This window comes from Xanthobacter sp. DMC12, from assembly GCF_056314105.1.
On record NZ_JBQUYZ010000001.1, the window covers coordinates 1643304 to 1699018 of the forward strand.

A 55715-nucleotide genomic window follows, 5' to 3' on the forward strand; every position below is an offset into this window, starting at 1 on the left:
ACGCCATTCTCCCGCATTGCGCAGAGCGCCGTCGAAGCAGCGCCCCCGTCCCCCGACACCGCCAGACATAGCAGACGAACCGTCAAGCACAAGGCCGCCCAATGTCCCGGTCGCGGTGCTCGCCGGCCTCCCGCACAGAGGCCATTCAACTTGTCGCAGGCGCGCGAAAAAAGCTGGCGTCTTGGGCGCGAACAATGGCCATGGTCACGTCTTGGTAAGAAGAATGACCTTCTAGATAGCCGCGCTCGTCCAGCCTATTTCTGCGAAGGGGGTCGCGTACCATGGCAATCGGCGATGCGTTGAACGTGCGCGCGCGCGCACCTTTGCGCCTGGGTCTTGCGGGAGGCGGCACCGACCTCTCCCCTTATTGCGACGAGCACGGCGGCAACGTGCTCAATGCCACCATCGACCGCTTCGCCTACGCCCATATCCGGGTGAACCGCATTGGCGCCCTGGTGCTGCGGGCCCGCGACGTGGGGACCGAAGAGGTGCTCGAGCCGAGCCTCGACCACCCCATCACCGAAGGCCTGATGCTGCATCGGGCCGTCTACACCCACATGATGAAGAGCTATTGCGACGGCGTGGCGCTGCCGCTCACCATGTCCACCACCATCGACGTGCCCGCCGGCTCGGGGCTCGGCGCATCCTCGGCCCTCGTGGTGGCGCTGATCGAGGCCTTCACCTACGCCCTCGGCCTGCCGCTCGGCCCCTATGACGTGGCGAAGCTCGCCTTCGACATCGAGCGCAAGCAGCTCGGGCTCGCCGGTGGCCGGCAGGACCAGTATTCGGCGGCCTTCGGTGGGCTCAACTTCATCGAGTTCCTGCCCTCCGACCGGGTGATCGTGAACCCGCTGCGCATCCGTCGCGAGCATCTCAACGAGTTCGAGGCATCCCTCGTCATCTGCTTTTCCGGCCAGTCGCGCCGCTCCGACACCATTATCAAGGAGCAGGTGGCGGGGCTGAAGCAGATGGACGCCAAGACCATCGAGAACATGCACAAGCTGAAGCAGGACGCCATCGACATGAAGCTGGCCCTGCTGCGCGGCGACATCCGCGCCACCGCCGAAATCCTAGGACGCTCCTGGGCGTCCAAGAAGGCCACGGCCGCCGGCATCGCCACCGAGCAGGTAGACAAGCTCTACGACGCCGCCATTGCGGCCGGCGCCTGGTCCGGCAAGGTCTCGGGCGCGGGCGGCGGCGGCTTCCTCATGTTCCTCACCGATCCTGAAAACCGCTACCGCCTCATCGGCGCGCTGAACGAGGCTGGCGGCGACGCCAGTGCGGTGAAGTTCTCCATGGACGGTGCCGAGGGCTGGCCCATCGGGATCTAGCCCGAACGGACCCACGCACCGGCGCCCTTCGTCACCGCGGCGACACCCGCGGTGGCTTGCGCCGTGCTATGAGCCCCAAACGGAATTGCTGCGAGAGGAGCCGGCGTGACCGAGCAATGCGTCATCCTGCTGGGCGGGCTCGGCACCCGCCTCGGCGCGCTCACCAAGGACACGCCGAAGCCGCTTCTGAAGGTAGGCGATGTCCCCTTCGTGGAGGTGCTGATCGCCGAGGCGAGGCGCCGGGGCTTCCGCAAGTTCCTGCTGCTCGCCGGCTATCGGGCCGAGGTGGTGGAAAACTACATCACCGGCACGGACGTGCCTGGCCGCTTCGACTGCACGGTGGACATCTCGCTGGAGGAGACGCCCCTCGGCACCGGAGGCGCGCTGGTCAACGCCTTGCCGCTGCTCGACGAGAGCTTCCTGCTCGTCAACGGCGATACCTGGTTCGACTTCAACTGGCTGGATCTCGTCGCCACGTCCCGGAAGAACGGCGCGGCCTTCGGCATGGGCCTGCGTCTCGTTCAGAACCCGGACCGCTACGAGACCATCGCGCTCGACGGCACCCGCGTCGCCGCCGTCCGCCCGCGGGGGGCCGGACTGCCGGAGGCGCTCATCAATGGCGGCGTCTATTATGTGCGCCGGGACGTGATCGAGGGCCTCGCCATGCCCTCCTCGCTGGAGGCGGACCTCCTGCCCCGCCTCGTGGCGGAAGGCCGCGTGACCGGCGTCGCCTATGACGGCTTTTTCATCGACATCGGCATTCCCGAGACCTTCACGGCGGCCCAGACCAGCGTGCCCGCCCGCCGCCGGCGCCCGGCGGTGTTCCTCGATCGCGACGGCGTGCTCAACGTCGATACCGGCTATGTGCACGCCGCCGAGGACTTCACCTGGATCGAGGGCGCGAGGGAAGCCATCAAGCTGTTCAACGACCTCGGTTATTACGTCTTCCTCGTCACCAATCAGGCCGGCGTCGCGCGCGGCTATTACGAGGAAGAGGCGATCCACGTCCTGCACGCCTTCGTGCAAGCGGAACTGCGCGAGGTGGGCGCGGAGCTGGACGACTGGCGCTATTGCCCGTTCCATCCCGAAGGCACGGTCGAGCGCTACCGAGGCTCCCACGCCTGGCGCAAGCCGGAGCCCGGCATGATCCTGGACCTGATGGCGAACTGGCCGGTGGACACGGCGCGCAGCTTCCTCATCGGCGACAACCCCACCGACATCGCCGCCGCCAAGGCCGCCGGCATTGCCGGCCATCTCTTCCCGGGCGGCGACCTGCTCGCCTTCTCCCGCGCCATCCTCGCCACCACCACCGCGGAGCCGCAGCCATGACCGGCCAGACCACGGGTGCCACCTCCCATCCCCTCGCCGACCTCGCGGCCGACGCCCGCGCCTGGATGTTCGGTGCTGCGGCGCCGCTCTGGTCGCAGGTCGGGCGCGATCCCAAGGGTCTGTTCGCCGAGCGGCTCGACGTGGCGGGTCAGCCCGACGACGCGCCGCGCCGCCTGTTCGTGCAGGCGCGGCACACCTATTCCTTCTGCGAGTTTGGCCGCCTCGGCTGGGACGGCCCATGGCAGACGCTCGCGGGCGAGACGGTGGATTATCTCCTCGCCCACGGCCGGCGGCCGGATGGTCTCTTCATCCACCGCTTCACGACGGACGGCGCCGTGCTGGACGGGCGCGCCGATCTCTACGATCAGGCCTTCATGCTGTTCTGCCTGGGCCATGCGGGCAAGGCGCTGGAGCGGACCGACCTCTATGGCGTCGCCGACAGCCTCGCCGATGCGCTGGAGGCGGGCTGGCGGCATCCGGCCGGCGGGTTCGTCGAGCACGACATCCCGCGCCCGCACCGCCACCAGAACCCGCACATGCACTTCTTCGAGGCCTTCTCGGCGCTCTATGCCGTAACCGGCGCGCCGCGCTGGAAGGCACTCGCGGAAGAGATGGCGACGCTCTGCCGCGACCGCTTCATCGATCCGGCCACCGGCGCGCTCCTCGAATACTTCACCGACGACCTGAAGCCCGCGCCCGGCGTGGACGGCACCATCGTGGAGCCGGGCCATTGCTTCGAATGGGCGTGGCTGTTCGAGGGCCTGTCCGCATGGGGCTGGCCGGGTGCTGAGGTGTCCGACCGCCTCACCGCCTTCGGCCGGCGCACTGGCATCGATACGGTGAACGGCGTCGCCATCAACGAGGTGCTGACGGACGGCACCGTCCACAAACCCACCGCACGCCTCTGGCCGCAGACCGAGCGGCTGAAGATCGCCCTTGCCCGCCTGCGCCGCACCGGCAGCGCGCAGGAGGCAGACGAGGCGCGCAACGCCTATCGCGGCCTCAAGCTATATCTCGATATGCCCGTGCCCGGCACGTGGCAGGATGTGCTGAACCCGGACGGCAGCTTCGTGCCCATGCCGGCGCCCGGCTCCTCGCTCTACCACATCACCTGCTCCATGGCGGAGCTGGTGGACACGGTGGAAGGGCGGCGCTGAGGCGCCTGCCTCAGGGGATCGTCGACGCGCAATCGGCGAGATCGAGGGTGACGCAGGTCGCGACCATCAAGGAGCGATAATCGGGATTGTCGGGGCCCGGCGGCCCCGGCGGCACCTCGGCGATGGCATAGAGCATGCCGCCGGCCTGCGGATCGTCCTTCACCGCCGACAGCAGGCGCGCCGTGCGCTCCAGCGTGAAGCGCGCATCGCCTGCATCCGACGGCATCACCTGGATGCCGAGGGCGAGCGGCCCCTTCCACACCCGCCTGTAGGCCCGGAATGCCTGGTCGGGGCGGTAGGTCGGGCCGCCGTCATAGGACACGACGGACACGAGATCGAGACTCTGCGCCGCGGGCGAGCGGAGCATGGCCAACATCATGCCCACATAGGGGCCATTGCGTGGCTCGGCGCTGGCGAAGGCGCCCTCTCCGTAGGCGCCCACGTTCCAGCCGGCAAGGCTGAGCAGTGCGGGGCGCGGGACCGCCCGGCGCAGATCTGCCAGGACGGCCACCGCGCGCGCATCCTCGGCGCACGCGACGCGTCCGTCCGTGCGGGTGCAGGCGGGATTCTCGGTCTCATAGTCCAGGTCGACGCCATCCGCGCCGAGGTCGGCGACGAGCCGGGCCAAGGCATCGAAATTGCGGGCATCCCAGCCGAAATGCTTCCAGCCCCCGACCGAAACCAGCACCCGCACGGCCGGATGACGAGTCTTGAGCAGCGCGATGGCGTCCTTCAGCACCTGCCCGGAAAAGGGGAAGAGCAGCCCGGTGCCGGAGAGATCGAGATTGCCGGAATAGGCGAGGTCCGGCCTCGTGAATCCCAGCGCCACATGGGTGATGTAGCCGGGCAGCCGGGCAAGGCGCGTCTCGGCGGGATCGGTGGTGACGACCTCCGTCCACGAGGCGTGATAGGCGAGGAACGGACGGCCCGCAGCGGCGGCCGGCGACGCGGCGGCCGCCGACAAGACCAGGGCCAGCATCACCACAAGGGTCAGAAGACCGACGGACCGGCCATGCCCTTGGTGACGGTGAGCAGCATGATTCTGATATCGAACCATATGGACCAGTGCTCGATATAGAAGAGGTCGAGTTCGACGCCGCGCTCGGCCTTCTCCAGGGTGTTGATGCCCCCGCGCATGCCGTTGATCTGCGCCCAGCCGGTGATGCCCGGCTTCATGCGGTAACGCGCGACATACTGGCTGATGGCCTCATAGCGGACGTTGGTGGCGACCTTCATGTTCGGCACATGGGGGCGCGGGCCGACGACGCTCATCTCGCCGCGCAGCACATTGATGAGCTGCGGTAGCTCGTCGATGGAGGTGGAGCGCAGAAAGTTGCCGACCTTGGTGATGCGCGGGTCGTTCTTGCTGGTGCCCTTGGAGCCGTCGTCGGTGGGGTCGACCCGCATGGTGCGGAGCTTGTAGCATTGGAACACGCGGTTGTTCAGGCCCACGCGCGGCTGGCGGAACAGGATCGGCCCGGGCGAATCGAGCTTGATGGCGATGGCCGCGCCGATCAGGATCGGAGCAGTCAGCAGCAGGCCGATGGTGGCCACCACATAATCCTCCACCCCCTTCAAGAGGCCCAGCGAACCCTTCAGCGGCTGCTGCTGCACCTGGAGGGCCGGCTCGCCGGCGATGCGGGTGAGGTTGGCGTAATTGAGCGTGAAGCGGTCCGGGTCCAGCTCCACCACCACGTCGGCGGCGATCTGGTACATCTGGTTGGCGATGGCGCTGATGGCGGCCGGATCGTTCCAGCTCTTGGCGACAACCACGATATCCACCGGGTTGTGCTTCACATATTCCAGAAGGTCCTTCATGCCGCCGAGCACCGGCAGGCCGTCGGGTCCGGGCGGCGGCAGGGGCGCCCCCTCCTCGTGGCTGTCATCGAACAGGGCGACGAAGCTGAGAAGGCCGGTGTCGCCCTCCTCCTCCTCATAGCGCCGCACGAGGTCGCGGGCGCGGCCGAGATCGCCGATGGCCACCACATTGCGTCGCAACACCTCGTGGGTCTGCACCAGCGCCATGCCGATGCGCACCAGGACGAGGCGGCCGAAGATGAGCATGAGCGTGGTGACGACGCCCCAGCCGAACAGCGCCCACAGGTTCGTCTGGCCGATGGGGATCAGCGCGTAATAGCAGATGGCGATGACGGCGCCCGCGGGCACCACGCCGACGCCGATATGGCCGATCTGCCGCAGCGGACGGACATAGTGCTCGACCCGGTAGCCGCGGCCGATCTGCAGCACCTGCACATAGATGAAGATGCCGAACGCCCAGAGGATGGCGAGCTGGCTCCACGACAGGAATTCCCAGCGCAGGTGCGCAATGATGGCGCCGAGCGCCGCCATGACGACGTCGCACGACAGGACGAGCCGATTGACCAGTCCGTGGGTCCAGCGTGTCATCGTCCCCCGATCCCCGCAGTCGCCTTCCGAATCCCAAGCGTCACGGTATGTGCTTCTGGTTAAGAAGTGGTGGGCAGTCAAGGATATGGAACAAATTGTGGCGGTTTGGATCTATTGCCCGGCTCCCGATCCCCCGCCTCGGTCACCACAACGCAGAAGCCGCCGGACCTTGCGATCCGGCGGCTTCCATCATGCTCGAACTCAGTGTCTCGTCAGTGGCCGAAGGCCTTCACCACGTCTTCGGTGACCTTCTTGGCGTCGCCGAAGAGCATCATGGTGTTGTCCTTGAAGAACAGCTCGTTCTCGACGCCGGCGTAGCCCGCCGACATGCCGCGCTTGATGAAGAGAACGGTCTTGGCCTTCTCCACGTCGAGGATGGGCATGCCGTAGATGGGCGACTGCGGGTCGGTCTTGGCCGCCGGGTTGGTCACGTCGTTGGCGCCGATGACGAAGGCCACGTCCGCCTGGGCGAACTCGGAGTTGATGTCCTCGAGCTCGAACACCTCGTCGTAGGGCACCTGGGCCTCGGCGAGCAGGACGTTCATGTGGCCCGGCATGCGGCCCGCCACGGGGTGGATGGCGTACTTGACCTCGACGCCCTCCTCCTTGAGCAGGTCCGCCATCTCGCGCAGTGCATGCTGAGCCTGGGCCACCGCCATGCCGTAGCCGGGCACGATGATGACCTTCTCGGCGTTCTTCATGATGTAGGCGGCGTCGTCCGCCGAACCCTGCTTCACCGGGCGGGCTTCCGCCTGGCCACCGCCGCCGGCCGCCGCGGCGTCACCGCCGAAGCCGCCGAGGATGACGGAGATGAAGGACCGGTTCATGCCCTTGCACATGATGTAGCTGAGGATGGCGCCCGAGGAGCCCACAAGCGCACCGGTGATGATGAGCGCCGTGTTGCCCAGGGTGAAGCCGATGCCGGCCGCCGCCCAGCCCGAGTAGGAGTTCAGCATCGACACCACGACGGGCATGTCTGCGCCGCCGATCGGGATGATGAGCAGGCCGCCGAGCACCAGCGACAGCAGCGTGATGATCCAGAACAGCGTGATCGAGCCGGTGAGCACGAACGCGACGATGAGGATCAGCAGCAGCAGCGCGAGGCCGCCGTTGATCAGGTGGCGCGCCGGCAGCATGATCGGCTTGCCGCTCATGTTGCCGTTGAGCTTGGCGAAGGCGATGATCGAGCCGGTGAAGGTGATCGCGCCGATGGCGACGCCCAGCGACATCTCCACGAGGCTTGCCCCGTGCAGGTGTCCGGGATCGCCGATGCCGAAGGCGCGCGGTGCATAGAGCGCGGCCGCGGCCACCAGCACGGCGGCGAGGCCGACGAGCGAGTGGAAGGCGGCGACCAGCTGCGGCATCGCCGTCATGGCGATCCGCTTGGCCACCACCGCACCGACGCCACCGCCGATGCCGATGCCGGCGAGCACCAGCACCCAGCCGATCCCGTCGGACGGCGGGGAGAGGGCCAGCGTGGTGAGGATGGCGATGCCCATGCCCACCATGCCGAACAGGTTGCCCTGCCGGGAAGTGGTGGGGTGGGAGAGGCCCCGCAGGGCCAGCACGAAGAGAATGCCTGCAACCAGATAGAGCAGGGCAGCGAGGTTCGCGGTCATGTGCCTCGCCTCACTTCTTCTTGGAGTACATGGCGAGCATTCGGCTGGTCACCATGAACCCGCCGAAGATGTTCACCGAGGCAAAGATGAGCGCGACGAAGCCGAAGATGCGCGCGCCCCAGGCGTGGCTGGAATCGCCCACCGTGGTCACGCCGACGGCGAGCAGCGCGCCCACGACGATCACCGACGAGATGGCGTTGGTGACGCTCATCAGCGGGGTGTGCAGCGCCGGGGTCACCGACCACACCACGTAGTAGCCCACGAAAACCGCGAGCACGAAGATGGAGAGGCGGAACACGAAGGGGTCGATGGCCCCGCCGGTCGCCGCGTGGGCCGCAGCGCCGAGGGCGGTGGCGGCCTGGTCGGCGTAGGCCTGCGCGGCCATGGCTGCATCGCGCGCGACGTCGGCGGCGATGCGGGCTTGAACGGCGGCGTCCGCCGCGGACTGGGCTGTGGCGGGATTCATCAGGCCGCTCCCTCGCTGGTCGCTGCGGGATTCTTGGGTGCGAAGTTCGGATGCACGACGGCGCCGTCACGGGTGAGGAGCGTGGCCTTCACCAGCTCGTCGTCCCACTTGACGGCCAGCGCCTTCGACGCCTTGTCCACCATCGTCTCGAAGAAGTTGAACAGGTTCTTGGCGTAGAGCGGCGAGGCCGAGGCGGCGATACGGCCCGGCACGTTGAGGTGGCCGACGATCTTCACGCCGTTCACCTCGACCACCTGCCCCGCCACCGCACCGGCGACGTTGCCGCCGCGCTCGACCGCGAGGTCGATCAGCACGGAACCCGGCTTCATGGAGGCCACCATCTCCGCCGTCACGAGGCGCGGCGCGGGCCGGCCCGGGATCAGAGCGGTGGTGATGACGATGTCCTGCTTCTTGATGTGCTCGGCGACGAGCGCAGCCTGCTTGGCCTGGTACTCCGCCGACATGGGCTTGGCGTAGCCGGCCGCGGTCTCGGCCTGCTTGAACTCCTCGTCCTCCACCGCGACGAACTTTGCGCCCAGCGAGGCGACCTGCTCCTTGGCGGCGGGCCGCACGTCGGTGGCGGTCACGATGGCGCCGAGGCGGCGGGCGGTGGCGATGGCCTGGAGGCCCGCGACGCCGGCGCCCATGACGAAGACGCGGGCGGCCGGGACGGTGCCGGCGGCGGTCATCATCTGCGGCAGCGCGCGGTTGAACTCGGCGGCCGCGTCGATCACCGCGCGATAGCCGGCGAGGTTGGCCTGCGAGGAGAGCACGTCCATCACCTGCGCACGGGTGATGCGGGGCATCAGCTCCATGGCAAAGGAAGCAATCCCGGCATTGGCCATGGCGGCGAGCGCCGCGTCATTGCCGTAGGGATCCATGATGGCGAGGACGAGGGCGCCCGGCTTGTACGACGAAAGTTCGGCTTCCGTCGGCCGGCGAACCTTCAGTACGACTTCCGCGCCGTTCAGCGCGTCAAACGCCGACGGGGCGATGGTGGCGCCTGCCGCCACGAAGTCGGAATCGAGAATGCCGGACTTCACGCCCGCGCCGCTCTCCACGGCCACGGATGCGCCCAGTGCGACGAGACGCTTCACCGTATCCGGGGTCGCGCCAACCCTCGGCTCGCCGAGATCGATCTCGGCGGGAACAGCGATTTTCATTTCTTGAGGTCTCCGGTGCTCCGGCCGCTCAGCGGTTCAGAGGAGGAAAATCCACATCAGGACGAGGATGGCAGCAACGCCGATGGTGCCCCACTTGGCGAGGGCAGTGAACATCGCGTAGGTGCGCTCGTGCTCGGGATAATCGTTACCGTCTGCCGTGGCGTATTCGATCGTGGCGTGTTCAGCCATCTTATCCCCCTGCTCCTAAGCGTCTTCTGAGGCCTTTACCGGAGATGGGAATGTCTGGCAACTGCCTTTTGGTGTACAGTATACCAGATTAAACGATGCAGGCCGCTAGTCCCCCGTGTGTCTGTCGGCGCGGGCCAGATGTTCTTGTTATGTTCCGGTTTCGATGCTAGCTTTTTAAGCATGAGCCCCGCATCTGATTCCCACGGCCCGCGCACTGCCGCCCCGCCCGTTCCGGGGGGACCAATTGCCGCGCCGATCGCTTCCTCCCTGAAGGCCGAATCCAGGGCGGGTTTGCCCAAAGCCACTCCCGCCAAGGCCGCCCAGCCCAAGGCGGCACCGAAGGCTTTTGCCGGCGACGCCCGTATCGCCTCGCCGCCGGTGAAGACCCGCTCCGAGCGCATCATGGGCCGCCTCGCCGAGGAGCGGAGCGCGCCGCCCCCTGCCCTGCCACCCGCGCTGGACGGAGAGACCGGGACCGGCGTCGAGACGGAAAGGCGGCGCGGCCGCGGGGCCGTTTCCAACGCCGCCGGGCGCTTCGAGCCGGCCGCCCGGGTGCTGTTCGACGACGGCTGGCAGACGCTGGAAGATCTGCCGCCCTTCCGCACTGAGGTGACGGAGGAGCGGGCCCGCACGGTCATCACCCGCAACCAGTCCCCCGACATCGCATTCGACCGTTCCATCAATGCCTACCGGGGCTGCGAACACGGCTGCATCTATTGCTTCGCGCGGCCGACCCACGCCTATCACGGACTGTCCGCCGGGCTCGACTTCGAGACCAAGCTGTTCGTGAAGCCGGACGCCCCGGAACTGCTGGCGCGAGAGCTGGCGCACCCGTCCTACAAGCCGCGCGTGATTGCCATGGGGACCAATACCGATCCCTACCAGCCCATCGAGCGGCGCTACGAGCTGACCCGCCGTATTCTCGAGGTGCTGGCGGACTTCGGGCATCCGGTGGGCATCGTCACCAAGTCGGCGCTGGTGGTGCGCGACATCGATATCCTCGGACCGATGGCGGAAAAGGGCCTCGCCAAAGTCGCCATCTCCATGACCACGCTCGATCCGCACCTGTCGCGGACCATGGAGCCGCGCGCCGCCAGCCCCCATGTGCGCCTCGGCACCATCCGCCGCCTCGCCGACGCCGGCATTCCCACCGCGGTCCTCACCGCACCGCTGATCCCGGCGCTCAACGACATGGAGATCGAGCGCATTCTCGATTCCGCCAAGGCCGCGGGCGCGTCCGAGGCCGGCTATGTGATGCTGCGCCTGCCGCTCGAGATCGCCGACCTGTTCCGCGAATGGCTCGTGGCACATTTCCCGGACAAGGCCCGCCACGTTCTCAATCTCATCCGCCAGATGCACGGCGGCAAGGATTACGACTCAACCTTCGGCAAGAGGGGGCGGGGGGATGGTCCTTATGCCTGGACGGTAGGCCGCAGGTTCGAGATCGCCGCCCGCCGCCTCGGCCTCGCCGGCCGCGGGCTGAAGCTGACCACCGACCACTTCCGCCGTCCGAAGCAGCCGGGCGAGCAGCTCGACTTGTTCTCTTGAGGAGCCGGCATGACCGCACCCGATCTCAGGCTTCACCTCGTCACGCTCGGCGTGTCCGATCTCTCGCGCGCCGCCGCCTTCTATCGGGCGCTCGGGCTCGAGGAGAGCAAGGCGGGAGAAGGGGAAGCCGGCAACGTCGTCTTCTTCCGCGCGGGCAATGTGGTGCTCAGCCTCTTTCCGCGCGGGCGCCTCGCGGAGGATGCGATGCTGCCCGATGCCCCGCCGCAGCCTTTCGCCGGCCTCACGCTCGCCTGCAACGTCGGCTCGCCGGACGAGGCTGAAGCCCTGATCGCGCGGGCGGAGGCGGCGGGCGGGCGCGTGGTCAAGCCGGCGCAAAAGGTATTCTGGGGCGGGACGAGCGGCTATTTCGCCGACCCCGACGGGCATCTGTGGGAAGTCGCCCACAATCCCTTCTTCCCGTTCGATGCCGAAGGCCGACTGGTGCTGCCCGGTGGGTGAGCGCTCAGGACGCGGCGCGGCGATCGCTGCCGTAGGCCCGCAGGAACACGCGCACGGCGCCCCGCACCGATTTCTCCACCGCCGCCGGATCGGGCGCGTTCGGTGCGCCGACAAGCACGGGAATGGTCACGCCATCCTTGCAGAGGGTGAGGAACTGGCTCGCCGCCTGATCCACGTCCTCGATGTCGAGCAGCCCTTGCTCCACCTTGGCCTTCAGAAAGACGGCGAGGCGGGAGATGCCGGCGCAGGGGCCCGCCTCGAAGAAGCGGCGGCCCACATCGGGAAACTTTCCGGAAATGGAAATGACCGTCCGCAGCAGCGCGATGCTGCTCGGCCGGAGGATGGCGGTGACGAAGGACCGGCCGATCTTGGTCAACGCCGCCTCGATATCCTCCTCGTCGGGATCCACGACGAACATGCGCTCGGCGGTCTCGCCGCACTCGTTGGAGACAAGCTCGGCGAACAGGTCGTCCTTGTTCTCGAAATAGACGTAGAGCGTGCCTTTGGAGACCCCGGCCGCGCGGGCGATGTCGCCCATGCTGGCGGCATCGAAGCCGCGATCAAAGAACACTTCCCGGGCGCCGGCGAGAATCTGGCTGCGCTTCTCGGGGTCCTGCCCCGCCCCTGTCCCCGCTTCGTGGGCATCGCACGGGCCGCACTCCTCCCCGCCCGCCACCTGTCGTGGCTTGAGTGCGATATCGCCTTCGCTGTCCGTCATCCCGCGGGTCTCTTCCTTAGGCCTTCGTTCTCGGCGATCGCACATCCCGGGCGCAAGCGCATTGACGATGATGGCGTCCCTTGCACGGCCGGCATGGCAATGATGCCACACATCGAACGGGGTAAAGACGCCTGCCGAGCGCACGTTTGACTGAACCGTTCAGTTCTCTATTGCATCGCCCCAAGCGGTGCGCTATGTCAATACTCATCGAACCAAACCGTTCGGTCATCGCCCGGTGCCGCAACCCGGGCGCTGATTGAACCGAGGGAGGAGAGCAACGCCCCCGCTCTCCTCCCTTCCCTTCCCAAGCGGACAGGGGTTCGGTCATAGCCAGGTGCCGCAACCCTGGTGCTGGCCGATGTAGAGGGAGGAGAGCAACGCCCCCGCTCTCCTCCCTCTGTTTCCTTTGGCACTCCCCAGAGCCGCGAAGGTCGATCGCCCCAGCCACGCCAGAAGGCGGGCCGAGCACGCGACATTCTGCCTCATCCCCTTGGCGGTAGCGCCACAGCCCCCATTTTCCCGCTCACCGGTCCGGGCCCCTCTGGCGCAGGTCTTCTGCGTGATGTCGGATCAGGCGTGATTTGCGCGCTCCATCCAGAGGCCCCATGGTTCCCTCCGCATCGTCGAGACCGGCAGCAGCATGACTGACCGAGCCCCCCGGACACGGCGGCGCGCGCTGTTCATGGTCAACACGCGCGCCCGCAGCGGCACCCTGCCGCTTGATGGTGTGCGTGCCGTGCTCGAAACCGGCTTCGATCTTCTCGAAGCCCCCTTGCCGCCAGCTGGTGACGTGTCCGACGCGCTGCGCGCCCGTGCGGATGAGGTGGATCTCGTCATCCTCGGCGGCGGCGACGGAACGCTTAATGCGGCCGCCTCGGGCCTCTACGACACCCAGCTCCCCCTCGGGGTGCTGCCGCTCGGCACGGCCAACGACTTCGCCCGCACCCTCTCCATCCCCACAGATCCGCTGGCGGCGGCGCGGGTCATCCTGGACCATCCGCCCCGCTTCATTGATCTCGGCGAGGTCAACGGCCATCCCTTCCTCAACGTGGCGAGCATCGGCTTTTCCGCGGATCTCGCCCGCGCGCTCACGCGGGAGGCCAAGCGCTATTTCGGCGTGGTCGGCTACGGCATCGTCGCCGCCCGCCTGCTGATGCAGTCGCGCCTGTTCACGGCCTATATCGAGCACGACGGAACCGCCGAGGCCGTGCGCACCCTGCAGGTCTCGGTGGGCAACGGCCGCCACTACGGCGGCGGCATGACGGTGGAAGCGAGCGCCACCGCCGACGACGGCCAGCTCGATTTCTACAGCCTCGAAGTCGACCACTGGTGGCGGCTGCTGGCGCTTCTGCCCTCGCTCCGCGCCGGCACGCAGGGGCAGTGGGATGACGTGCGCGCCTTCCGCACGAAAAAGGTCGTGGTGCGCACCAGCCGCCCCCGGCCGGTGAACACCGACGGCGAGCTTGTCACCTACACGCCCGCGCATTTCCGCATCCGTCCGGCCGCCATCCGCGTCCACGCCCCGCCGCAGTCCGCGCCCCTTCCCGGCGGCGCCCAGAATTCCTCGCAACCCCTCGCTGAAGGCACCCCCTAGATGGACTACCTCCTCCAACTCGCAGCCGATCCCGCCGCGTGGGTCGCCCTGGTGACGCTGGTGGCCATGGAAGTCGTGCTCGGCATCGACAACCTGATCTTCATCTCCATCCTCACCAACAAGCTGCCGGAGCAATACCGCAGCAAGGCACGACGCATCGGCATCGGCCTCGCGCTCATCATGCGCCTCGCCTTGCTCGGCACCATCGCCATCATCGTGCGGCTGACGGCGCCCGTCTTCGAGGTGTTCGGCCATGGCTTCTCATGGCGCGACCTCATCCTCATCGCGGGCGGCCTGTTCCTTGTGTGGAAGGCGACCACCGAGATCCATCACAACGTGGACCCGCAGACCCATGCGGAGGACGTGAAGGACAGCAGGGTCACCATCGGCTTCACCGCGGCCATCGTGCAGATCCTGATGCTCGATATCGTGTTCTCCATCGACAGCATCATCACCGCCGTGGGCATGACCGAGCACATCCCCATCATGGTCATCGCCGTGATCGCGGCAGTGACCTGCATGTTGTTCGCCGCAGACCCGCTGGCCCGCTTCATCGAGGCCAACCCCACCGTGGTGATGCTGGCGCTGGGCTTTCTCATCATGATCGGCATGACGCTGATCGCCGAAGGGTTCGGCGCCCACGTGCCCAAGGGCTATGTCTACGCTGCCATGGGCTTCTCGACGGCCATCGAGGGACTCAACATGCTGGTCCGCCGCCGCCGGGCGGCGGGCGCTGGGCATTAGCCGGCAAGGCCCCATCGAGACGCCATCCGGTCGCGCCGCCGCATTCCAACGGGCCGTGGGCATGGGTATGCTCGCGGCGCGGGCGGATTGGCTCGCGACTCATTGGGGCGCGGCGCGCATCCCGCCACCCCGCAGCCTGTGGCCGAGGTCGAGAATGGCTCATTTTTCCGCGTCCCGTTTCGCCGGCGCGCTGGTGCCGGCACTGGTGCTGATCGCGTTCGCCGCACCGGCGCGCGCGCAGGCCTGCCTCGAGCAGATCGTTTCGGTCCAGGCCGCCCTCAAGGAACGCCTGCCTCACCCGAAGAAGCCGCCGGAGCAGGAGCAGTCCATCGCGGCGCAGACCGACCAGCAGCCGACGCCTGGATCGCTGGCCGCGGCAGGGGTGACGCAGCCGGAGTCCGGCGCCCTCGGCGCGCTCAACCAGGCCATCAACCTGCAGGCGGCAGGCGACGAGGCCGGCTGCCTGAAGGCCCTCGCCGAAGCCAAACGCCTCGGCGGCCTCAACTGAGGCCGGACCGGCTCAGAGCCGGTCGCGCAGGGCGTAGTAGCTGAGGCCCGCCATCATCAGCGGGGTGCGCAGCAGGGTGCCGCCGGGGAAGGGCGGCACCGGCAGGCGTCCGAGCAGATCGAAGCGCGCGAGCTGGCCGTCCACCGCCTCGGCGAGGATCTTTCCGAACAACGGCGCCAGCGCCACACCCTGCCCGCTGTAGCCGGCCGAGACCAGCACACGGGGTGACAGGCGGCGCACGAAGGGCAGGCGCGTCATGGTGATGGCCAGCACGCCGCCCCAGGCGTAGTCGATGCGGGCCTCGCCGAGCTGCGGGAAGATGCGCAGCATGAAGGGCCGCACGAAGTCCGCCACGTCCGGCCGTAGCCCGCGGCGATAGCTCTCGCCGCCGCCGAACAGCAGCCGGCCGTCGGCGGAGAGGCGGAAATAGTTGATGACGAAGCGGCTGTCCGCCACCGCGGCGTCGTTGGCGATGATCTCGTGCGCCAGGTCCCCGAGCGGCTCGGTCGCGGCGATATAGTTGCAGATGGGCATGACGTGGGCGTCCACCCGCCGGTCGAGCCCGTCCATCAGGCCGTTGCCGCATTCGAGCAGGAAGTCGGCAACGACGGTGCCACCGCCGTCCGTGGTGACGGTCACGGAGCCCTCATCGCTGATCTTCACCGCCCGCGTGCCCTCGTGGATCTCGACCCCGGCGGCAATGGCGGCAGAGCCGAGGCCGAGCGCGAAATTGAGCGGGTGCAGATGGCCCGCGCCCTTGTCCAGCAGTCCGCCATAATAAGCCGAGGTGCCGACCAGCGCCCGGATCTCGTCGCGGGAGAGCGGCACCAGCGCATCGTAGCCATAGTCCGCGGCCAGCGAGCGGGCATAATCGTAGCTGTCCGGGACGAAACGCGCCTTGTGGTCGGCGAGGATCAGGCCATCGCGCAGGTCACAGGGAATATTGTGGCGGGCGATGAGGCTGCGGACCAGCGCCTTGCCCTCCTCCGCAAGGTTCCACAGCTTGCGGGCATCCTCACGCCCCACCGCCTTTTCCAGAAAATCCTGGCCGCGGCGCTGGCCGCTGTGGAGCTGGCCCCCGTTGCGCCCGGAGGCGCCGGAGCCCACCCGCGCGGCCTCCAGCACCACCACCTTGTGCCCCGCCTCGGCGAGATGCAGGGCCGCCGACAGTCCCGTGTAGCCGGCGCCGATGATGCAGACGTCGGCCCGCACCGCGCCCTTCAGCGGCGAGAAGGCGGGGAATGCGGTCGCCGTCGCCGTGTACCAGGAGCGGGCATGGCCGGCCGGATTGAGCGGGGCGGCGACCCGGTGCATGGCGCTTTCCTTCTTCTTGTTCTCTTTATGCACCGGTCGGCCTCACACGTTGAGCAGAAGGTACTCCCGCTCCCAGGGCGAAATCACCCGCATGAAGGTTTCAAACTCGGCCTGCTTCACCGCGGCATAAGCGGAGACGAAGCGCTCGCCCAGCACCTCGGCGAGAGGTTCATTGTCCTGAAACGCCGCAACCGCCTCCAGGAGCCCGCGCGGAAGGTCGAAATCGAGATTTTTCGCGTCGCCGTCGATGGGATCCGTGGCGCGCAGGTTCTCGGTCAGGCCGAGATAGCCGCAGGCGAGGGACGCCGCGATGGCGAGATAGGGATTGGCGTCGGACGACGGCACCCGGTTCTCCAGCCGCCGCGCCTCGGGGGTCGAGGGCGGCACGCGGAGGCCGGCGGTGCGGTTGTCGTAGCCCCATTGCAGATTGATGGGCGCCATGGAATCGCGCGTCAGCCGGCGATAGGAATTCACGTAGGGCGCCATGATGCACATGACCGCCGGCAGGTACTTCTGGTGGCCGGCGATGAAGGAGAAGAACTCCGGCGTCGGGTCGCCGTCCTCGTCGGAGAACAGGTTGCGTCCGGTTTCGGTGTTGATGACCGACTGGTGGATGTGCATGGCGCTGCCCGGCTCGTTGGCGATGGGCTTGGCCATGAACGTCGCATAGATCTTGTGAGCGAGCGCCGCCTCGCGGATCGTGCGCTTGAACAGGAAAACCTGGTCCGCCAGCACGAGCGGGTCGCCATGGCGCAGGTTGATCTCCATCTGCGCGGCGCCGTCCTCGTGGATCAGCGTGTCGATCTCCAGCCCCTGGGCCTCGGAATAGTCGTAGATGTCCTCGAACAGTGCATCGAACTCGTTCACCGCCTGGATGGAATAGGACTGGCGGCCGATCTCCGGCCGGCCGGACCGCCCAACCGGGGGCTTCAGGGGATAATCGGGATCGGTGTTGGGCTCGACCAGATAGAACTCGATCTCCGGTGCCACCACCGGCTTCCAGCCCTTCTTCTCGTAGAGCGAGATCACGTGCCTAAGCACCTGGCGGGGGGCAAGCTCCACCGGGCGGCCATCGCGGTGATAGGCGTCGTGGATGACCTGGGCGGTCGGATCCTGCGCCCACGGCACTGAGCACAGGGTGGCAAGGTCAGGCTCGAGCACGAGGTCGCTGTCGGCGATGACCGAATCGACCAGCCCTTCATAGTCGGGATACTCACCGGAGATGGTCTGGAAGAAGACCGACAGCGGCAGGTTCATCACGGGCGAGGAAAAGAACTTGGAAGCCGGCATGATCTTGCCGCGGGCCACGCCGGCGAGATCGGGAACGGTGCATTCGATCTCGGTGATGCCGCGGCTGGCCATCCAGGCCTTGGCTTCCGTCAGTGATGTCACACCCCGCGGGGCCGTTGCCTGAGCCTTTTGCGCACCCTTGCTGCGTTTCGCCATGATGTCCTCGGGCGTGAACCGTTCACGCCCAAGCAGGGAACACCTCCGTCGACGTCAGTGTCAACGCGACGCCGTGCCGGCAACGCTCACGTTCGGGAAAGATGCGATCGAGGACGTGTCCCGGTGCGGGACAAGGATGCTGGGAAACCGGAGAACAGCCATCGAACGAATCACGATCGAATCGCCGCGCCCGCCGCGTTCCCGCTTCTCCCCCTACGAGATGTAGCCCCTTGGGCCAGGAGGTAGCGGATTCGGTGCTGGCTCAGCGGGGGACGTTCACCGGCACCGTGCTTGCCTTCGCCTCGGTTTCCAGCGAGGTGGCCTCCAGCAGCGCGGTCCCGATCATCGTGGCCACCGACACCCGGAACGGGGCCATCAGGCGGGTGCCGGCGATGGGGACCAGCCAGACGTAGATATCCTTGTTTTCCGCCATGTACTTGACCGTATAGCGGGTGGGCCGGTGGCCGGCGACCGGCTGGTAGCGAACGGAGCACACGACGGCCGAGCCGGCATATCCAGGCACCTTCACCGTCTCGGTGCGCTGGTAGGAGAGGACGAGGTCGTAGCGCTGGCGCCCGTCGAACACGGGGACCGAGCGGGCGCAGGCCGCGGCGGACAACATGTCGCCGGTTCCGGGCACGTAGACGAAGGCGCCGCTCATGGGGTCGAGGATGTTCTGCAGCACCGACTGCTCGATGGGAACGCGGTCGGCGGCCGGCTTGAACGGCGGCTCCACCTCCATCTCCTTCACCGCCCCGGACGCCATGGCGAGACGCGCCGTCTCCGCCTTGCCGTCGGCTTCGGCGTTCAGCGCATAGACCTTGGGCACCAGCTTGCCGCCCGAGATGGTCCCCCGCGCCGCGGCGACGCCCTTGCCGGACGAGACCGCGCGCAGCACGCCGGTGACGCGGGCCGAGCCGGAAATCTCATAAGCCTGCTCGCCGGCCTCTACCGTGATGGACCCCCGCCCGAGTTCCACGCCCCCCACGGTCAGCACATATTTGGCATTGAGCTTCCCGTCCGCGCGTGCAGGCTCGGCGAGCGCAGTCAGGCCGGTGGCCGTCAGGACGGCCACGAGGGCACCACCGGCGCGGCGCCGGGAACGGGACGAAAGAGCTGTCATCGGGGTCGTCGTCATTGCAAAGTCCGGATGGAGATGTCCGGGGGGCCGGCGGACCCGTGTCCCAGAGGCATGCACAGGGAAGGCGGCTGAACTGTGGCCCGGCACGCGACCGGCCATCGCCCCCGTGAGACGACCCTCCGGCCGGCAATGCCGGAAACCGCCCCCCAATGCCGCGCGAATCCGCATGGGTCATTGACTTTACGGCGGTTTGTCACGATCTTTCCAGCCTACCCTCAGAGGCGGGTTGCGCAGACGACGGCAAGGACCGGCGCCGCGGCCTGTTTACCCTAGGGGTATCGTGTTGATTGCCAAGGAGCTGAAGCCATTCGCCGCCCTATGAGACCCGTCGCGCCGGAGAAGGATGGACCGCGCGTCAATGAGGAAATCCGCATCCGCGAAGTCCAGCTGATCGACCAGGACGGTCAGAACCGCGGGGTGGTAGCGATCCGCGATGCGCTCGCCCTGGCGCAGGAAGCCGGGCTCGACCTCGTCGAGATCTCCCCCAACTCCGCGCCGCCCGTCTGCAAGATTCTCGACTACGGCCGCTTCAAGTACCAGAATCAGAAGAAGGCCAGCGAGGCGCGCAAGAAGCAGAAGGTGGTCGAGGTCAAGGAGATCAAGCTCCGCCCCGGCATCGACGATCACGACTACGACGTGAAAATGCGGTCGATGCAGCGCTTCTTCGAGGATGGCGACAAGGTGAAGGTCACCCTGCGTTTCCGCGGGCGCGAGATGGCGCACCAGGACATCGGCTACAAGCTGCTGCAGAAGCTCAAGGAAGACGTTTCGACCATCGCCAAGGTCGAGGCCGAGCCCATGCTTGAAGGCCGGCAGATGATCATGATCCTCGCCCCGCGCTGACGCGGGCCCTTTCGCGAGGGTTCCCGCTGACGCGGGCTCTGGGGCGGCATAAAGAAAAAGCCCGGCGCAGCGCGCCGGGCTTTTCTCGTTTCTGAGCCGCCGAGCCTCTCTGGCTCGCCGATTCGCAGCCGTCGGGCCTGAAAGCGCGGCAGCCGATGCGGCCGCGCCATTGTCCTTACGGACAGGGGTGCTGGTACCCGTCGTAGCCGGTGTAGGTGCCGGTCGCCAGGTTGTACGAGCGGAACCGCGACATGCAGTAGGCCACCGCATCGTTGGTGTAGACCGTGTCCGCATTGGCCGCCGCCACGGCACCGAGGGCGACGCCGCTGGCGACGCCGAGCGCGATCCATGCGCCGGTATTGTTGTAGTAGCCCCAACCCCAGCCGGGACGATACCAGCCCCAGCCCGGACGCCACGGCCCCGGACCCCACGCGCCCGGCGGCGGGCGCCAGCCCGGATGACCCCAGCCCGGACCGCCGGGACCCCAACCGGGACGCCCGGGACCCCAGCCTGGACGGCCCGGCCCCCATCCACCGGCATAGGCGGGGCGACCCACGTAGCCGGGACGACCCACATAGCCGGGACGGCCGACATAGCCCGGACGACCCACATAGCCGGGGCGACCCACGTAGCCCGGACGGCCGGCGTAACCGGGACGACCCACGTAACCTGGGCGCCCGGCATAGCCGACACGGCCGACGCCGACGGCCCCCACACGCGGCCCGCCCATGCGCACCCCACCCATGCGGGGACCACCGCCGCCGCGCCAGGCCACTTGTTCCACGGCGCCGACATTGGCCACCGCGGGATTGGCAAGGCCGAGACGCAGCGCTTGAGCATTCGCGACGGGAACCGAAAGCGAAAGCATGCCGCCAGTGACAGCCGCCACGGCAAACAATGCCACCCTTCTTGTGCCGAACATGATCTTCACTCCCTCAACACTTTCTATCTTCAGCGGTCTTTGTGTCGAATGTTTCGCGGACGTAGCGGAACTTGCGGCTGGAAAGCGGCGAACTGGTGCATTTGTTCCGGTCGGGTGGGGCCGGCGATCACGCGTGCGTGACAGGGGGCATCCTTGCGTCACCCCGGGGCGTTGACCGGGCCTAACAAGGAGTTCGGTATGCCCCATCTGTTGCGCAAGACCTTCCGGCGGATCACCGTCGGCCTCACCTCCGCGGCCATCGTCGTCTCCAGCGTCGGTGTGGCTGCCGTGGCGACGGCTCCGGCCGCGTCTGCTCAGGCATTGCGAGCCGGTGCCGCATCCATGAACGTCCAGGCCGCCGCACCGGAGGAGGTGCAGGCCCGGCATGGCGGCCCCAAGCGTGGCCCTGTCGTCCGTGGACCGGGGCGCGGTCCCGGACACGCGGTGCGCGGACCCGTTCGTGGTCCCGGCTATGGCCGCCCCGGCTACGGTCGACCCGGCTGGCATGGTCCGCGCCCCGGCTATCACGCCCGCTGGGGACGGCCCTATTGGCGGAACGGCGGGTGGTACTATCGCAACGACAACGGCGCATGGATCGCGGCCGGAATCGCCGGTCTCGCCATCGGCGCGGCTGCGGGAGCCGCGGCAGCCAATGCCGGAAGCAACGATGCAGTGTCCTACTGCGCCCAGCGATTCCGCTCCTATAACCCCGCCACCGGCACGTACACCGGCTACGACGGGCTGCAGCACCCCTGCCCCTGAGGCGGTTTACGTGTAAGAGATAGAAAGGTCGCCGCCTCGCGCGGCGGCCTTTTTTCGTGGCCGTGCCGCCGTCCCGCGCGCCCTGCCTGCGCCGCGTCGGCCCCGCGGCACTTGCCTTTATCGTCACGCTCCTGTAACGACTGCCGCCTTCGAGCCGGCCGGCGATTAAGGGCTGCCGCGCTGGCTCATACCGCTCAACAGCAACAAGAGGCTGAGCGTCCACCGCCCTCGCGGGCGAGGACCCATGCCACGGAGAGCCAAATGCCCAAGATGAAGACCAAGTCGGGAGCGAAGAAACGCTTCCGCCTGACGGGTACGGGAAAAGTGATCGCGGGTCAGGCCGGCAAGCGCCATGGCATGATCAAGCGGACCAACAACCAGATCCGCAACCAGCGCGGCACGACCATCCTCGCCGAGTGCGACGGACGGGTCATCCGCAAGTCGTTCCTGCCGAACGGCTGACGCCACCGCGATCTGAAGGAGCTTTTCCATGGCCCGCGTGAAACGTGGCGTTACCTCACACGCCAAGCACAAGAAGGTCTACAAAGCCGCAAAGGGCTTTTACGGCCGCCGCAAGAATACGATCCGCGCTGCGAAGTCGGCCGTCGAACGGTCGATGCAGTATGCCTACCGCGATCGCAAGGTGAAGAAGCGCAACTTCCGTGCGCTCTGGATCCAGCGTATCAACGCCGGCGTGCGCGCGCTCGATCTCGATCTGACCTATTCGCGATTTATCGATGGTCTCGGCAAGGCCGGGATCGAGGTCGATCGCAAGGTGCTCTCGGATATCGCCATCCACGAGCCCGACGCGTTCAAGGCCCTGGTGGAGAAGGCCAAGGCGGCTCTCGCCTGATCGGCGACAGCGCAGCGCTTCTCCTCCCGTCTTTCCGAGACCTTCAAGAGCCCCGTGCGGATCATCCGTCCGGGGCTTTTGCCATTGGGCGCGGCCCGTCTATAAGCGGCGCGACCCGACGCCGGCCCCTCCGCCGGCCATTTCGTTTTCCGGGATAGGCCCATGTCCGCGACACCATCCGCCACCGATCCGAGCGCCCTCGAAGACCTTCAGGAGAGCCTCTCCGCCGCCATCCTGCGCGCGCAGGACGAGGCCGGCCTTGAAGAGATCCGCATCGCGGCCCTCGGCAAGAAGGGATCGGTCTCCGAGCTGCTGAAGTCGCTGGGCGGCATGAGCCCGGACGAGCGCAAGGTGATGGGGCCGGCCATCAACGGCCTGCGTGATGCGGTGCAGGGCCTTCTCGCCCACCGCCGCGCCGCTCTGAAGAATGCAGCGCTGGAGGCCCGCCTCGCCACCGAAAAGGTGGACGTGACCCTGCCCGTGCGCGAGGCCGCCGCCGAGACCGGCCGCGTCCATCCCATCGCGCAGGTGATGGAGGAACTGACCGCCATCTTCGCCGACATGGGCTTCTCGGTGGCGGAAGGGCCGGACATCGAGGACGACTTCCACAACTTCACCGCGCTGAACTTCCCCGCCGGCCATCCGGCGCGCGAGATGCACGACACCTTCTTCCTGCCCCCCGGCGCGGATGGCCAGCGCAAGGTGCTGCGCACCCACACCTCGCCCGTGCAGGTGCGCACCATGCAGGCCCAGAAGCCGCCCATCCGCGTCATCTGCCCCGGCCGCACCTATCGCTGCGATTCGGACCAGACCCACACGCCCATGTTCCATCAGGTGGAAGGCCTGGTGATCGACAAGTCGGCGCACCTCGGCCACCTCAAGTGGATCCTGGAGGAGTTCTGCAAGTCCTTCTTCGAGGTGGAGGGCGTGAAGATGCGCTTCCGCCCGTCCTTCTTCCCCTTCACCGAGCCCTCGATGGAAGTGGACATCCAGTGCGACCGCTCCCGCCCCGGCGAAATCCGCTTCGGCGAGGGCAATGACTGGCTGGAAATCCTCGGCTGCGGGATGGTGCACCCCAACGTGCTGCGCAACTGCGGCATCGACCCGGACGAGTACCAGGGCTTCGCCTGGGGCATGGGCATCGATCGCATTGCCATGCTCAAGTACGGCATGAGCGACCTCAGGGCCTTCTTCGAGGCCGACGTGCGCTGGCTCTCCCACTACGGCTTCCGCCCGCTGGACTTCCCGACGCTGGCCGGCGGCCTGAGCGCGTAAGGAGCAGGACCCATGAAATTCACCTACTCCTGGCTCAAGGATCACCTCGAGCCCACCGCCTCCTTCGACCAGATCGTCGAGCGCCTCTCCCTCATCGGCCTCGAGGTCGAGGGCATTGAGGACAAGGCCAAGCAGCTTGCCCCCTTCGTGGTGGGCGAGGTGCTGACCGCCGAGAAGCATCCCAACGCGGACAAGCTGCGCGTCTGCACCGTCTCCATCGGGAAAGGCGACCCCATCCAGGTGGTGTGCGGCGCGCCCAATGCGCGGGCGGGGTTAAAAACCGTCTTCGCCGCGCCCGGCACGGTCATCCCCACCTCGGGGCTGGAACTGAAGATCGGCAAGATCCGCGACGTGGAAAGCCGCGGCATGCTCTGCTCGGCCCGCGAGATGGGGCTTTCCGAGGAGCATGACGGCATCCTGGAGCTGCCGGAAGACGCCCCCGTTGGCGCGCCGTTCGCGGACGTGCTCGGCCTCAATGACCCGGTGATCGAGATCGCCGTGACGCCCAACCGCGCCGACTGCCTCGGCGTCTCCGGCGTCGCCCGCGACCTCGCCGCGGCCGGCCTCGGCGAGCTGATGGCGCCGCGCGTGAAGCCGGTGGAGGGCGCCTTCCCTGCCCCGCTGACGGTGACGCTGGAGTTCGGCGAGACCTCGCCACTCTGCCCCGCCTTCGCGCTGCGCGTGGTGAAGGGCGTGAAGAACGGCCCCTCCCCCCAGTGGCTGCAGGATCGCCTGCGCGCCATCGGCCTGCGCCCCATCAACGCGTTGGTGGACGTCACCAATTTCATGACGTTCGACCGCAACCGCCCGCTCCACGTCTTCGACCTGAAGAAGGTGAGCGGCCATCTCGTGGTGCGCCGGGCCAAGGGCGGCGAGACGCTGCTGGCGCTCGACGGCAAGACCTACACGCTCGACGAGAGCATGTGCGTGATCGCCGACGACAGGGGCGTGGAGAGCCTCGCCGGCATCATGGGCGGCGAAGACTCCGGCTGCGACGAGGGCACCACCGACGTGGTGATCGAATCGGCCCTGTGGGACGCCATCAACATCGCCCAGACCGGCCGCAGGCTCGGCATCAATTCCGATGCCCGCTTCCGCTTCGAGCGCGGCGTCGATCCGGCCTTCACGGTGCCGGGCCTCGACCTCGCCACCCATCTCATCCTTGAGCTGTGCGGCGGCGAGCCGTCGGAGATGGTGCTGGCCGGTGCCATCCCCGACACCACCCGCACCATCGCCTTCCCCCTCACGGAAGTGAAGCGGCTGACCGGGCTGGAAGCTTCCGAGGATGAGATTCGCGGCGTGCTGGAAAAGCTCGGCTTCGCCGTATCCGGCACTGCGCCGGTGCTTGAGGTGGTCCCGCCGTCCTGGCGCGGCGACATCGAGGGCAAGGCGGACCTCGTGGAAGAGGTGGTGCGCATCCTCGGCCTGGAGCGCGTGCCGTCCACCGAGCTGCCGCGCGGCGCGGATGCGCGCAAGGCCGTGCTCACCACCCTCCAGCTGAGGAGCCGCAAGGCGCGCCGGTCGCTGGCGGCGCGCGGCATGGTGGAAGCGGTCACCTGGTCCTTCGTGTCGAAGGAGGCCGCAAAGCTGTTCGGCGGCGGCGCGGATGCCCTCGCTCTGTCCAACCCCATCGCCTCCGACCTCTCCGACATGCGCCCGAGCCTCCTGCCCGGCCTCATCAAGGCGGCAGGCGCCAATGCGGCGCGTGGGGCGGGCGACGTGGCCCTGTTCGAGGTGGGCCAGATCTTCCTCGGCGACGGCCCCGGCGACCAGCGCCAGGCCGCCTCCGGCATCCGTCGCGGCACGGCCAAGCCCGCAGGCGGCGGCCGCCACTGGGCGGGCAATGCGGCGGCGGTGGATGCCTTCGACGCCAAGGCGGACGCGCTCGCGGCGCTGGCCGCCTGCGGGGCGCCGGTGGCGAATCTGCAGGTCACCACCGATGCCCCCGGCTGGTACCACCCCGGCCGCTCCGGCACGCTGCGCCTCGGCTCCAATACCATGGCCCATTTCGGCGAGATTCATCCCGCCGTGCTGGAAGCGCTGGACGTGACGGGGCCGCTGGTTGCCTTCGAGATCGTGCTCGACAAGATCCCGGAGCCCAAGGCCAAGGCCACGCGGGTGAAGCCGAATCTCGACCTCTCGCCCTTCCAGGCGGTGAAGCGCGACTTCGCCTTCCTCGTGGGCCGGGACGTTGCCGCCGCCGACATCCTCAAGGCAGCGCAGGGCGCCGACAAGAAGCTCGTCACCGGCGTCGGCGTCTTCGACCTCTACGAGGGCAAGGGAATCGATCCCGACAAGAAGTCGGTGGCCGTGGAGGTCACGCTCCAGCCGCGCGAGCGCACGCTCACCGACAAGGAGATCGAGGAGGTCGCCGGCCGCATCGTCGCGGAAGTGGCGAAGAAGACGGGCGCAACGCTGCGCGCCTGACGAGAAGCGCCGGCGGCGCGTGTTGTCCCCATGCTCTGGATTGACGCGCGCCGCCGCTGCCCCTATAAGCCGAGCCCGAACTCAGGCGGCTGCGGCGGCCGGAGCCCAGCCCTCATTTCCGCTTGATCCTCATGGATCGGGTCGCGAGCCGGGCAGCAGCGAACCATCGCCGTCGCAGCGCCGCTGCTGGGGTCCGAACCGCAAGGCGGCCTCAAGACATCTGGAGATTTGACCGTGAAGCGCACCTATCAACCCAGCAAGCTCGTGCGCAAGCGCCGCCACGGCTTCCGTGCGCGCATGGAGACCCGCAACGGCCGCAAGATCATTGCCGCCCGCCGCGCCCACGGCCGCAAGCGCCTGTCCGCCTGAGGGTGGACCCTCGCGGAGCTGCCCGACTTCGGGAGCCGTCCAACGTGGAACGCCCGTCGGATACCAATCCGGATCGTCTCCGTCGGCTGGACCGTCTCAAGAAACGCCGTGATTTTCTCGCTGCGGCCAAGGCCGAGCGTGCCGGCGTCGCCTCCTTCCTCATGCAGGGCCGCGATCGCGGTGATGGGGAAGATGTGCGGGTCGGCTTCACGGTGACCAAGAAGACCGGCAATTCCGTCATGCGGAACCGCATCCGCCGCCGCCTCCGAGAGGCGGTGCAGCGGGTGCTGCCGGAGGCCGGACGACCCGGCTTTGATTACGTGCTGGTGGCTCGCGAGGCCGCGCTGCGCACCCCCTTCGACAATCTCGTGTCCGAGATGGAGCGCGCCGTGCGCAAGCTGCACGCGCCGAAAGCTCCCAAGGACGCCTCCCCTAAAGACAAGGCGCGGCCCCGGCAGGGTGCGCCGCGAGTCTTAAAAGAGTCGCTGCCGGCGTCTAAGGACGCCGCACGCTCCGCCGGCGCTGCCGGCTCGAACACTCCCGATTTGACGATGCCGCCGACGGAGACCCTCCGGCATGAGTGATAACCGCAACATGTTCATCGCCATCGGTCTGTCGATGGCGATCCTCATCGGCTGGCAGTTCTTCTTCGGCATCCCGCAGGCGGAAAAGCAGCGGCAGGCCGCCGAGCAGCAGCGAATCGAGCAGGCTGCCCAGCAGCAGGCGCAGTCGCAGTCGGGCACAAGCCCGGCACCGGGCGCCGCTCCGGGCACCACGCCCGCCGGCCTGCCCCAGACGGGCGCGCCGAATGCCGGCCGGGCGCTCACCCGCGCCGAGGCGATCGCCGCCTCCCCCCGCGCGCCCATCGCCACCCAGCGCCTCAGCGGCTCCATCTCGCTGCGCGGCGCCCGCGCGGACGACCTGCTGCTGACCGAGTATCATGAGACGGTGGACCCCAAGAGCCCGAACATCGTGCTCCTGTCTCCGTCCGGCGGTCCCAATCCCTTCTATGCGGAATTCGGCTGGACCTCGGCCGCCGGCGCCGGCGTCGCCGTGCCTGGCCCCGATACCCTGTGGACCGCGCAGCCCGGCGCAACCCTGACCGAGAAGACCCCCCTCGTCCTCACCTGGGACAACGGGCAGGGCCTGACCTTCCGCCGCACCTTCAGCATCGACGACCATTACATGTTCGCGGTGAAGGATGAGGTGGAGAACAAGGGCTCCGCCGCCGCCACCCTCTATCCCTACGCCCTGGTCTCGCGGCATGGCGTGCCGCACGTGGCCGGCTTCTACATCCTGCATGAGGGCCTGATCGGCGTCCTCGGCGACAACGGCCTGCAAGAAGTCACCTACGCCAAGATGGACAAGGAGAAGCCGCTGACGTTCGCCTCCACCGGCGGCTGGCTCGGCATCACCGACAAGTACTGGGCGGCGACCGTCATTCCCGACCAGAGCGTGAAGGTGGACGCCAAGTTCTCCTCGGCCATGATCAACGGCCAGCAGACCTTCCAGACCGACTATCTCGCCCAGCCCCTCACGGTGGAGCCGGGCGCGAAGATCGCCTCCTCCGGCCAGCTCTTCGCGGGCGCCAAGGTGGTCCAGGTGGTGGACGGCTATGCCGAGACCTACAAGATCGACCGCTTCGACCGGCTGATCGACTGGGGCTGGTTCTACTTCATCACCAAGCCGCTGTTCCTGGTCATCGACTGGATCTATCGCGTCGTCGGCAATTTCGGCGTCGCCATCCTGGTGGTGACGGTGCTGCTGAAGGGCATCTTCTTCCCGCTGGCCAACAAGTCCTACGCCTCAATGGCCAAGATGAAGGCGGTGCAGCCGGAACTCACCTCCATCCGCGAACGCTACGCCGACGACAAGGTGAAGCAGCAGCAGGCGATGATGGAGCTGTACAAGAAGGAGAAGATCAATCCGGTGGCGGGGTGCCTGCCCATCCTGATCCAGATCCCGGTGTTCTTCGCCCTCTACAAGGTGCTGTTCGTGACCATCGAGATGCGGCATGCGCCCTTCTTCGGCTGGATTCGCGACCTCTCGGCACCCGACCCGACCACCGTGTTCAACCTGTTCGGCCTGATCCCCTGGGATCCGGGCTCCGTGCCGGTCATCGGCAGCTATCTCCTGCTCGGCGCCTGGCCGCTCATCATGGGCGTGACCATGTGGGTGCAGATGAAGCTGAACCCGGCCCCGCCGGACCCGACCCAGCAGATGATCTTCAACTGGATGCCCATCATCTTCACCTTCATGCTGGCGCACTTCGCCGCCGGCCTGGTGATCTACTGGGCCTGGAACAACACGCTCTCCGTCACCCAGCAGGCCGTCATCATGCGGCGCAACGGGGTGAAAATCGAGCTGTGGGACAACATCAAGGGCGCCCTCGGCCTCGGCAAGAAACAGGCGGCGAAGGGTTAACCGCACCGCCGTTTTGAACGGGATCGAAACGCCGCGCTCCTCCGAGCGCGGCGTTTCTGTTTTAATGCCATATGTGACCATATTGACACGTGACTATATTGGAACATAATGCGCCCATGGATGACATCTTCGCCGCCCTGTCCAACCCCGTCCGGCGAACGGTGCTCGATCTGCTGCGGGAGCAGGACGGCCGCACGCTTGGTGAGTTGGAGCAGGCACTGAAGCCACACACCACCCTGACGCGTTTCGGCGTGATGAAACACCTCAAGGTGCTGGAGGAAGCGCACCTTCTCGTTACCCGGAAAGTGGGCCGCGAGAAGCACCACTATCTCAACCCGGCTCCCATCCAGCTCGTCGCCGACCGCTGGATCTCCCGTTATGCCGCGCCGCATGTGGCGGCGATGGCCGGCCTGAAGCTTCTTCTGGAGACCAATCCAATGAGTCGCACCCCGCCGAAGCACATCTACGAGCTGTTTATCAAAGCGACGCCCCAAGCCCTTTGGGACGTGCTGACCGACGATGCCAAGACCCCGCTTTATGAGCACTTCAACATGACCAGCCGGACCGAATGGCGGCCCGGCGGCGCGCGGAGCTATTACATGGGCGATCGGCAGGTCATCGCTTGCACCATCCTGGAAATGGAGCCGCCGCATCGGCTTGTCATGTCCTTCCACGCCCGGTGGGCGCCGGACGTAGCGGCGGATCGGCCTTCGCGGGTCACATGGGAGATCGCGCCGATCGGCACCGATGCGTGCAAGCTGACGCTCATCCACGACGATTTCGACGGAGAGACCGCGACCTCCAAGGCCGTGGTTCACGGGTGGCCGGAAGGCTTGTCCCGGCTCAAGACCCTCGTCGAGACGGGCGTGCCCTTCCAGATGGCCGCGCCGGCTGCCTGACGGACCGCAAACGCATCAAAAAGGATCTGGAGCGTCTCCCCGAGTCTATGAAACCGGGAGACCCTCTAGACGCGAGCCTCCGGTAGGTAGCAGCGACCGCCCTCGCCGCCCGGCATCTGCGGCAGGAAGGCCGCACCTTCGCGCTCGAGAAAGTCCATCAGCGCCTGTCCGGCCGGCAGCAGGCGCTTGTCGCGGGCGCGCACCGCCAGCCACTGGCGCACCACCGGCAGCCCCTCCACCTCCAGCACCCGCAGCCGGCCGTCCGCCACCTCGGCGGCGACGGTGTGGGCGGAGATGAATGCGAGGCCAAGCCCGGCCATCACCGACTGCTTGATGGTCTCGTTGGAGCCGATTTCCATGGCGATGGGCGGGTTGGGCGACCCCGCCTCCTCGAACACCCGTTCCATGAGGATGCGCGTGCCCGAGCCCGGCTCGCGCACCAGAAGCGATTCGCGGGCGAGATCGGCCGGGGTGATTCTCTTGCGCCGCTTGAACAGGGGATGGTCCACGGGTGCCACGATGATGTGCGGATGATCGCCGATCAGCCGCGTCTCAGCCTCCAGCGCCGGCGGCGGACGGCCCATGATGGCCACGTCGAAATCAAGGCTCACAATGCCCCGGATGATGTCCTCGCGGTTGCCGATGATGAGTTTCAGCTCGATTTCCGGCCGCCGCCGGCGAAAGGCGGCGAGCGCCATGGGGGCGAAATATTTGGCGGTGGAGACCACCCCCACCACCACCGATCCCCGCTCCGGGCTCTTCAACGCCGCGATGGCCCGTTCCGCCTCCGACAGGGCCCGGGCAATGCGCTCCTGTGCGGATAAAAGCTCCTGTCCAGCGGCGGTCGGTCGCAGCCGTCCGTCCACGCGCTCGAACACCGGGACACCGATGTCCTCCTCCAGCGCCTTCATCTGCGCGGTGACGGCGGGCGGGCTCAAACCCATGTCCTGCGCGGCTTTGGCATAGGACCCGGAGGCTGCGGCGAGGGCCACGAGGCGGAGCTGGCGGAGCGTCCAATGGGGTGCCACTTCAGATTTCCTGAATGCCTAATTCATATCATTTAAATTTACCTGAAATCGGCACGGGGGCAAGGTCACCTCAACAAACAGGAGGGCCGCCATCATGGGTGCCGACGCCGCCATCGGGCAGATCAAGGACGCCAAGAAGAGGTACGCCGCAGGCGTGCTGAAGTATGCGCAGATGGGCTATTGGGATGGCGACTACCAGCCCAAGGACACCGACGTCCTCGCCCTGTTCCGCGTCACCCCCCAGGACGGCGTGGACCCCATCGAGGCCGCCGCGGCCGTCGCCGGCGAAAGCTCCACCGCCACCTGGACCGTGGTGTGGACCGACCGCCTCACCGCCGCCGACATGTACCGTGCCAAGGCTTACAAGGTGGAGCCGGTGCCGGGCCAGCCGGGGCAGTATTTCTGCTGGGTCGCCTACGACCTCGACCTGTTCGAGGAAGGCTCCATCGCCAACCTCACCGCCTCGATCATCGGCAACGTCTTCTCCTTCAAGCCGCTTAAGGCCTGCCGTCTGGAGGACATGCGCCTCCCCGTCGCCTATGTGAAGACGTTCCGCGGCCCGCCCACCGGCATCGTCGTGGAGCGCGAGCGCCTCGACAAGTTCGGCCGCCCGCTGCTGGGCGCCACCACCAAGCCGAAGCTGGGACTTTCTGGCAAGAATTACGGCCGCGTGGTCTATGAAGCCCTCAAGGGCGGCCTCGATTTCGTGAAGGACGACGAGAACATCAACTCGCAGCCCTTCATGCACTGGCGCGACCGCTTCCTCTACTGCATGGAAGCCGTCAACAAGGCGCAGGCCGAGACGGGCGAGGTCAAGGGGCACTACCTCAACATCACCGCCGGCACCATGGAGGAGATGTACCGCCGCGCCGAGTTCGCCAAGGAGCTGGGCTCCGTGGTGGTGATGGTGGACCTCATCGTGGGCTGGACGGCCATCCAGTCCATCTCCCACTGGTGCCGCGAGAACGACATGATCCTGCACATGCACCGTGCGGGCCATGGCACCTACACGCGCCAGAAGGGCCACGGCATTTCGTTCCGCGTCATCGCCAAGTGGCTGCGCCTGGCCGGCGTCGACCATCTCCACACCGGCACCGCGGTGGGCAAGCTGGAAGGCGACCCCATGACCGTGCAGGGCTACTACAACGTCTGCCGCGAGATGGTGACGAAGACCGACTACCCGCGCGGCATCTTCTTCGATCAGGACTGGGCGGGCCTGCGCAAGGTCATGCCGGTGGCCTCGGGCGGCATCCACGCCGGCCAGATGCACCAGCTCATCGACCTGTTCGGCGAGGACGTGGTGCTTCAGTTCGGCGGCGGCACCATCGGCCATCCGGACGGCATCCAGGCCGGCGCGATCGCCAACCGCGTCGCCCTCGAGACCATGATCCTCGCCCGCAACGAGGGCCGGGACATCAAGAACGAGGGCCCGGAAATCCTGATCGAGGCCGCCAAGTGGTGCCAGCCGCTGCGCGCCGCCCTCGATACCTGGGGCGAGGTGACCTTCAACTACGCCTCCACCGACACGTCCGACTTCGTGCCCACCGCATCCGTCGCCTGAGGAGAAGAGACATGCGCATCACCCAAGGCACCTTCTCCTTCCTGCCCGACCTCACGGCGGCCCAGGTCAAGGCCCAGATCCAGTATGCGCTGGAGCAGAACTGGGCCGTCTCGGTCGAGTACACGGACGATCCCCATCCGCGGAACACCTATTGGGAGATGTGGGGCCTGCCCATGTTCGACCTGCGCGACGCCGCGGGCGTCTATGGCGAGGTCGAGGCCTGCCGCGCCGCCCATCCGGGCAAGTATGTGCGGGTCAACGCCTTCGACTCCACCCGCGGGTGGGAGACGATCCGCCTGTCCTTCATCGTGCAGCGCCCGGCGAAGGAAGACGGCTTCCGCCTCGACCGCACCGAAGGCCCGGGCCGCACCCAGCGCTATTCGCTTCAGAACCGGGCCTACGCGGCCGGGTGATCTGACCAACCGTCTCGAGCTTCACCAGCGCGGCCGTTCCCACCGCGCCACTTAACGCCGAGGTTCGATCATGCTCGATGTCGCCACATCCGCACCGTCCGCCGCGTTGCCGGCTGAGGCTGCCGAGGGCAGGCTCGACCTCGGCGCTCTCTTCACCGAGAGCGAAGTCCCCGAATTCCTCGCCGAACTGGACGAGGGCCTGATCGGGCTCAAGCCCGTCAAGCGGCGCATCCGCGAGATCGCCGCCCACCTCGTCATCGGCCGGGCCCGCGAAAAGCTGGGCCTCACCTCCGGTGCGCCGACGCTGCACATGGCGTTCACCGGCAATCCCGGCACCGGCAAGACCACCGTCGCCCTCAAGATGGCGCAGATTCTCCACCGCCTCGGATATGTGCGGCGGGGTCATCTTGTCTCGGTGACGCGGGATGATCTTGTGGGTCAATATATCGGCCACACGGCACCGAAGACCAAAGAGATTCTTAAGAAGGCCATGGGCGGGGTCCTGTTCATAGACGAGGCTTATTATCTGTACCGGCCCGAGAACGAGCGGGATTACGGTCAGGAAGCCATCGAGATTCTGCTCCAGGTGATGGAAAACCAGCGGGACGATCTCGTGGTGATCCTCGCGGGCTACAAGGACCGCATGGATCGCTTCTTCGAGAGCAACCCCGGCTTCCGTTCGCGCATCGCCCACCACATCGACTTCCCCGACTATGAGGACGCCGAGCTGGTGGAAATCGCCAAGACCATGGCAGCCGATGCGGACTATGCCTTCAGCCCGGAGGCTGAGATCGCGATCGAGGAATATGTGGCCAAGCGCCGGCTCCAGCCGAACTTCGCCAACGCGCGCTCCATCCGCAATGCCCTCGACCGCATGCGGCTGCGCCAGTCGCTGCGTCTGTTCGAGACCGGCGGCCTCACCGACCGCGCCGCGCTCGCCACCATTACCGAAGGGGATGTCCGCGCCAGCCGGGTGTTTGCCGGCGGCATCGACGCCCCGAACTACAAGCCCCAGGTGGAATAGTCCGCCGCGGGACCGAAGAGACGACCAAGAATAAAACCTGTGACGGCCCGCTGAACGGGCCGCGCGGAGGAGCCCTCAGGGAGACCTGCCATGTTGGAGCCGAACGCAGACCATCGGGCCGCAGCTGCCCAGGCTGCAGGTGTCGCAGCCTCGCGTATCACGCTCACCGTCATGCTCGACGAGTGGGCGGGTGCGGATGCCCGCCGTCGCGCCGTCGCGGATACCGTCTGCGCCCTCGCCACAGGATGCGCGGCGCTGGCCGCCGCCATCGCCGAGGGGCCGCTCGCCGGTGACCTCGCCCGCACCCTCTCTTCCGGCGAAGCCGGCGAGGGCCAGAAGGCGCTCGACGTCATCTCCAACGACATCGTCATCGGCGCGCTGAAGGCGGCGCCGGTCGCCGCGGTGGCGTCCGAGGAGAACGACGCGCCGGTCCTGCTCGATGCCACGGCGCCCTTGCTGGTCGCCATCGACCCGCTGGACGGCTCGTCCAACATCGACACCGACATCTCGGTCGGCACCATCTTCGCCGTCTTCCCCCGTCCCGAAGGCGCCGACGCGTCCGCGCCCTCGGCCTTCCTGCAGAACGGGCGGGACATGCTGGCCGCCGGCTACGTGGTCTACGGCCCCCACACCGCCATGATGCTGACGCTCGGCGCCGGCACCTGGCACTTCGCCCTCGACCGCGCCGGCCTCTTCCGCCTGGTGAATGCCGAGGTGAAGGTGAAGGAGGGCGCGGCCGAGTTCGCCATCAACATGTCCAACTACCACCACTGGGACGTGCCGGTGCGCGACTATGTGGACGACTGCCTCGCCGGCAAGAAGGGCCCGCGGGAGCGCGACTTCAATATGCGCTGGGTGGCCTCCATGGTGGCGGACGCGCATCGCATCTTCCAGCGTGGCGGCATCTATCTCTATCCGGGCGACAGCCGGAAGGGCTACAGCCAAGGCCGCCTGCGGCTGCTCTACGAGGCCTTCCCGGTCGCCTTCCTGATGGAGCAGGCGAGCGGTTCGGCCACCGACGGCCGGGGCGCGATCCTCGACCTCGACGCCACCGCCCTGCACCAGCGCGTGCCGTTCATCTTCGGCTCCCGCGACGAGGTGGCCCGGGTCTCCCGCTATCACCTGGAGCCGAACGGCCACGGCGAGCGCTCGCCCCTGTTCGCGCGGCGCGGCCTGTTCATCTGACCCGCGCCCCCTGATCTCCGGAATTCGAGCACGCCATGTCCAGCAAGCACCCCATCATCGTCGTCACCGGTTCGTCGGGCGCCGGAACGACCTCCGTCAAGCGGACCTTCGAGCAGATTTTCTATCGCGAGAAGGTCAAGGCGGCCTTCGTGGAAGGCGACAGCTTCCACCGCTACGACCGCTATGAGATGCGCGAGCTGATGGCCGCCGAAGCGGCCAAGGGCAACAAGCACTTCAGCCACTTCTCGCCCGACACCAACCGGCTCGAGGACCTGGAGCAGCTGTTCAAGGACTATGGCGCGACCGGCTCCGGCCGCTTCCGCCACTATGTCCACGACGCCGCCGAGGCGAAGCTCTACAATGCCGAGCCCGGCCGCTTCACCGATTGGGAAGACCTGGAGCAGGGCACCGACATCCTCTTCTACGAGGGTCTGCACGGGGCGGTCGTCACCGACGAGCTGAACCTTGCCCAGCATGCCGACCTGAAGATAGGCGTGGTGCCCGTCATCAATCTGGAGTGGATCCAGAAGATCCACCGCGACAAGGCCACCCGCGGCTATTCCACCGAGGACGTGACCGACACCATCATGCGGCGCATGCCCGATTACGTGCGCTACATCTGTCCCCAGTTCACCGAGACCGACATCAACTTCCAGCGCGTGCCGACGGTGGACACCTCCAACCCGTTCATCGCCCGCTGGATCCCGACGCCGGACGAATCCATGGTCGTGATCCGCTTCCGCGACCCGCACGGCATCGATTTCCCCTACCTGCTGTCGATGATCCACAACAGCTTCATGTCGCGGGCGAACTCCATCGTCATCCCGGGCAACAAGCAGGATCTCGCCATGCAGCTCCTTCTGACCCCGCTCATCATGAAGCTGATGGACAGGAAGCGCCGCGCCGGCTGAGGCGGGCGCATCACTCCCCTCCCCCGCGCCGGGGGGAGGGTGAGGGGGGAGGGCGGCACGTTCTTGAGCCCCGAAGCCCGGGCGACCCTTGGACGCGTGGCTGCTGCCCTCCCCCCACCTCTTCCCGACGGGAGCCGAGCGCTCCTTCCGGCATGAGATGGCGCGTGTTTTGCGTAAACGACACCTGGCAGCCCTTCCCGCCGTCCGGCAGCGCCGGAAGATGGCGCGCAGGGGTCGCGAGCCGAACGGAGAATGCCATGACTGCCCACGCTGCTGCCATTGCCGCTGCCGACGCGCCGGCGCCCGTCGACCGTTCTCCCGGTGCGCTCGGCTGGCCGGTGACGGCGGCCCTGCGCGCCCTCGCCATGGACGGCGTGGAGCAGGCGAAGTCGGGCCACCCCGGTGCGCCCATGGGCATGGCGGAGATCGCGGCCGTGCTCTGGCGCGAGCATCTGCGGCATAATCCGGCAGATCCCTCCTGGCCCGACCGCGACCGCTTCGTGCTCTCCAACGGGCACGGCTCCATGCTGATCTATGCGCTGCTGCACCTCACCGGCTACGATCTGCCCATCGGCGAGCTGAAGCGCTTCCGCCAGCTGCATTCGCGCACCCCCGGCCATCCCGAGCTGGGCATGACGCCCGGCGTGGAGACCACCACCGGCCCGCTCGGCCAGGGCCTCGCCAATGCGGTGGGCATGGCCATCGCCGAGAAGACGCTGGCCGCCCAGTTCAACCGGCCGGGCCTCTCCATCGTCGATCACCGCACCTTCGTCTTCCTCGGCGACGGCTGCCTGATGGAAGGCGTGAGCCACGAGGCGTGCTCCCTCGCGGGGCGCCTCGGCCTCGGCAAGCTCGTCGCCTTCTATGACGACAACGGCATCTCCATCGACGGCAAGGTGGAGGAGTGGTTCCCGGACGATACCCCGGCCCGCTTCGCCGCCTATGGCTGGCAGGTGATCCGCAACGTGGACGGCCACGACCCCGCCATGCTGCGCGATGCGGTGGAGGCGGCGCTGTCCGAGACCGGCAAGCCGACGCTGATCTGCTGCAAGACCACCATCGGCCGTGGCGCTCCGACGAAGGAAGGCCACCAGGACACCCACGGCGCCCCCCTCGGTGCCGAGGAAATCGCCCGCACCCGCGCCGCCATGGGCTGGGACCATGCACCCTTCGAGGTGCCCGAGGACATCTACGCCTTGTGGGACGCCCGCCGCTCCGGTGCCGCGCGCCAGTCGGCCTGGGACGCGCGCATGGAAGCCTATGAGCGCGCCTATCCGGCGGAGGCGGCCGAATTCCGCCGCCGGCTTGCCGGCGACCTCTCCCCCGCCTTCGCCACGACCTATGAGGCGGCTCTGAAGGCGACCGTCGAGAAGGCCGAAACCGTGGCCACCCGCAAGGCGAGCCAACTGGCGCTGGCCGCCCTCGCCCCTGCGGTTCCGGAGTTTCTGGGGGGTTCGGCGGACCTCGCCCATTCCAACCTCACCACCTTCCCCGGCGCCGTGCCGATCACCCGCGATCCGGCCGGCAACCAGATCTTCTACGGCGTGCGCGAGTTCGGCATGTCAGCCATCGCCAACGGCATCGCGCTGCACGGCGGGTTCATCCCCTTCGTCGCCACCTTCCTCGTGTTCTCGGACTATGCCCGCAACGCCATGCGCATGAGCGCACTGATGGGCCAGAGGGTGATCTACATCCTCACCCACGATTCCATCGGCCTCGGAGAGGACGGGCCCACCCACCAGCCGGTGGAGCATGTGGAGAGCCTGCGGCTTATCCCGAACCTCGACGTCTGGCGCCCTGCCGACACCGTGGAGACGCTGGCCGCCTGGCACGCAGCCCTGACGCGCAAGACCGGGCCGAGCGCCTTCATCCTGTCGCGGCAGAACCTCCCGTGCTGGCCGCGCGATGCGGCCCAGCTCGACGCCATCGAGGCTGGAGCCTACGTGCTGCGCGAGAGCGAGGGCCTCGCCCGCGCCGTGCTGGTCGCCACCGGCTCGGAAGTAAAGCTGGCGGTGGCGGCGGCGGACCTGCTCGACACTGCGGGCATTCCCACCCGCATCGTCTCGATGCCCTGCCGCGAGCGCTTCGAGGCGCTGACGGAGACCGAGCGTGCCGCCCTCTTCCCCAAGGGCGTGCCGGTGGTGGCGGTGGAAGCGGGCGTGACGCGCGGCTGGCGCGGCCTCTCCGGCACCCGCGCCGACGGCATCATCGCCATCGGCATCGACCGGTTCGGCGAATCGGCGCCGGAAAAGGATCTGTGGCCGCTGTTCGGCTTCACGCCGGAAGCGGTGGCCGATGCGGTGCGCCGCGCGGTAGGATGAGCGCCAATGAGGCCTCTCCCCTGCGGGGGGACGGCCGGGAGGGGCGCCACCGCAGGACGCGATCGACCCGGCCCGCCGGGTCCGCCGAAGCGGTGAAGGGCATCGGATTGCAGCCAAGCGGCACCGTGCGTCCCGGCCAGCCCGGGACGACGGGGCGGACGGAACCCTGGCGCGCGCATCGCGACGCCTACCTGAACCTTGAAGAGGAGAGGACTATGGCCCTCGTTTCCATGCGCCAGCTGCTCGATCATGCGGCGGAGCATTCCTACGGACTGCCGGCCTTCAACGTGAACAACATGGAGCAGGTGAAGGCGATCATGGATGCGGCCCGCGCCACGTCCTCGCCGGTCATCCTCCAGGGCTCGGCGGGCGCGCGCAAATATGCCGGCGAGCCCTTCCTGCGCCACCTCATCGCCGCCGCCGTGGAGGCCTATCCCGAGATCCCGGTGGTGATGCATCAGGATCACGGCGCCTCCCCCGCCGTCTGCATGGGCGCCATCAAGTCCGGCTTCTCCTCGGTGATGATGGACGGCTCCCTGAAGGAAGACGGCAAGACCCCCGCCGATTACGACTACAACGTCTCCGTCACCGCCAAGGTGGTGGAGCTGGCCCACGCGGTGGGCGTGTCGGTGGAAGGCGAGCTGGGCTGCCTCGGCTCGCTGGAGACCGGCAAGGGCGAAGCCGAGGACGGCCACGGCGCCGAGGAGGCCCTCGACCATTCCCGCCTTTTGACCGACCCGGACGAGGCCGCGCAGTTCGTGAAGGCCACCCAGTGCGATGCGCTGGCCATCGCCATCGGCACCTCCCACGGCGCCTACAAGTTCACCCGCAAGCCCACCGGCGACATCCTCGCCATCGACCGCATCAAGGCGATCCACCAGCGCATCCCCACCACCCATCTGGTGATGCACGGCTCGTCCTCGGTGCCGCAGGAGCTGCTTGAGGAAATCCGCACCTATGGCGGCGACATAAAGGAGACCTATGGTGTGCCGGTGGAGGAGATCCAGGAAGGCATCCGCTACGGCGTGCGCAAGGTGAACATCGACACCGACATCCGCCTCGCCATGACCGCCGCCATCCGCCGCGTCGGCGCCAAGAACAAGTCCGAGTTCGACCCGCGCAAGTTCATGGCCGCCGCCATGGACGAGGCCAAGAAGGTCTGCATCGCCCGCTTCGAGGCCTTCGGCTCCGCCGGCAAGGCGGAAAAGGTGCGCCCCATCGAGCTGGACGAGATGGCCAAGCGCTATGCGTCGGGCGAGCTGGCGCAGGTGGTGCATTGAGGCGACGGCTAGCGCCCACCGGGCGCCGTGCCTATAGGAGTGCCTGAGGCGGCCACGGCTACCTCGTTCCCCGGACAAGCGACAGCGGCAGCTGGAGCGCTGATCCGCGGTCCAGGGAAAGGTCCTGCGCAGCAGGCTCTTTTCCCGGACGGTCATGAAGGGTGTCGCCTTCGGCGCATTGTTGCGCTGGGCCCTGGCTCTCCTTCCGCTGACGCTTCAGTCGGCCGGGGCACGAAACCGTGCCCTGCCTATCCAGACGCTGAGGAGATCCCCATGGCCCGCGCCTATCCCATCATCGCCCCGTCCATTCTCTCGGCGGACTTCACCCGCCTCGGCGCCGAGGTGGATGCGGTGCTCGAGGGCGGTGCCGAGTGGATCCATTTCGACGTGATGGACAACCATTACGTCCCCAACCTCACCATCGGCCCGCTGATCCTCCAGTCCCTGCGCAAGGCAACGAAGGCGTTCGTGGACGTGCACCTCATGGTGAAGCCAGTGGACGGCATGATCGAGGCCTTCGCGGGCGCCGGCGCCGACCTCATCTCCTTCCACCCGGAAGCTTCCGAGCATGTGGACCGCTCGCTCCAGCTCATCCGCTCCAAGGGCGTGAAGGCGGGCCTGGTGCTGAACCCGGCCACCCCGCTCTCGGTGCTGGACTACACGCTGGACGCCCTCGACCTCGTACTGGTCATGTCGGTGAACCCGGGCTTCGGCGGGCAAGCCTTCATTCCGTCGGCGCTGGACAAGCTGAAGGCCATCCGCGAGCGCATCGACGCCTCGGGCCGGGACATCCGCCTTGAGATCGACGGTGGCGTGAAGGTGGACAATATCGGCGCCATCGCGGCGGCGGGGGCGGACACCTTCGTCGCCGGCAGCGCCATCTATGGCGCGAAGGACTATGCCGCGACCATCGCCGCCATGAAGCGCGAGATCGCCGCCGTCACCGGAACCGCCGCCGCGGCCTGAGGCTGGCTCAAGCCCGCGCGGCGCCTGAGCGAAGCAATCGGCACCGGTCGAAGACCGGAGCCGAACCGATCAGTGCCCCGGCCGGCGCGGCGCGACGATCTCGCCCCGCGCCCGCTCCGCCCGCTCGATCAGATACTTCGCAACCAGCGTGAACAGGGCGACGCCGGCCAGCACCGTCGCCGCGGCGAAGGCGGCGAGCGCGTGGCTGTCCTGGTAGAGCAGCTCGATCTGCAAAGGCAGGGTCGAGGTCTGGCCCCTGATGTTGCCGGAGACGATGGAGACGGCGCCGAACTCGCCCATCACCCGCGCATTGCACAGGGCCGCGCCATAGAGCAGCGCAAACTTCACATTGGGCAGGGTGACGAGCCGCAACACGTCGAAACCCGAGGCTCCGAGGCTCACCGCCGCCTCCTCCTCGTCCCGCCCCTGCGCCATCATCAGCGGCACCAGCTCGCGCAGGACGAACGGCGCGGTGACGAACAGGCTGGCAAGGATGATGGCCGGCACGGCGAACATGATCTTGATGTCGTGCGCCTGCAGGAACGGCCCGAACAGCCCCTGCGCCCCATAAACGAAGAGATAGGCGACGCCCGCCACGATGGGCGAAATGGAGAATGGCAGCTCCGCCACCGCCAGCAGCAGATTGCGGCCGCGGAAGGAGAATTTCGTCACCGCCCAGGCGGCGGCGATGCCGAAGGCCGTATTGAGCGGCACGCAGATGAGGGCGGTGAGCAGCGTCAGCCCCACCGCATGCAGCGTATCCGGCCGGGCGAGCGCTTCGAGATAGGTAGGCAGGCCGCGCGCGAACGCCTCGGCGAAGATGACGGCCAGCGGCGCGATGAGCGCCAGTGCAGTTGTCCCCAGCACCAGGGTGAGAATCACCGAGCGCGTCACGGTGCCGTCGCCGACGCGCAGGCGGTGGCGGTTCACGGGATGCGCCATCACGCATCCCCCATGGCAAACTTCTGGTGCCACGCCTGCACGGCGTTGACGATCAGAAGCATCACGAAGGCGAGGCCCAGCATGGTGACGGCGATGGCTGCGGCCGCCGCATAGTCATATTCCTCCAGCCGGATGAAGGTGAGCAGCGCCACGATCTCCGTTCGGAACGGCTGGTTGCCGGCGATGAACACCACCGCGCCGAACTCACCTAGCGAGCGTGCGAAGGCCAGAGACGTGCCGGCGAGGAAGGCCGGGAAGATGGTCGGGAAGATGATCCGGCGGAAGATGGTGAGGTCGCTCGCGCCCAGCGTCGCTCCGGCCTCTTCCAGTTCCGGCTCCATGTCCTCCAGCACCGGCTGCACCGTGCGCACCACGAAGGGGATGGAGGTGAAGGCCATGGCACAGACGATTCCGGCCGGGGCATAGGCCACCTGTATGCCCCATTGCGCCAGGGGCGCGCCGAACCAGCCGTTCTTGGCGAACAGCGCCGTCAGCGCGAGGCCCGCCACCGCCGTCGGCAGGGCGAAAGGCACGTCCACCATGGCATCCAGCAGGCGCTTGCCAGGAAACTCGTAGCGCACCAGCACCCAGGCGAGGGCGAGGCCGTAGACGGCATTGAACAGCGCCGCCAGCGCCGCCGTGCTCAGCGTCACCTGGAAGGAGGCGAGCGTGCGCGGCGAGGTGATGATGGCGATGTAGCGCTCGAAGCCCACGTCCGCCGCCTTCAGCAGCAGCGCGCCGATGGGCAGGAGCACGATGAGGCCGAGATAGAGCAGAGCGAGGCCGAGCGAGAGCCGGAATCCGGGAATGACGCTCCGGCGCGGACGGCGGTTCAGAATCGGCAGCGCGAAGCGGGTGCGGGGCATGGGCTCTGCTGGGGCATGGTGCGCCGGGAAGGACGGGCCGACATCGCGGCATACGGCCGTTATGGCGCGCGAGGCCGCAAATGTCATGCGTGGCCGGGAGAAAAATAAAATACCGCAAAACCTCTGTTGTTTAGCGCAACAAAAAAGGGCCGCAGCGCGGCCCCTTCCGTTTTCCGTTTCAGCCTCAGCTCAGAAGCCCGGCAGGTCGAAGGCGCCCGGCAGCGGCCAGCGCAGGCCCGTGATGGGGCCGGGGCCGGCGGCGGTGGGCCCATAGGTCGGGTAGAAGTAGCCGGGCGGCAGTGCGTAATCGAGGTACGACTTGGAGCCGGGCTTCACCACGGTGCCGGCATCGAGATAGGAGCGGCGCTCGACCACGATGCGGTTGCGCTTCTTGACGGTCTGCGCCTCGGCGCTGTCGGCGGAAGCGATGGAGAAGGCACCGGTGGTCGCCGCAATGGCTGCCGCCGCCAGCGACACCGAGAGCGCCGTCTTCAGGCCCGAGCGGGCGAAAGCAGCGAAGGTGGTGAACGACGCGAAACCCATGGCATCCTCCCAGATCGGCGCAGGGCCGACCTTGACTGGATTAATAGACGTTTGTCCCCTGCGCAAGGAAACCCGCCCCCATGGCGCCATGTTCCCGCCCTCTCGCCGCCGGCGCGTTGCGTTCACGCAACACTCGCATGCAGCGGTGCCGCACCCGATCGCGCATCTTCGATTTGCAAGGCCAAGGGGTTCGGCCTAAAAGCACGGTCTTCGGCCGCATGGGCCGTACATCCGAGGAACATCATGGGTTACAAGGTCGCCGTCGTCGGCGCCACGGGCAACGTGGGCCGGGAGATTCTCTCGATCCTCGACGAGCGGGGTTTCCCCGCGGACGAGGTTGTCGCGCTCGCCTCGCGAAAGTCGCAGGGCGTGGAAGTCTCTTACGGTGACAAAACCCTGAAGGTGAAGGCCCTCGAGACCTACGACTTCTCCGACACCGACATCTGCCTGATGTCGGCCGGCGGGTCCGTGTCCAAGGAGTGGTCGCCGAAGATCGGTGCGCAGGGCTGCGTCGTCATCGACAATTCCTCCCAGTGGCGCATGGACCCGGACGTGCCGCTGATCGTTCCCGAGGTGAACGCGGACGCCATCGTCGGCTTCTCCAAGAAGAACATCATCGCCAATCCGAACTGCTCCACGGCGCAGCTCGTCGTCGCGCTGAAGCCGCTGCATGACGCCGCGACCATCAAGCGCGTGGTGGTCTCGACCTACCAGTCCGTCTCCGGCGCCGGCAAGGACGCCATGGACGAGCTGTTCTCCCAGACGCGGGCCGTCTTCGTCTCCGATCCGGTGGAGCCGAAGAAGTTCCCGAAGCGCATCGCCTTCAATCTCATCCCGCAGATCGACGTCTTCATGGACGACGGTTTCACCAAGGAAGAGTGGAAGATGGTGGCCGAGACCAAGAAGATTCTCGACCCCAAGATCAAGCTCACGGCCACCTGCGTCCGCGTGCCGGTCTTCATCTCCCACTCCGAGGCGGTGAACGTGGAGTTCGAGAAGGAGCTTTCGGCCGACGACGCGCGCAAGATCCTGCGCGAGGCACCGGGCATTCTGGTCATCGACACCCGTGAGCCGGGCGGCTACGCCACCCCCCATGAGGCCGCCGGCGAGGACGCGACCTACATCTCGCGCCTGCGCGACGACCCGACCGTGGACAACGGCATCGCCTTCTGGTGCGTGTCGGACAATCTGCGCAAGGGCGCCGCGCTGAACGCGGTGCAGATCGCCGAGGTTCTGGTGAACCGCAAGCTCATCACCGCCCGTTCCAAGGCGGCCTGAGCCTTCCGGCATTCTGGAAACTGACGAACGGCCCGCCTCGGCGGGCCGTTTGCTTTTGGGGATCAGCGCGGACGGGAGCGGGTCCGCTGCGCCACCGCGACCACCAGCGCCACGCCCGCAGCGAAGGCAACGGTCTCCGCGTCCGGTACCTCGCCGTTGATGGGCCAGGCGAGTCCCACCGTCACGAAGGTCTGCAGAAGCTGCATTTGTCCCACACGGGCGATGCCGCCCATGGCAAGCCCGGCATTCCAGAAGAAGAAGCCGATGAGCTGGCTGAAGAGGCCGAGATAGGCGAGCGCCGCCCAGGAGGCGCCTGCCACGGCGCCCGCCCCACCCCACGGAAAGGTGAGGAGCGCGAGAGGCAAAGTCACCGGCAGGCAGAGGATCAGCATGAAGGCGATCACCTCCCACCCGGACATCGTACGGGCGAGGCCGCCGGACACGGCATAGCCGATGGCGCAGGCGATGACGCCCAGGAACAGCAGGCTGTCGCCCATCCCCAGCGCGCCGCCCGCGCCGTTGCGCAAGGCGAAGGCCACCACCAGCCCGGCGCCCACCGCGCTCGCCGCGAACAGGCCGAGGCCCGGCCGCTCCCCGGCCAGCAGCATGGCGGCGATCGCCGTACACAGGGGCAGAAGGCCGAGGACGATGCCGCCATGGGCCGCCGGCACCGTCTGGGTGGCCACGCCGATGGCCAGCGGGAACACGAAGATCAGGCAGGCGGAGGAGACGGCGAGGCGCCACAGCACCGCGCGTTGGCCGAATGGCCACGGCCGGCGCATCGCCAGCACCAGCCCAAGCGCCGCGAAGCCGGCAAGGGCGGCCCGGCCGAAGCTGATGAACCAGGGGCTGAAATCGTGCAGCGCGAAGCGGGTGAGCGGCAGCGTCGCGCCGAACATCACGACCGCGACAAAGCCGAGAAGAAGCCCGAGGGCCAGACGTCGATCCATTTGGCTCCCGGGGCCACGGTTTCAAGGCCGCTTCATTAGGGGCTGCACCGGCGAAAAGACAGCGAAACCGCGTGATATGCCCATCAACGCCCGTGATGGCGCGAAAATCACAGGTGAAAGGCCATCCCGCCGCCGCTATGGTGACGCGCCGCGGAACCCTTGCCCTCGAAACGCGCGGCACCAAAGAGCGAGAACATGATCCAGTCCCAGCGTCCCGGCCACGACGTCGACCCCAAGCTGCTCGAAATCCTGGTCTGTCCCCTCACCAAGGGGCCGCTGGAATATGATCGCGAGCGCCAGGAGTTGGTCTCCCGTGCCGCCCGCCTCGCCTATCCGATCCGCGACGGCATCCCGATCATGCTCGCCGACGAGGCGCGCCAGCTGGACGAGAGCGAACTCAACCGCTGAGGTCCGCCGCGTCCCACGCGCCCGCCTCTTGCAGTTCTGCGGCCAGCATGAGTAAATAACAGATACGGCCTGGGGTGCCGCGCATCATGCGCGGCTGAGATCACACCCATCGAACCTGTCTGGATCATGCCAGCGTAGGGAGATGCCGATGAGCGAGAGCTTGTCGCAGTTTGTTTCCGCACCTTCATCGCAAGCCGGCTCGGGACCGGCGGGCAAGGTAAAACCGCGTGTCGCCATCGTCGGTGGCGGCGTCATCGGCCTCGCCCTCGCCTGGCGCCTTGCCGAGGCCGGTTGTCCGGTGGATCTGTTCGACGCTGGCGAGACCGGGCAAGGCGCGAGCCGCGCCGCCGCCGGCATGCTCGCCGCCTGCGCCGAGGCAGAGCCCGGCGAGGAGGGCCTGCTCGCCCTCAACCGCGCCAGCCAGACCCTGTGGCCCGCATTCGCCGCGGAGCTGGAGCGCGCCTCCGGCGAAACCGTGGACCTGCGCACCGAGGGCACGATCACCATTGCCCTCACGGCGGACGACCTCGCCAAGCTGCGCCATCTTTACGCCTTCCAGCAGGGGCTGGGCCTGCCCGTCCAGTGGCTCACCGCCGCAGAAGTGCGCCGGCGCGAGCCCTATCTCGCGCCGCGCCTCGCCGGCGGCGTGCTCAGTCCCGAGGATCATCAGGTGGACAACCGCAAGGTTGCCGCCGCGCTGAAGATTGCCGCGCTCAAGGCCGGCGCGAGGCTGCATGAACGCACCCCGGTCAGCCGGGTGGAAACCGCCGGCGGTCGCGCCACAGGCGTGGTCACGGGCGAGACGCACCATGCCGCCGACGTGGTGGTGCTCGCTGCCGGCGCCTGGAGCCGGGGCGTGGACATCACCCCGGCGACGCCGCTGCCCGTGCGCCCCATCAAGGGGCAGATGCTGTCGCTGCGCATGGACCCTGCCGCGCCCATCCTCTCCCACGTCCTGTGGGCGCCGGGCTCCTATCTCGTGCCGCGGCGCGACGGGCGGCTGATCCTCGGCGCAACCACCGAGGAGAAGGGGTTCGACACGGACCTCACGGCCGGCGGCCAGCTTGCCTTGCTCACCCACGCGTGGCGGGCGCTGCCGACGTTGGAAGAGCTGAGCATCGTCGAACAATGGGTCGGCTTCCGCCCCGGCAGCCGGGACGACGCGCCCATCCTCGGCCCGAGCCCGGAGGTGGACGGCCTCGTCTACGCCACCGGCCATCACCGCAACGGCATCCTCCTCCTGCCCGTGACGACGCAGGTGATCGCCGACCACATCCTCACCGGCACCATCGCGGATGTGGCCGTGCCCTTCGGCGCGGAGCGCTTCGGCCCGCCGCGCGCGGCGGCGGAGTGAGCGCCATGGTCGATTTGAAGGTGAACGGCGCCGCGGAGGCGCATCCCGTCGCTACCGTGGCGGACCTGCTCCTTGCCAAGGGCCTCGAGCCGGAGCGCAAGGGCATCGCCGTGGCGGTGAACGGCGCGGTGGTGCCTCGCCGCACCTGGACCGAGGCGCGCCTCTCCGCAGGCGACGCCGTTGAGATCATCGAGGCCAAGCAGGGCGGCTGAGCCCTGGGCCCGCACCATCAGGCGCTCCTCAAGAGGGTGCCGGGAAGAAACACCATGAGCGCGTTCCAAAATCCCAACGCCGATCCCCTCGTCATCGCCGGCCGCACCTTCTCCTCGCGGCTGTTCCTCGGTACGGCGGGCTATCCCAACCAGAAGGTCTTCCTCGACGCGCTGGCCGCCTCGGGCAGCGAGATGGCGACCGCCTCCATCCGCCGCATCAGCCTCGCCGGCTATGAAGAGAGCCTGACCGACCTCCTCACCGGCCGCGTCCACATCCTGCCCAACACCGCTGGCTGCCAGACCGCCAAGGATGCCGTGCTCACCGCCGAGCTCGCCCGCGAGGCCCTTGAGACGGACTGGGTGAAGCTGGAGGTGATCGGCGACCGCGAACTGCTCTATCCCAATGTGGAGGAGCTGCTGAAGGCGACCGAAGATCTGGTCTCGCGCGGCTTCGTCGTGCTGCCCTATTGCAACGACGATCCCGTCACCTGCCAGAAGCTGGCCGATCTCGGCGCCGCCACGGTGATGCCGCTGGGCTCCATGATCGGTACCGGGCTCGGCATCGCCAACCCGCACATGATCGAGCTGATCTGCTCCCGTTCGCCCGTACCTGTGGTGCTGGACGCCGGCATCGGCACGGCGTCCGACGCCGCGCTCGCCATGGAGCTGGGCTGCTCGGCGGTGCTGCTCAACACGGCCGTCTCCAAGGCGCTCGATCCCGTGCGCATGGCCACCGCCTTCCGCCACGCGGTGGAGGCCGGCCGCCTCGCGCGCCTCGCCGGCCGCATCCCGCGCAAGCTGCACGCGGAAGCCTCCAGCCCCGAGTTCGGCCTCGTCGGGAGCTGACCCTGCCCCCTCTGCCGACGCCGCCATTGCTTCTCATCACCGACCGAACGCTGGCGCGGGGCGATCTGGTGGAGGTGGTGGCGGCAGCCTGCGCGGGCGGGTGCAGATGGGTAAGCCTGCGGGAGAAGGACCTGCCGGCCGCCGAGCAGATTGCGCTCTTCGCCCGGCTGCGCGCCATCACGAAACCTCACGACGTACGGCTGACGCTGCATGGCCCGCCCGAGCTGGCGCGGGCCGCGGGGGCGGATGGCGTGCATCTGTCCGGCGGCGGGGATGCCGCTGCGGCGCGGGCGCTGCTCGGGCGGGATGCTCTGATCGGCCTCTCCACCCACACCCTCGCCGAGGCCGCCGCGGCCGATCCGGCGACACTCGACTACATTACCGCCAGCCCCGTTTTCCTCACGAGGTCCAAGCCGGGCCATGGCCCGGCTCTGGGGCTTGAGGGGCTTTCAGCCTTCGCGCGGACCAGCGCGGTGCCGGTTGTCGCGCTCGCTGGAATCGATTCCACAACGGCAGCGACCTGCATCGCGGCAGGCGCGCGGGGAATTGCCATCATGGGCGGCATCATGCGGGCCGAATACCCCGAATTGGCAGTGGCCTCGCTCCGCGAAGCGATGGCGGAACGGCCGACCTGATCCGTTCCGGATCGATCTCCCCTAACCCTTGAAGTTCCTCCCTTGCTAGCCGTGGCAGATCTTTCCCGGACAACGATTGGTTGGCCGGAAGAGCTTTCTTCCACGCATCAGGGGCGCACCAATCGAACCGCGCTCCAGGCGGCATTGTCGCCGAAAGGAGCACACCATGACCATCAATCGCCGCACGCTGCTCGCGGGCCTCGTCGCGTGCCCGGTCTGCGCCAGCGCCGCCCGCGCTTCCGAAGGCGCGCACTGGACCTATGAGGGGCACGGCGGACCGCAGGAATGGGGTTCGCTGGAGAAGGGCTTTTCGGCCTGCTCGGTCGGCAGCCAGCAATCGCCGATCAATCTGGAGGGCGCGGTCAAGGCGGAAAGCGCCGGGCCTGTGCTCGCCTGGAAGCCGTTCGCCTACAAGGTGGTGAACAACGGCCACACCGTCCAGGCCGACGTGGCCGGCGACGGCGGCACCGCCGCCATGGGCGGCAAGACCTACGCGCTGAAGCAGTTCCACTTCCATGCGCCGAGCGAGCACGCCATCGATGGCAAGCGCACGGCCATGGAGGTCCATTTTGTCCATGCGGCGCCCGAGGGAGGGCTTCTGGTGGCCGGCGTTTTCATGGTGCCCGGCGCGGCCAATGCCGCATTCTCTTCGATCATGGCGGCCGCACCGCGCACCGCGGGAGACAAGACGCTGGCTGCGCCGCTTGATCCGTCGGCCTTCCTGCCGCCGGCCCGCGGCACGTATCGCTACGAGGGGTCGCTGACCACCCCGCCCTGCTCGGAAATCGTGGACTGGAACGTGTTCGCGGCGCCCATCGAAGTGGCGCAGGCGGACATCGACGCCTTCCGCGCCATCTTCCCCATGAACGCCCGCCCGTTGCAGGCGGTGAACCGGCGCTTTCTGCTGCGCCTCAACTGAGGCTACGCGCACTCAAGAGGCCTCACCCCATGGCGGGGTCCTCAGGGGCCGGGGAGGACGCCACGTCCTCCCCTTTTCTTTTCAGAGGCGGCCCGTCACCTAACGAGTCACTTGGCTCGTCACTTGGCCCGTCACTTGGCGATGAGCAGGAGCAGCTGCTGCCCGGCGGGAGAGTCCAGCTCGGCCTCGGTCAGCTTGCCGTCCTTGTTGGCGTCGGCATCGTTGAAGCGCTTGCGCACGATGATGAGCCACTCGTCGAGCTCCAGCGTCTTGTCGCCGTCCTTATTGACCGCGGCCCAGTCCTCGTCGGTCAGGCGCCCCTTGGTCTCGGAGGCCTCGAGGGTCTTGTCCTTGTCGGGATTGATGACCTTGAACACCTTGGTCCCGAGGTCGATGGCCTCGACGATCTCGACGGTGCTGTCCTTATCCTTGTTGTACTTGGCCAGGAACTCCTTGCCGGTGAGGGCGAAGGCCGAACCCGTGGCGGCGAGCGAGACCGCGGCGACGACGCCGAGGGAAATCATCCTGCGCTTCATGGCAAACCTCCCGTTGACAACCAGACTTGGATACTTCCGCGCGGGTAACGGCACAAGAACGCCCGGCGGCGTCCGAATGGCGCACGGGTTGAAAAAAAGGGCCGGTGCAACGCACCGGCCCTTCGTTCTTGCAGGTGATCCGATCGCGCGTGGCGATCAGTCCTCCTTCTCGGCCTCGTCGGCGGTGGCGTCGGCGGCGCGCTGCTTCAGCGCGGCACCCAGGATGTCGCCGAGCGAAGCGCCCGAATCCTGCGAGCCGAACTGGGCCACGGCCTCACGCTCTTCCGCGATTTCCATCGCCTTGATGGAGACCTGCACCTTGCGCGCCTTGCGGTCGAACAGGGTGACGCGGGCGTCGAGCTTGTCGCCGACCGAGAAGCGCTCGGGGCGCTGGTCGTTGCGGTCGCGGGCCAGCTCGGAGCGCTTGATGAAGGCGGAGAGGTCGGTGCCGGTGAGCTTCACCTCGATGCCGCCGTCCTTCACGTCGGTGACTTCGCAGGTCACGACCGCACCCTTCTTCACCTCGCCCGCGTCGGCGAAGGGATCGCCGGCCAGCTGCTTGATGCCGAGGGAGATGCGCTCCTTCTCGACGTCCACGTCGAGCACCACGGCCTTCACCATGTCGCCCTTGCGGTATTCGTCGATCACCTGCTCGCCCGGACGGTTCCAGTCGAGGTCGGAGAGGTGGACCATGCCGTCCACATCGCCGTCGAGGCCGAGGAACAGGCCGAACTCGGTCTTGTTCTTGACCTCGCCTTCCACCACGGCGCCGGGCGCATACTTCTCGGCGAAGGCCTCCCAGGGATTCTGGAGGGTCTGCTTGAGGCCGAGGGAGATGCGGCGCTTGGCCGAATCCACTTCCAGCACCTGAACCTCGACCTCCTGGGAGGTGGAGACGATCTTGCCGGGGTGGACGTTCTTCTTGGTCCACGACATCTCGGAGACGTGGATGAGGCCCTCGATGCCGGGCTCCAGCTCCACGAACGCGCCGTAGTCGGTGATGTTGGTGACGCGACCCTTGAAGCGGGCCTCCACCGGATACTTGGCCTCGATGCCCTCCCAGGGATCGCCCAGAAGCTGCTTCATGCCGAGCGAGATGCGGTGGGTCTCGTGGTTGATCTTGATGATCTTGACCTTCACCGTCTGGCCGATGTTGAGCACCTCAGTCGGGTGGTTCACGCGTCGCCAGGCGATGTCGGTGACGTGCAGCAGGCCGTCGATGCCGCCGAGATCAACGAACGCACCGTAATCGGTGATGTTCTTGACCACGCCGTCGATGGCCTGACCCTCTTCGAGATTCTGCACCAGCTCGTGGCGCTGCTCGGCGCGGGTCTCTTCCAGCACGGTGCGGCGGGAGACGACGATGTTGCCGCGGCGGCGATCCATCTTGAGGATCTGGAAGGGCTGCTGATTGTGCATCAGCGGGCCGACGTCGCGGATCGGGCGGATGTCCACCTGAGAGCGCGGCAGGAAGGCCACGGCGCCGTCGAGATCGACGGTAAAGCCGCCCTTCACCTGGTTGAAGATCACGCCGAAGACCTTCTCGTTGGCCGTGAAGGCCTTCTCGAGCTTGACCCAGCTTTCCTCGCGGCGCGCCTTGTCGCGCGAGAGGACGGCTTCACCCATCGCGTTCTCGACGCGCTCGAGATAGACCTCGACCTCGTCGCCGACCTTGATCGGGCTTTCGCGGCCGGGGCCGGCGAACTCGCGCAGGGCCACGCGCCCTTCCGTCTTCAGGCCGATATCGATGATCGCCAGATCCTTCTCGATGGCGACCACGATGCCCTTGACCACCGAACCTTCACTGGTATCGGCACGGCCGAAGCTCTCATCGAGCAGGGCGGCAAAATCCTCACGGGTGGTTTCTACGGCGGACATTCACGCTCCAGACTTGCTGCGCCGGCATCTCGTGTTGCGAGGCCCGAACCGCTCGGATGTCCGCCATTCCATGGGAATGACGAACGGCCGCCGCAAAGCGGCGGGCCGGCGCGAAGGCCGGGCGGCACAGGCGATGAATTGGGTGTCGATGCGCGCTCACAGAAAGCCAGGGCGGGCTGCCTCCGACGATCAGGACCCGCGTATACCGCCGGTCCCTGCCCACCCGGGCGGCTCCCCGCTTGGGGAGCGCGGCCACGAACGCGGCTCACATAGTCCAAAAAGCCCGATGGCGCAAGGGCTGGCGCCAAGGCCGGGCTGCCGGCGGGCGCCCCGGAGAGGCGCTCAGCGACCCGGCGCGAGGAAGGCGGGGCTCGGCTGGGGCCATTCCACGCTGCCGGACGCACCGGTCTGGACCGTCGGCGCAACCTCCTCCCGCACCACGAGAACCGGGATGCCGGAATGGGTAAGCACCTTGGTGGTCTCGCTGCCAAGCACCACCGCGGAGAGGCCGCTGCGGCCATGGGAGGCCATCACGATGAGATCGCAGCCCTGGGCCTCGGCGGTGGCGATGATCCCGCGAAACGGCTGGTCGTCTTCCACATGCACCCGCGTCGCCTCGATTCCGGCGGCGGCCGCCGTGTCGGCCGCGCGGGACAGAACGGCATCCGCCCGCCGTCCGGTCTGGCGGCGGTATTCCGCCTCGGTGTCGGCGATCTGGTCGGCCTCGGTGGAAAAGATATGAAACCGCTCGCTGGCGGTGACGATCACGAGGCCGGCATGGAGCCCTGCGGCCAGCGCGACCGCGTGGGCGACCGCGAGGTCCGATAGGGCTGAACCGTCGGTAGCGACGAGAATTTTCTTGTACATGGCGTCCTCCCGCAGCGGGAGACGCGATCATAGCAGCGGCCAGCGGTGAAGCTTCTTGCGTCCCATCAATTCAACGGGAGCGCCCGGCGCCTCAATCGGCGATGATCTTGACCTTGTCGCCATACTTCAGCCGGGCATTGGCCTCCAGCCCGTTGAGGATGAGGAAGCGCTCCACCGGCCGGTCAGGCACCTGCATCTTGCCGGCGATCTTCTCCACATTGTCGCCGAGGCCCACCTGGACGATGCGCACGCGCAGCGGCTTCACCGTGTCCGCCTCGCCGGAGGAAACGCGGCGGAAGGTATCGGCAGCGGCGCGGAACTGCTTGTCCAGTTCCGGTGTCAGCTCGCGGGCGGCGAAGATCAGGCGGTAGACGTCCGAGCCGAAGCGTATGGCGAACATGCGGAACGACCACTGGTCGCCCCGCGCCACGGCAGTAGCCGCGCTGAAGCCGTTCACCGTGAGCGATTCGACCGTGTTGATCTCCACCCCGTCGATCCAGCCAGAGGAAAGATACTGCCCCAGGGACTGGTCGGCGGGAATGCGCACGGCATCGAGCCTGAGCGCCTCGCGGCCGGTCTGGGTGGCCCCCAGCACCGCCTGGGAGGTGTTCTCCAGCGAGAAGCCCTCCGGCGCGGTGAAGGTGAAGCCGAGCTTGGGGTGCAGGAACTTGCGCCCGCGGACGAAGCCCTCCTTGGGGTCATCTCCGTAGACCATGCCATTGATGACGCTGAAATAAGCGCTGCGGTCGCGCTCGCCGTCGGATGGCCCGGCCGCCGGCGCATACTGGCGGGCATTGGCGATGGCGATGGAGATGCGCTCCGGCGTCGCCGGATGCGATGACAGGAAATCCATGTCTGGCGTGCTGGACGACGAGCCGGAGAAGGCCGTGCTCTTCATCTCCGAATAGCGGCCCATGTCGGCGAGGAAGCGCGAGGCGCCGTAGGGATCGAAGCCCGCACGCGCGGCGATGCCGACGCCGATGGCATCGGCCTCCAGTTCCTGCCCGCGGTTGAACGAGGCCAGCGTGCGGCGGCTCTTCTGCATGGCGAGGGCGCCGAGGTCGGGGTCGTTCACCACGTCCGAGATGACGCGGCTCACCAGCACCGCCTGCTTCACCTGGTCCTCGCGGATGGTGGCGTGCCGGGCGATGACATGCGCCATCTCGTGCGCGAGCACGGAAGACAGCTCGGACGTGTCGTTGGCCAGCGCCAGCAAGCCTCGGGTCACGTAGAGCGAGCCGTCCGGCAGGGCGAAGGCGTTGATTGCCGGCGAGTTCAGCACGGTCACGCGGTATTTGAGGTCCGGCCGCTCGGAGGCCGCAACGAGACGCTCCACCACCTTCTGGATGAGCGCCTTCAGTTCGGGATCGTCGTAGGCGCCACCATAGCTCGCCACGAGCTTTTCATGCTCGCGCCGCTGGCTGGGCGACATGTCGGCATATTCAGACGGCGGGCTGGCAGAGGCGAGCGGCACGCTCACCTGATCGAGATCGATTCCGGTGCATCCGGTGAGCCACAGAGGGAAGGCGACAGCGGCGCAGGCCAGAAGCGCGCGGCAAGCGCCCAGGCGTGCGCCGGACCCGGAGCGCAGGACACGCGTGCGCACAGGCCGTTCGGCCTGAACCCGCCCCGCCGCACCCTGCCCTGTCAGCGCCTCACGCACCCAGCACCTCACCCATCCGTTCACCGCTCCCGGCGCCTCGACGGCAGCGCCTGCCCATCGGGCCTGGCCTCAGCCTCGCCCTCGATGCGCAGCACCTCGCCCCGTCGCCGCGGCGCCATCGCCGGCCCGCCCTCCTCGCGAACGACGCCCCTTACCTGGATAAGGGACCCGCGCAAGATGGCAGGATCGAGCCTATCGCCCAAGATTGTGGCGAAATCCTCCCTCGCCAGCATGACAGTGAAATCTTGCTTCCAGCTTGACCCGAAATTCAGGAACACCCGATCCCGCCCGCCAACCGCGAGGACCCGTCCTTCCGCAACGGTGTACAGGCCGAGCCGTTCCTCCATGGCGCGCTGATCGCCGGCCGGCGCAATGGCCGCGCCCAAGCTCCAGATGCCACGGCGGGCGAGGCGCGCCTCTGCTTCGGCAGCAAGGCGCTGCGCCGCACAGGCGGCATCGCCATCAGCCGTGGCGTAGCCAGCGCCTGCCCTTGCCAAGGCGGTGGCGAGATCCTCCCGCCGGCTTGGTTCTGCCATCGGGCAGGCGAGCCCCGCGGCTCCGACAAGCCGGCCGTGGCGGTCGAGCGTGGCGGAGGCCGGCGCCACCGTGCATTCCTCAAGTACCGAAGCGGCCGCATCCGCGGCGCGCGCCAGCATCCCCGTGTCGGGCCACAGCCGCGTCGGCAGCGCGATGCCTTCCGGGACGAGGCTTTTGCCATCGGCGAGGGTCAGCGTTCCCGCATCGCTCCAGCGGGCGCCCCGTCCAGCCGCATCCTGCGTGCCGACCGAGCAGACAGCGTCCGCGGGAGCCGCCGGTGCCGCCGCCCTCGGCGCCGATCGGGCGACGGCAGGGGCGACGATTGCGCAGGACAGACCAGCGCCAAGGGCGATGGCGCCACTCAAGGCCATGACGCGCCACCGCGTCCGCAACGATCGCGTGCTGCGCCATGCACCGGCGCGCAATAGTGGATGGCCCTGCGTCATCCGACGACGATAGCTGCAACCGGGCCACCGATTGAAGACCACGCCGATCAACTGTCCTTACCGCGCCTTTCGCCCGCGCCCGGGCCGTCGCGTCCCGCCTCGGGCGGGGAAAGCCACCGTCCCGCCCCTTCCCTCCCGGCGTGCCGCGATTTAGAAGGGGGGCGTGTCCCGGTAGCTCAGCAGGATAGAGCAGCGGTTTCCTAAACCGCAGGTCAGGGGTTCGAATCCCTTCCGGGACAC

At 67.7% G+C, this 55715-nt stretch carries 54 protein-coding genes, 1 tRNA gene and 1 riboswitch (1 of these 56 only partly in view); of the genes, 34 read left to right on the plus strand and 21 right to left on the minus strand.

Annotated elements, in window-relative coordinates; all coding sequences use genetic code 11:
- Positions 1–281: 281 nt before the first annotated feature.
- The 3 genes from ACT535_RS07545 to ACT535_RS07555 all read left to right on the plus strand — a co-directional run bounded on the left by ACT535_RS07545 (position 282) and on the right by ACT535_RS07555 (position 3817).
- Positions 282–1331, plus strand: coding sequence for a GHMP family kinase ATP-binding protein (locus tag ACT535_RS07545; protein WP_168459934.1), 1050 nt, complete (start codon positions 282–284; stop codon positions 1329–1331).
- A 105-nt stretch (positions 1332–1436) separates the two neighbouring features.
- On the plus strand, positions 1437–2660 hold the full coding sequence (locus ACT535_RS07550) for an HAD-IIIA family hydrolase (RefSeq protein ID WP_476363884.1): 1224 nt from the start codon (positions 1437–1439) through the stop codon (positions 2658–2660).
- The gene (locus tag ACT535_RS07555; RefSeq protein ID WP_476363885.1) at positions 2657–3817 is read left to right on the plus strand and encodes an AGE family epimerase/isomerase; all 1161 of its coding nucleotides are present in this window, start codon (positions 2657–2659) and stop codon (positions 3815–3817) included. The genes ACT535_RS07550 and ACT535_RS07555 overlap by 4 nt, the downstream gene beginning before the upstream one ends.
- A 10-nt stretch (positions 3818–3827) precedes the next feature.
- On the opposite strand, the gene ACT535_RS07560 is transcribed toward ACT535_RS07555, so the two are convergent.
- The 6 genes from ACT535_RS07560 to ACT535_RS07585 form a co-directional block, all read right to left on the minus strand.
- Positions 3828–4796: a glycosyl hydrolase family 18 protein gene (locus ACT535_RS07560; RefSeq protein ID WP_476363886.1), complete on the minus strand. Its 969-nt coding sequence runs from the start codon at positions 4794–4796 to the stop codon at positions 3828–3830.
- An 11-nt stretch (positions 4797–4807) separates the two neighbouring features.
- Positions 4808–6223 (minus strand): exopolysaccharide biosynthesis polyprenyl glycosylphosphotransferase, encoded by a 1416-nt coding sequence (locus tag ACT535_RS07565; RefSeq protein WP_168459938.1) that lies wholly within the window; start codon positions 6221–6223, stop codon positions 4808–4810.
- A gap of 212 nt (positions 6224–6435) precedes the next feature.
- The gene (locus ACT535_RS07570) at positions 6436–7842 is read right to left on the minus strand and encodes an NAD(P)(+) transhydrogenase (Re/Si-specific) subunit beta (RefSeq protein ID WP_168459939.1); all 1407 of its coding nucleotides are present in this window, start codon (positions 7840–7842) and stop codon (positions 6436–6438) included.
- A 10-nt stretch (positions 7843–7852) separates the two neighbouring features.
- The gene (locus tag ACT535_RS07575; protein WP_168459940.1) at positions 7853–8308 is read right to left on the minus strand and encodes a proton-translocating transhydrogenase family protein; all 456 of its coding nucleotides are present in this window, start codon (positions 8306–8308) and stop codon (positions 7853–7855) included.
- On the minus strand, positions 8308–9471 hold the full coding sequence (locus tag ACT535_RS07580) for a Re/Si-specific NAD(P)(+) transhydrogenase subunit alpha (RefSeq protein WP_168459941.1): 1164 nt from the start codon (positions 9469–9471) through the stop codon (positions 8308–8310). The genes ACT535_RS07575 and ACT535_RS07580 overlap by 1 nt, the downstream gene beginning before the upstream one ends.
- Positions 9472–9507: 36 nt before the next feature.
- Complete coding sequence (locus ACT535_RS07585; protein WP_024280402.1) at positions 9508–9660, minus strand: aa3-type cytochrome c oxidase subunit IV; 153 nt, start codon at positions 9658–9660, stop codon at positions 9508–9510.
- A gap of 402 nt (positions 9661–10062) precedes the next feature.
- Here ACT535_RS07585 and ACT535_RS07590 point away from each other — a divergent pair, with 402 nt between their 5' ends.
- Positions 10063–11208, plus strand: a complete 1146-nt coding sequence (locus tag ACT535_RS07590; RefSeq protein WP_168460347.1) for a PA0069 family radical SAM protein — start codon at positions 10063–10065, stop codon at positions 11206–11208.
- 9 nt (positions 11209–11217) lie between these two features.
- Entirely contained in the window at positions 11218–11667 is a 450-nt protein-coding gene (locus ACT535_RS07595; RefSeq protein WP_476363887.1) for a VOC family protein, read from the plus strand.
- A gap of 4 nt (positions 11668–11671) precedes the next feature.
- Here the strand turns inward: ACT535_RS07595 and ACT535_RS07600 are convergent, their stop codons facing one another.
- A complete protein-coding gene (locus ACT535_RS07600) occupies positions 11672–12385 on the minus strand; it encodes a TetR/AcrR family transcriptional regulator (RefSeq protein WP_168459943.1) in 714 nt (237 codons plus the stop codon).
- 640 nt (positions 12386–13025) lie between these two features.
- On the opposite strand from ACT535_RS07600, the gene ACT535_RS07605 reads away from it, so the two are divergent.
- The 3 genes from ACT535_RS07605 (at position 13026) to ACT535_RS07615 (ending at position 15231) form a co-directional block, all read left to right on the plus strand.
- Entirely contained in the window at positions 13026–13979 is a 954-nt protein-coding gene (locus tag ACT535_RS07605) for a lipid kinase (protein WP_168459944.1), read from the plus strand.
- On the plus strand, positions 13980–14723 hold the full coding sequence (locus ACT535_RS07610; protein ID WP_476363888.1) for a TerC family protein: 744 nt from the start codon (positions 13980–13982) through the stop codon (positions 14721–14723).
- A gap of 154 nt (positions 14724–14877) precedes the next feature.
- The gene (locus tag ACT535_RS07615) at positions 14878–15231 is read left to right on the plus strand and encodes a hypothetical protein (RefSeq protein WP_168459946.1); all 354 of its coding nucleotides are present in this window, start codon (positions 14878–14880) and stop codon (positions 15229–15231) included.
- Positions 15232–15243: 12 nt separating this feature from the next.
- Here the strand turns inward: ACT535_RS07615 and ACT535_RS07620 are convergent, their stop codons facing one another.
- The 3 genes from ACT535_RS07620 to ACT535_RS07630 all read right to left on the minus strand — a co-directional run bounded on the left by ACT535_RS07620 (position 15244) and on the right by ACT535_RS07630 (position 19066).
- Complete coding sequence (locus ACT535_RS07620; RefSeq protein WP_476364008.1) at positions 15244–16545, minus strand: NAD(P)/FAD-dependent oxidoreductase; 1302 nt, start codon at positions 16543–16545, stop codon at positions 15244–15246.
- A gap of 42 nt (positions 16546–16587) precedes the next feature.
- On the minus strand, positions 16588–17991 hold the full coding sequence (locus ACT535_RS07625) for a glutamine synthetase family protein (protein ID WP_168459948.1): 1404 nt from the start codon (positions 17989–17991) through the stop codon (positions 16588–16590).
- Between the two features lie 262 nt (positions 17992–18253).
- The gene (locus ACT535_RS07630) at positions 18254–19066 is read right to left on the minus strand and encodes a DUF3108 domain-containing protein (protein ID WP_476363889.1); all 813 of its coding nucleotides are present in this window, start codon (positions 19064–19066) and stop codon (positions 18254–18256) included.
- Positions 19067–19450: 384 nt separating this feature from the next.
- Here ACT535_RS07630 and infC point away from each other — a divergent pair, with 384 nt between their 5' ends.
- A complete protein-coding gene (gene infC, locus ACT535_RS07635) occupies positions 19451–19975 on the plus strand; it encodes a translation initiation factor IF-3 (RefSeq protein ID WP_476324168.1) in 525 nt (174 codons plus the stop codon).
- Positions 19976–20150: 175 nt separating this feature from the next.
- On the opposite strand, the gene ACT535_RS07640 is transcribed toward infC, so the two are convergent.
- Entirely contained in the window at positions 20151–20897 is a 747-nt protein-coding gene (locus ACT535_RS07640) for a BA14K family protein (protein WP_476363890.1), read from the minus strand.
- Between the two features lie 198 nt (positions 20898–21095).
- On the opposite strand from ACT535_RS07640, the gene ACT535_RS07645 reads away from it, so the two are divergent.
- The 9 genes from ACT535_RS07645 (at position 21096) to ACT535_RS07685 (ending at position 29906) form a co-directional block, all read left to right on the plus strand.
- Positions 21096–21659, plus strand: a complete 564-nt coding sequence (locus ACT535_RS07645) for a BA14K family protein (RefSeq protein ID WP_476363891.1) — start codon at positions 21096–21098, stop codon at positions 21657–21659.
- Between the two features lie 261 nt (positions 21660–21920).
- Entirely contained in the window at positions 21921–22121 is a 201-nt protein-coding gene (rpmI, locus tag ACT535_RS07650) for a 50S ribosomal protein L35 (protein ID WP_121622521.1), read from the plus strand.
- A 28-nt stretch (positions 22122–22149) separates the two neighbouring features.
- Complete coding sequence (gene rplT / locus ACT535_RS07655) at positions 22150–22512, plus strand: 50S ribosomal protein L20 (RefSeq protein ID WP_168459952.1); 363 nt, start codon at positions 22150–22152, stop codon at positions 22510–22512.
- 162 nt (positions 22513–22674) lie between these two features.
- Positions 22675–23787 carry a phenylalanine--tRNA ligase subunit alpha gene (gene pheS, locus ACT535_RS07660; RefSeq protein WP_476363892.1) on the plus strand — a complete coding sequence of 371 codons (1113 nt, stop codon included), beginning with the start codon at positions 22675–22677 and terminating at the stop codon, positions 23785–23787.
- Positions 23788–23799: 12 nt separating this feature from the next.
- Positions 23800–26214 carry a phenylalanine--tRNA ligase subunit beta gene (gene pheT / locus ACT535_RS07665; RefSeq protein ID WP_476363893.1) on the plus strand — a complete coding sequence of 805 codons (2415 nt, stop codon included), beginning with the start codon at positions 23800–23802 and terminating at the stop codon, positions 26212–26214.
- A 234-nt stretch (positions 26215–26448) separates the two neighbouring features.
- Positions 26449–26583, plus strand: coding sequence for a 50S ribosomal protein L34 (gene rpmH, locus ACT535_RS07670; protein WP_024280417.1), 135 nt, complete (start codon positions 26449–26451; stop codon positions 26581–26583).
- Between the two features lie 44 nt (positions 26584–26627).
- On the plus strand, positions 26628–27167 hold the full coding sequence (rnpA, locus tag ACT535_RS07675; RefSeq protein WP_476363894.1) for a ribonuclease P protein component: 540 nt from the start codon (positions 26628–26630) through the stop codon (positions 27165–27167).
- The gene (gene yidC / locus ACT535_RS07680) at positions 27160–29007 is read left to right on the plus strand and encodes a membrane protein insertase YidC (protein WP_476363895.1); all 1848 of its coding nucleotides are present in this window, start codon (positions 27160–27162) and stop codon (positions 29005–29007) included. The genes rnpA and yidC overlap by 8 nt, the downstream gene beginning before the upstream one ends.
- Positions 29008–29123: 116 nt before the next feature.
- Positions 29124–29906 carry an ArsR/SmtB family transcription factor gene (locus ACT535_RS07685; protein ID WP_476363896.1) on the plus strand — a complete coding sequence of 261 codons (783 nt, stop codon included), beginning with the start codon at positions 29124–29126 and terminating at the stop codon, positions 29904–29906.
- Between the two features lie 65 nt (positions 29907–29971).
- Here the strand turns inward: ACT535_RS07685 and ACT535_RS07690 are convergent, their stop codons facing one another.
- Entirely contained in the window at positions 29972–30934 is a 963-nt protein-coding gene (locus ACT535_RS07690; RefSeq protein ID WP_476363897.1) for a LysR family transcriptional regulator, read from the minus strand.
- A 94-nt stretch (positions 30935–31028) separates the two neighbouring features.
- Here ACT535_RS07690 and ACT535_RS07695 point away from each other — a divergent pair, with 94 nt between their 5' ends.
- From ACT535_RS07695 to rpe, 8 genes are all read left to right on the plus strand, one after another.
- Positions 31029–32495: a form I ribulose bisphosphate carboxylase large subunit gene (locus tag ACT535_RS07695; protein WP_168459957.1), complete on the plus strand. Its 1467-nt coding sequence runs from the start codon at positions 31029–31031 to the stop codon at positions 32493–32495.
- Between the two features lie 11 nt (positions 32496–32506).
- Positions 32507–32908 (plus strand): ribulose bisphosphate carboxylase small subunit, encoded by a 402-nt coding sequence (locus tag ACT535_RS07700; protein WP_168459958.1) that lies wholly within the window; start codon positions 32507–32509, stop codon positions 32906–32908.
- A gap of 70 nt (positions 32909–32978) precedes the next feature.
- Positions 32979–33932 carry a CbbX protein gene (gene cbbX, locus ACT535_RS07705; RefSeq protein ID WP_168459959.1) on the plus strand — a complete coding sequence of 318 codons (954 nt, stop codon included), beginning with the start codon at positions 32979–32981 and terminating at the stop codon, positions 33930–33932.
- Positions 33933–34022: 90 nt separating this feature from the next.
- Positions 34023–35117 carry a class 1 fructose-bisphosphatase gene (locus ACT535_RS07710; RefSeq protein WP_168459960.1) on the plus strand — a complete coding sequence of 365 codons (1095 nt, stop codon included), beginning with the start codon at positions 34023–34025 and terminating at the stop codon, positions 35115–35117.
- Positions 35118–35152: 35 nt separating this feature from the next.
- A complete protein-coding gene (locus tag ACT535_RS07715; RefSeq protein WP_476324189.1) occupies positions 35153–36028 on the plus strand; it encodes a phosphoribulokinase in 876 nt (291 codons plus the stop codon).
- Positions 36029–36285: 257 nt separating this feature from the next.
- On the plus strand, positions 36286–38349 hold the full coding sequence (gene tkt / locus ACT535_RS07720) for a transketolase (protein ID WP_476363898.1): 2064 nt from the start codon (positions 36286–36288) through the stop codon (positions 38347–38349).
- A gap of 215 nt (positions 38350–38564) precedes the next feature.
- Positions 38565–39629 carry a class II fructose-bisphosphate aldolase gene (gene fba / locus ACT535_RS07725; protein WP_168459963.1) on the plus strand — a complete coding sequence of 355 codons (1065 nt, stop codon included), beginning with the start codon at positions 38565–38567 and terminating at the stop codon, positions 39627–39629.
- 273 nt (positions 39630–39902) lie between these two features.
- Positions 39903–40595: a ribulose-phosphate 3-epimerase gene (gene rpe, locus ACT535_RS07730; protein WP_476363899.1), complete on the plus strand. Its 693-nt coding sequence runs from the start codon at positions 39903–39905 to the stop codon at positions 40593–40595.
- 69 nt (positions 40596–40664) lie between these two features.
- Here the strand turns inward: rpe and cysW are convergent, their stop codons facing one another.
- The 3 genes from cysW to ACT535_RS07745 form a co-directional block, all read right to left on the minus strand.
- Positions 40665–41537, minus strand: coding sequence for a sulfate ABC transporter permease subunit CysW (gene cysW, locus ACT535_RS07735; RefSeq protein WP_476363900.1), 873 nt, complete (start codon positions 41535–41537; stop codon positions 40665–40667).
- Complete coding sequence (gene cysT, locus ACT535_RS07740) at positions 41537–42403, minus strand: sulfate ABC transporter permease subunit CysT (protein WP_476363901.1); 867 nt, start codon at positions 42401–42403, stop codon at positions 41537–41539. The genes cysW and cysT overlap by 1 nt, the downstream gene beginning before the upstream one ends.
- A 189-nt stretch (positions 42404–42592) precedes the next feature.
- On the minus strand, positions 42593–42946 hold the full coding sequence (locus tag ACT535_RS07745) for a hypothetical protein (RefSeq protein WP_024280430.1): 354 nt from the start codon (positions 42944–42946) through the stop codon (positions 42593–42595).
- Between the two features lie 243 nt (positions 42947–43189).
- On the opposite strand from ACT535_RS07745, the gene ACT535_RS07750 reads away from it, so the two are divergent.
- A complete protein-coding gene (locus ACT535_RS07750) occupies positions 43190–44224 on the plus strand; it encodes an aspartate-semialdehyde dehydrogenase (protein WP_168460013.1) in 1035 nt (344 codons plus the stop codon).
- Between the two features lie 62 nt (positions 44225–44286).
- Here ACT535_RS07750 and ACT535_RS07755 read toward each other — a convergent pair whose 3' ends face one another.
- On the minus strand, positions 44287–45174 hold the full coding sequence (locus ACT535_RS07755; RefSeq protein ID WP_476363902.1) for a DMT family transporter: 888 nt from the start codon (positions 45172–45174) through the stop codon (positions 44287–44289).
- 195 nt (positions 45175–45369) lie between these two features.
- Here ACT535_RS07755 and ACT535_RS07760 point away from each other — a divergent pair, with 195 nt between their 5' ends.
- From ACT535_RS07760 to ACT535_RS07785, 6 genes are all read left to right on the plus strand, one after another.
- Entirely contained in the window at positions 45370–45582 is a 213-nt protein-coding gene (locus tag ACT535_RS07760; protein ID WP_168460022.1) for a Trm112 family protein, read from the plus strand.
- A gap of 60 nt (positions 45583–45642) precedes the next feature.
- Positions 45643–45742: riboswitch (TPP riboswitch) on the plus strand.
- The gene (gene thiO / locus ACT535_RS07765; RefSeq protein ID WP_476363903.1) at positions 45731–46936 is read left to right on the plus strand and encodes a glycine oxidase ThiO; all 1206 of its coding nucleotides are present in this window, start codon (positions 45731–45733) and stop codon (positions 46934–46936) included. It overlaps the preceding riboswitch by 12 nt.
- A 5-nt stretch (positions 46937–46941) precedes the next feature.
- Positions 46942–47148, plus strand: a complete 207-nt coding sequence (gene thiS, locus ACT535_RS07770) for a sulfur carrier protein ThiS (protein WP_476363904.1) — start codon at positions 46942–46944, stop codon at positions 47146–47148.
- A 54-nt stretch (positions 47149–47202) separates the two neighbouring features.
- The gene (thiG, locus tag ACT535_RS07775; RefSeq protein ID WP_476324204.1) at positions 47203–47994 is read left to right on the plus strand and encodes a thiazole synthase; all 792 of its coding nucleotides are present in this window, start codon (positions 47203–47205) and stop codon (positions 47992–47994) included.
- Positions 47995–48020: 26 nt separating this feature from the next.
- Positions 48021–48629: a thiamine phosphate synthase gene (locus tag ACT535_RS07780; RefSeq protein WP_476363905.1), complete on the plus strand. Its 609-nt coding sequence runs from the start codon at positions 48021–48023 to the stop codon at positions 48627–48629.
- 166 nt (positions 48630–48795) lie between these two features.
- Positions 48796–49548, plus strand: coding sequence for a carbonic anhydrase (locus ACT535_RS07785; protein WP_476363906.1), 753 nt, complete (start codon positions 48796–48798; stop codon positions 49546–49548).
- Between the two features lie 131 nt (positions 49549–49679).
- Here ACT535_RS07785 and ACT535_RS07790 read toward each other — a convergent pair whose 3' ends face one another.
- From ACT535_RS07790 to ACT535_RS07810, 5 genes are all read right to left on the minus strand, one after another.
- Entirely contained in the window at positions 49680–50084 is a 405-nt protein-coding gene (locus tag ACT535_RS07790) for an EF-hand domain-containing protein (RefSeq protein ID WP_476363907.1), read from the minus strand.
- A 156-nt stretch (positions 50085–50240) separates the two neighbouring features.
- Positions 50241–51962, minus strand: a complete 1722-nt coding sequence (gene rpsA / locus ACT535_RS07795) for a 30S ribosomal protein S1 (protein ID WP_168460054.1) — start codon at positions 51960–51962, stop codon at positions 50241–50243.
- A gap of 342 nt (positions 51963–52304) precedes the next feature.
- Positions 52305–52829 (minus strand): universal stress protein, encoded by a 525-nt coding sequence (locus tag ACT535_RS07800; protein WP_476324209.1) that lies wholly within the window; start codon positions 52827–52829, stop codon positions 52305–52307.
- A 91-nt stretch (positions 52830–52920) separates the two neighbouring features.
- Positions 52921–54396, minus strand: a complete 1476-nt coding sequence (locus ACT535_RS07805) for a M48 family metalloprotease (RefSeq protein WP_476364009.1) — start codon at positions 54394–54396, stop codon at positions 52921–52923.
- A gap of 116 nt (positions 54397–54512) precedes the next feature.
- Positions 54513–55400 carry a hypothetical protein gene (locus ACT535_RS07810; RefSeq protein ID WP_476363908.1) on the minus strand — a complete coding sequence of 296 codons (888 nt, stop codon included), beginning with the start codon at positions 55398–55400 and terminating at the stop codon, positions 54513–54515.
- A gap of 240 nt (positions 55401–55640) precedes the next feature.
- Between ACT535_RS07810 and ACT535_RS07815 the strand changes: the two genes are divergently transcribed.
- Positions 55641–55715 (plus strand) — tRNA-Arg (locus ACT535_RS07815) (it continues 2 nt past the right edge of the window).

Bases quoted from the DNA above. Each gene is read 5' to 3' on its own strand.
- ACT535_RS07610 (WP_476363888.1), top strand. From the start codon at position 13,980: ATGGACTACCTCCTCCAACTCGCAGCCGATCCCGCCGCGTGGGTCGCC.
- rplT (WP_168459952.1), top strand. From the start codon at position 22,150: ATGGCCCGCGTGAAACGTGGCGTTACCTCACACGCCAAGCACAAGAAG.
- thiG (WP_476324204.1), top strand. From the start codon at position 47,203: ATGAGCGCGTTCCAAAATCCCAACGCCGATCCCCTCGTCATCGCCGGC.
- ACT535_RS07640 (WP_476363890.1), bottom strand. From the start codon at position 20,897: ATGTTCGGCACAAGAAGGGTGGCATTGTTTGCCGTGGCGGCTGTCACT.
- infC (WP_476324168.1), top strand. From the start codon at position 19,451: ATGAGACCCGTCGCGCCGGAGAAGGATGGACCGCGCGTCAATGAGGAA.
- ACT535_RS07595 (WP_476363887.1), top strand. From the start codon at position 11,218: ATGACCGCACCCGATCTCAGGCTTCACCTCGTCACGCTCGGCGTGTCC.
- pheT (WP_476363893.1), top strand. From the start codon at position 23,800: ATGAAATTCACCTACTCCTGGCTCAAGGATCACCTCGAGCCCACCGCC.
- ACT535_RS07685 (WP_476363896.1), top strand. From the start codon at position 29,124: ATGGATGACATCTTCGCCGCCCTGTCCAACCCCGTCCGGCGAACGGTG.
- cysW (WP_476363900.1), bottom strand. From the start codon at position 41,537: ATGGCGCATCCCGTGAACCGCCACCGCCTGCGCGTCGGCGACGGCACC.
- ACT535_RS07755 (WP_476363902.1), bottom strand. From the start codon at position 45,174: ATGGATCGACGTCTGGCCCTCGGGCTTCTTCTCGGCTTTGTCGCGGTC.
- fba (WP_168459963.1), top strand. From the start codon at position 38,565: ATGGCCCTCGTTTCCATGCGCCAGCTGCTCGATCATGCGGCGGAGCAT.
- ACT535_RS07565 (WP_168459938.1), bottom strand. From the start codon at position 6,223: ATGACACGCTGGACCCACGGACTGGTCAATCGGCTCGTCCTGTCGTGC.
- ACT535_RS07625 (WP_168459948.1), bottom strand. From the start codon at position 17,991: ATGGCGAAACGCAGCAAGGGTGCGCAAAAGGCTCAGGCAACGGCCCCG.
- ACT535_RS07615 (WP_168459946.1), top strand. From the start codon at position 14,878: ATGGCTCATTTTTCCGCGTCCCGTTTCGCCGGCGCGCTGGTGCCGGCA.
- ACT535_RS07695 (WP_168459957.1), top strand. From the start codon at position 31,029: ATGGGTGCCGACGCCGCCATCGGGCAGATCAAGGACGCCAAGAAGAGG.
- ACT535_RS07750 (WP_168460013.1), top strand. From the start codon at position 43,190: ATGGGTTACAAGGTCGCCGTCGTCGGCGCCACGGGCAACGTGGGCCGG.
- ACT535_RS07715 (WP_476324189.1), top strand. From the start codon at position 35,153: ATGTCCAGCAAGCACCCCATCATCGTCGTCACCGGTTCGTCGGGCGCC.
- ACT535_RS07760 (WP_168460022.1), top strand. From the start codon at position 45,370: ATGATCCAGTCCCAGCGTCCCGGCCACGACGTCGACCCCAAGCTGCTC.
- tkt (WP_476363898.1), top strand. From the start codon at position 36,286: ATGACTGCCCACGCTGCTGCCATTGCCGCTGCCGACGCGCCGGCGCCC.
- ACT535_RS07585 (WP_024280402.1), bottom strand. From the start codon at position 9,660: ATGGCTGAACACGCCACGATCGAATACGCCACGGCAGACGGTAACGAT.
- ACT535_RS07810 (WP_476363908.1), bottom strand. From the start codon at position 55,400: ATGGCCTTGAGTGGCGCCATCGCCCTTGGCGCTGGTCTGTCCTGCGCA.
- ACT535_RS07590 (WP_168460347.1), top strand. From the start codon at position 10,063: ATGGGCCGCCTCGCCGAGGAGCGGAGCGCGCCGCCCCCTGCCCTGCCA.
- rpsA (WP_168460054.1), bottom strand. From the start codon at position 51,962: ATGTCCGCCGTAGAAACCACCCGTGAGGATTTTGCCGCCCTGCTCGAT.
- rpe (WP_476363899.1), top strand. From the start codon at position 39,903: ATGGCCCGCGCCTATCCCATCATCGCCCCGTCCATTCTCTCGGCGGAC.
- ACT535_RS07560 (WP_476363886.1), bottom strand. From the start codon at position 4,796: ATGCTGGCCCTGGTCTTGTCGGCGGCCGCCGCGTCGCCGGCCGCCGCT.
- ACT535_RS07745 (WP_024280430.1), bottom strand. From the start codon at position 42,946: ATGGGTTTCGCGTCGTTCACCACCTTCGCTGCTTTCGCCCGCTCGGGC.
- pheS (WP_476363892.1), top strand. From the start codon at position 22,675: ATGTCCGCGACACCATCCGCCACCGATCCGAGCGCCCTCGAAGACCTT.
- ACT535_RS07605 (WP_168459944.1), top strand. From the start codon at position 13,026: ATGACTGACCGAGCCCCCCGGACACGGCGGCGCGCGCTGTTCATGGTC.
- yidC (WP_476363895.1), top strand. From the start codon at position 27,160: ATGAGTGATAACCGCAACATGTTCATCGCCATCGGTCTGTCGATGGCG.
- ACT535_RS07800 (WP_476324209.1), bottom strand. From the start codon at position 52,829: ATGTACAAGAAAATTCTCGTCGCTACCGACGGTTCAGCCCTATCGGAC.
- thiS (WP_476363904.1), top strand. From the start codon at position 46,942: ATGGTCGATTTGAAGGTGAACGGCGCCGCGGAGGCGCATCCCGTCGCT.
- ACT535_RS07785 (WP_476363906.1), top strand. From the start codon at position 48,796: ATGACCATCAATCGCCGCACGCTGCTCGCGGGCCTCGTCGCGTGCCCG.
- ACT535_RS07555 (WP_476363885.1), top strand. From the start codon at position 2,657: ATGACCGGCCAGACCACGGGTGCCACCTCCCATCCCCTCGCCGACCTC.
- ACT535_RS07575 (WP_168459940.1), bottom strand. From the start codon at position 8,308: ATGAATCCCGCCACAGCCCAGTCCGCGGCGGACGCCGCCGTTCAAGCC.
- ACT535_RS07570 (WP_168459939.1), bottom strand. From the start codon at position 7,842: ATGACCGCGAACCTCGCTGCCCTGCTCTATCTGGTTGCAGGCATTCTC.
- ACT535_RS07600 (WP_168459943.1), bottom strand. From the start codon at position 12,385: ATGACGGACAGCGAAGGCGATATCGCACTCAAGCCACGACAGGTGGCG.
- ACT535_RS07645 (WP_476363891.1), top strand. From the start codon at position 21,096: ATGCCCCATCTGTTGCGCAAGACCTTCCGGCGGATCACCGTCGGCCTC.
- ACT535_RS07620 (WP_476364008.1), bottom strand. From the start codon at position 16,545: ATGCACCGGGTCGCCGCCCCGCTCAATCCGGCCGGCCATGCCCGCTCC.
- cysT (WP_476363901.1), bottom strand. From the start codon at position 42,403: ATGCCCCGCACCCGCTTCGCGCTGCCGATTCTGAACCGCCGTCCGCGC.
- ACT535_RS07580 (WP_168459941.1), bottom strand. From the start codon at position 9,471: ATGAAAATCGCTGTTCCCGCCGAGATCGATCTCGGCGAGCCGAGGGTT.
- ACT535_RS07545 (WP_168459934.1), top strand. From the start codon at position 282: ATGGCAATCGGCGATGCGTTGAACGTGCGCGCGCGCGCACCTTTGCGC.
- ACT535_RS07710 (WP_168459960.1), top strand. From the start codon at position 34,023: ATGTTGGAGCCGAACGCAGACCATCGGGCCGCAGCTGCCCAGGCTGCA.
- ACT535_RS07700 (WP_168459958.1), top strand. From the start codon at position 32,507: ATGCGCATCACCCAAGGCACCTTCTCCTTCCTGCCCGACCTCACGGCG.
- rpmI (WP_121622521.1), top strand. From the start codon at position 21,921: ATGCCCAAGATGAAGACCAAGTCGGGAGCGAAGAAACGCTTCCGCCTG.
- cbbX (WP_168459959.1), top strand. From the start codon at position 32,979: ATGCTCGATGTCGCCACATCCGCACCGTCCGCCGCGTTGCCGGCTGAG.
- ACT535_RS07790 (WP_476363907.1), bottom strand. From the start codon at position 50,084: ATGAAGCGCAGGATGATTTCCCTCGGCGTCGTCGCCGCGGTCTCGCTC.
- thiO (WP_476363903.1), top strand. From the start codon at position 45,731: ATGAGCGAGAGCTTGTCGCAGTTTGTTTCCGCACCTTCATCGCAAGCC.